At 43.6% G+C, this 57,671-nt stretch carries 48 protein-coding genes, 2 rRNA genes and 1 other RNA gene (1 of these 51 running past the window's edge); 26 read left to right on the top strand and 25 right to left on the bottom strand.

What is annotated here, in order from left to right; all coding sequences use genetic code 11:
- A protein-coding gene (locus tag BLT07_RS12280; protein WP_091869111.1) for a DUF4231 domain-containing protein crosses the window boundary here: on the bottom strand, window positions 1-177 show its 5' portion. Its footprint begins 288 nt before the window's first position; 177 of the gene's 465 nt are visible here — the first part of the coding sequence; it begins with the start codon at window positions 175-177; the stop codon falls past the left edge of the window.
- Between the two features lie 714 nt (window positions 178-891).
- On the opposite strand from BLT07_RS12280, the gene BLT07_RS12270 reads away from it, so the two are divergent.
- The 3 genes from BLT07_RS12270 (at window position 892) to BLT07_RS12260 (ending at window position 7,517) form a co-directional block, all read left to right on the top strand.
- Window positions 892-2,310, top strand: coding sequence for a toll/interleukin-1 receptor domain-containing protein (locus BLT07_RS12270; RefSeq protein ID WP_091869107.1), 1,419 nt, complete (start codon window positions 892-894; stop codon window positions 2,308-2,310).
- Window positions 2,311-2,363: 53 nt separating this feature from the next.
- Window positions 2,364-6,122, top strand: a complete 3,759-nt coding sequence (locus BLT07_RS12265) for a PKD domain-containing protein (protein WP_091869105.1) — start codon at window positions 2,364-2,366, stop codon at window positions 6,120-6,122.
- Window positions 6,123-6,488: 366 nt separating this feature from the next.
- Complete coding sequence (locus BLT07_RS12260) at window positions 6,489-7,517, top strand: endonuclease/exonuclease/phosphatase family protein (RefSeq protein WP_139205143.1); 1,029 nt, start codon at window positions 6,489-6,491, stop codon at window positions 7,515-7,517.
- Between the two features lie 3 nt (window positions 7,518-7,520).
- On the opposite strand, the gene BLT07_RS12255 is transcribed toward BLT07_RS12260, so the two are convergent.
- The 9 genes from BLT07_RS12255 to BLT07_RS12215 form a co-directional block, all read right to left on the bottom strand.
- On the bottom strand, window positions 7,521-7,832 hold the full coding sequence (locus tag BLT07_RS12255; protein WP_091869101.1) for a DUF6122 family protein: 312 nt from the start codon (window positions 7,830-7,832) through the stop codon (window positions 7,521-7,523).
- The gene (locus BLT07_RS12250) at window positions 7,825-8,457 is read right to left on the bottom strand and encodes a WbqC family protein (RefSeq protein WP_091869844.1); all 633 of its coding nucleotides are present in this window, start codon (window positions 8,455-8,457) and stop codon (window positions 7,825-7,827) included. The genes BLT07_RS12255 and BLT07_RS12250 overlap by 8 nt, the downstream gene beginning before the upstream one ends.
- A gap of 179 nt (window positions 8,458-8,636) precedes the next feature.
- Window positions 8,637-9,410, bottom strand: coding sequence for a sulfite exporter TauE/SafE family protein (locus BLT07_RS12245; RefSeq protein WP_091869099.1), 774 nt, complete (start codon window positions 9,408-9,410; stop codon window positions 8,637-8,639).
- A complete protein-coding gene (locus BLT07_RS12240; protein WP_091869097.1) occupies window positions 9,394-10,467 on the bottom strand; it encodes a HesA/MoeB/ThiF family protein in 1,074 nt (357 codons plus the stop codon). The genes BLT07_RS12245 and BLT07_RS12240 overlap by 17 nt, the downstream gene beginning before the upstream one ends.
- A 112-nt stretch (window positions 10,468-10,579) precedes the next feature.
- Window positions 10,580-11,176 carry a molybdenum cofactor guanylyltransferase gene (gene mobA, locus BLT07_RS12235; protein ID WP_091869095.1) on the bottom strand — a complete coding sequence of 199 codons (597 nt, stop codon included), beginning with the start codon at window positions 11,174-11,176 and terminating at the stop codon, window positions 10,580-10,582.
- Window positions 11,160-11,633, bottom strand: a complete 474-nt coding sequence (gene moaC / locus BLT07_RS12230) for a cyclic pyranopterin monophosphate synthase MoaC (RefSeq protein WP_091869093.1) — start codon at window positions 11,631-11,633, stop codon at window positions 11,160-11,162. The genes mobA and moaC overlap by 17 nt, the downstream gene beginning before the upstream one ends.
- 142 nt (window positions 11,634-11,775) lie before the next feature.
- The gene (gene moaA / locus BLT07_RS12225; RefSeq protein ID WP_091869092.1) at window positions 11,776-12,759 is read right to left on the bottom strand and encodes a GTP 3',8-cyclase MoaA; all 984 of its coding nucleotides are present in this window, start codon (window positions 12,757-12,759) and stop codon (window positions 11,776-11,778) included.
- Between the two features lie 197 nt (window positions 12,760-12,956).
- Window positions 12,957-13,379: a molybdenum cofactor biosynthesis protein MoaE gene (locus BLT07_RS12220; protein WP_091869090.1), complete on the bottom strand. Its 423-nt coding sequence runs from the start codon at window positions 13,377-13,379 to the stop codon at window positions 12,957-12,959.
- Entirely contained in the window at window positions 13,379-13,621 is a 243-nt protein-coding gene (locus tag BLT07_RS12215) for a MoaD/ThiS family protein (protein WP_091869088.1), read from the bottom strand. Before BLT07_RS12215 ends, BLT07_RS12220 begins: the two co-directional genes overlap by 1 nt.
- Before the next feature lie 228 nt (window positions 13,622-13,849).
- Between BLT07_RS12215 and BLT07_RS12210 the strand changes: the two genes are divergently transcribed.
- The 12 genes from BLT07_RS12210 to BLT07_RS12150 all read left to right on the top strand — a co-directional run bounded on the left by BLT07_RS12210 (window position 13,850) and on the right by BLT07_RS12150 (window position 30,657).
- The gene (locus tag BLT07_RS12210) at window positions 13,850-14,665 is read left to right on the top strand and encodes a TrmH family RNA methyltransferase (protein ID WP_091869086.1); all 816 of its coding nucleotides are present in this window, start codon (window positions 13,850-13,852) and stop codon (window positions 14,663-14,665) included.
- A gap of 280 nt (window positions 14,666-14,945) precedes the next feature.
- Entirely contained in the window at window positions 14,946-16,175 is a 1,230-nt protein-coding gene (locus BLT07_RS12200; protein WP_091869082.1) for a M48 family metallopeptidase, read from the top strand.
- 212 nt (window positions 16,176-16,387) lie between these two features.
- The gene (locus BLT07_RS12195) at window positions 16,388-18,592 is read left to right on the top strand and encodes a RelA/SpoT family protein (RefSeq protein ID WP_091869080.1); all 2,205 of its coding nucleotides are present in this window, start codon (window positions 16,388-16,390) and stop codon (window positions 18,590-18,592) included.
- Between the two features lie 40 nt (window positions 18,593-18,632).
- A complete protein-coding gene (locus BLT07_RS12190; RefSeq protein ID WP_217633319.1) occupies window positions 18,633-19,130 on the top strand; it encodes a Fur family transcriptional regulator in 498 nt (165 codons plus the stop codon).
- 13 nt (window positions 19,131-19,143) lie between these two features.
- A complete protein-coding gene (locus BLT07_RS12185) occupies window positions 19,144-20,415 on the top strand; it encodes an adenylosuccinate synthase (RefSeq protein ID WP_091869079.1) in 1,272 nt (423 codons plus the stop codon).
- A 107-nt stretch (window positions 20,416-20,522) separates the two neighbouring features.
- The gene (locus tag BLT07_RS12180; protein WP_394331315.1) at window positions 20,523-22,313 is read left to right on the top strand and encodes an OstA-like protein; all 1,791 of its coding nucleotides are present in this window, start codon (window positions 20,523-20,525) and stop codon (window positions 22,311-22,313) included.
- A 173-nt stretch (window positions 22,314-22,486) separates the two neighbouring features.
- Window positions 22,487-23,668, top strand: a complete 1,182-nt coding sequence (locus tag BLT07_RS12175; RefSeq protein ID WP_091869077.1) for an aspartate aminotransferase family protein — start codon at window positions 22,487-22,489, stop codon at window positions 23,666-23,668.
- A 132-nt stretch (window positions 23,669-23,800) separates the two neighbouring features.
- Entirely contained in the window at window positions 23,801-25,201 is a 1,401-nt protein-coding gene (locus tag BLT07_RS12170) for a tetratricopeptide repeat protein (RefSeq protein ID WP_091869075.1), read from the top strand.
- Between the two features lie 177 nt (window positions 25,202-25,378).
- Window positions 25,379-26,293 (top strand): polyprenyl-phosphate transporter, encoded by a 915-nt coding sequence (locus tag BLT07_RS12165; RefSeq protein ID WP_091869073.1) that lies wholly within the window; start codon window positions 25,379-25,381, stop codon window positions 26,291-26,293.
- Window positions 26,294-26,302: 9 nt separating this feature from the next.
- The gene (locus BLT07_RS12160) at window positions 26,303-27,334 is read left to right on the top strand and encodes a DUF368 domain-containing protein (RefSeq protein WP_091869072.1); all 1,032 of its coding nucleotides are present in this window, start codon (window positions 26,303-26,305) and stop codon (window positions 27,332-27,334) included.
- A gap of 61 nt (window positions 27,335-27,395) precedes the next feature.
- On the top strand, window positions 27,396-28,133 hold the full coding sequence (locus tag BLT07_RS12155) for a shikimate dehydrogenase family protein (protein ID WP_091869070.1): 738 nt from the start codon (window positions 27,396-27,398) through the stop codon (window positions 28,131-28,133).
- Window positions 28,134-28,329: 196 nt separating this feature from the next.
- Window positions 28,330-30,657 (top strand): DUF349 domain-containing protein, encoded by a 2,328-nt coding sequence (locus BLT07_RS12150; protein WP_091869068.1) that lies wholly within the window; start codon window positions 28,330-28,332, stop codon window positions 30,655-30,657.
- Here the strand turns inward: BLT07_RS12150 and BLT07_RS12145 are convergent.
- From BLT07_RS12145 to BLT07_RS12125, 5 genes are all read right to left on the bottom strand, one after another.
- The gene (locus tag BLT07_RS12145) at window positions 30,654-33,713 is read right to left on the bottom strand and encodes a PVC-type heme-binding CxxCH protein (protein ID WP_091869066.1); all 3,060 of its coding nucleotides are present in this window, start codon (window positions 33,711-33,713) and stop codon (window positions 30,654-30,656) included. The two genes, BLT07_RS12150 and BLT07_RS12145, sit on opposite strands and share 4 nt — an antisense overlap.
- Window positions 33,714-33,836: 123 nt before the next feature.
- Window positions 33,837-35,405 carry a ribonuclease Y gene (gene rny / locus BLT07_RS12140; protein ID WP_091869064.1) on the bottom strand — a complete coding sequence of 523 codons (1,569 nt, stop codon included), beginning with the start codon at window positions 35,403-35,405 and terminating at the stop codon, window positions 33,837-33,839.
- Between the two features lie 99 nt (window positions 35,406-35,504).
- A non-coding RNA gene (gene ssrS / locus BLT07_RS12135) (6S RNA) lies at window positions 35,505-35,614 on the bottom strand.
- A 71-nt stretch (window positions 35,615-35,685) separates the two neighbouring features.
- Entirely contained in the window at window positions 35,686-35,982 is a 297-nt protein-coding gene (locus BLT07_RS12130; RefSeq protein ID WP_091869062.1) for a cell division protein ZapA, read from the bottom strand.
- Window positions 35,983-36,007: 25 nt separating this feature from the next.
- Window positions 36,008-36,298, bottom strand: coding sequence for a hypothetical protein (locus tag BLT07_RS12125; RefSeq protein ID WP_091869061.1), 291 nt, complete (start codon window positions 36,296-36,298; stop codon window positions 36,008-36,010).
- Window positions 36,299-36,761: 463 nt separating this feature from the next.
- On the opposite strand from BLT07_RS12125, the gene BLT07_RS12120 reads away from it, so the two are divergent.
- Window positions 36,762-38,453, top strand: coding sequence for a M23 family metallopeptidase (locus BLT07_RS12120; RefSeq protein WP_091869059.1), 1,692 nt, complete (start codon window positions 36,762-36,764; stop codon window positions 38,451-38,453).
- Between the two features lie 20 nt (window positions 38,454-38,473).
- Window positions 38,474-39,136 (top strand): hypothetical protein, encoded by a 663-nt coding sequence (locus tag BLT07_RS12115; protein WP_091869057.1) that lies wholly within the window; start codon window positions 38,474-38,476, stop codon window positions 39,134-39,136.
- A 176-nt stretch (window positions 39,137-39,312) separates the two neighbouring features.
- Here the strand turns inward: BLT07_RS12115 and BLT07_RS12110 are convergent, their stop codons facing one another.
- Entirely contained in the window at window positions 39,313-40,461 is a 1,149-nt protein-coding gene (locus BLT07_RS12110) for a cysteine desulfurase family protein (protein WP_091869055.1), read from the bottom strand.
- A gap of 101 nt (window positions 40,462-40,562) precedes the next feature.
- Here BLT07_RS12110 and BLT07_RS12105 point away from each other — a divergent pair, with 101 nt between their 5' ends.
- Window positions 40,563-41,564: a hypothetical protein gene (locus tag BLT07_RS12105; RefSeq protein ID WP_091869053.1), complete on the top strand. Its 1,002-nt coding sequence runs from the start codon at window positions 40,563-40,565 to the stop codon at window positions 41,562-41,564.
- A gap of 144 nt (window positions 41,565-41,708) precedes the next feature.
- Here BLT07_RS12105 and BLT07_RS12100 read toward each other — a convergent pair whose 3' ends face one another.
- Window positions 41,709-42,257 carry a Smr/MutS family protein gene (locus BLT07_RS12100; protein WP_091869837.1) on the bottom strand — a complete coding sequence of 183 codons (549 nt, stop codon included), beginning with the start codon at window positions 42,255-42,257 and terminating at the stop codon, window positions 41,709-41,711.
- A gap of 63 nt (window positions 42,258-42,320) precedes the next feature.
- Between BLT07_RS12100 and BLT07_RS12095 the strand changes: the two genes are divergently transcribed.
- The 3 genes from BLT07_RS12095 to BLT07_RS12085 are packed head-to-tail and all read left to right on the top strand — an operon-like array spanning window position 42,321 to window position 43,297.
- Window positions 42,321-42,620 carry a DUF2752 domain-containing protein gene (locus BLT07_RS12095; RefSeq protein ID WP_091869052.1) on the top strand — a complete coding sequence of 100 codons (300 nt, stop codon included), beginning with the start codon at window positions 42,321-42,323 and terminating at the stop codon, window positions 42,618-42,620.
- 17 nt (window positions 42,621-42,637) lie between these two features.
- Window positions 42,638-42,964, top strand: a complete 327-nt coding sequence (locus tag BLT07_RS12090; protein ID WP_091869050.1) for a CCC motif membrane protein — start codon at window positions 42,638-42,640, stop codon at window positions 42,962-42,964.
- A gap of 12 nt (window positions 42,965-42,976) precedes the next feature.
- On the top strand, window positions 42,977-43,297 hold the full coding sequence (locus BLT07_RS12085; protein WP_091869048.1) for a CCC motif membrane protein: 321 nt from the start codon (window positions 42,977-42,979) through the stop codon (window positions 43,295-43,297).
- 81 nt (window positions 43,298-43,378) lie between these two features.
- Here the strand turns inward: BLT07_RS12085 and rocD are convergent, their stop codons facing one another.
- Window positions 43,379-44,659, bottom strand: coding sequence for an ornithine--oxo-acid transaminase (gene rocD / locus BLT07_RS12080; RefSeq protein WP_091869047.1), 1,281 nt, complete (start codon window positions 44,657-44,659; stop codon window positions 43,379-43,381).
- A 146-nt stretch (window positions 44,660-44,805) separates the two neighbouring features.
- Between rocD and rlmD the strand changes: the two genes are divergently transcribed.
- Genes rlmD through BLT07_RS12065 form a run of 3 tightly spaced genes read left to right on the top strand, consistent with a single transcriptional unit; the run spans window position 44,806 to window position 47,623 of the window.
- Window positions 44,806-46,215 (top strand): 23S rRNA (uracil(1939)-C(5))-methyltransferase RlmD, encoded by a 1,410-nt coding sequence (rlmD, locus tag BLT07_RS12075; protein ID WP_091869045.1) that lies wholly within the window; start codon window positions 44,806-44,808, stop codon window positions 46,213-46,215.
- A gap of 27 nt (window positions 46,216-46,242) precedes the next feature.
- Complete coding sequence (locus BLT07_RS12070; protein WP_091869043.1) at window positions 46,243-46,737, top strand: DUF6452 family protein; 495 nt, start codon at window positions 46,243-46,245, stop codon at window positions 46,735-46,737.
- Window positions 46,718-47,623 carry a DUF6048 family protein gene (locus BLT07_RS12065; protein WP_245726533.1) on the top strand — a complete coding sequence of 302 codons (906 nt, stop codon included), beginning with the start codon at window positions 46,718-46,720 and terminating at the stop codon, window positions 47,621-47,623. The genes BLT07_RS12070 and BLT07_RS12065 overlap by 20 nt, the downstream gene beginning before the upstream one ends.
- A 96-nt stretch (window positions 47,624-47,719) precedes the next feature.
- Here BLT07_RS12065 and BLT07_RS12060 read toward each other — a convergent pair whose 3' ends face one another.
- Window positions 47,720-48,877 (bottom strand): THUMP domain-containing class I SAM-dependent RNA methyltransferase, encoded by a 1,158-nt coding sequence (locus BLT07_RS12060; RefSeq protein WP_091869834.1) that lies wholly within the window; start codon window positions 48,875-48,877, stop codon window positions 47,720-47,722.
- Between the two features lie 267 nt (window positions 48,878-49,144).
- Between BLT07_RS12060 and BLT07_RS12055 the strand changes: the two genes are divergently transcribed.
- Window positions 49,145-49,816, top strand: coding sequence for a ZIP family metal transporter (locus BLT07_RS12055; RefSeq protein ID WP_091869042.1), 672 nt, complete (start codon window positions 49,145-49,147; stop codon window positions 49,814-49,816).
- A 64-nt stretch (window positions 49,817-49,880) separates the two neighbouring features.
- Here BLT07_RS12055 and BLT07_RS12050 read toward each other — a convergent pair whose 3' ends face one another.
- From BLT07_RS12050 to BLT07_RS12040, 3 genes are all read right to left on the bottom strand, one after another.
- On the bottom strand, window positions 49,881-51,260 hold the full coding sequence (locus tag BLT07_RS12050; RefSeq protein WP_091869040.1) for a putative oxidoreductase C-terminal domain-containing protein: 1,380 nt from the start codon (window positions 51,258-51,260) through the stop codon (window positions 49,881-49,883).
- A 91-nt stretch (window positions 51,261-51,351) separates the two neighbouring features.
- Complete coding sequence (locus BLT07_RS12045) at window positions 51,352-52,728, bottom strand: Gfo/Idh/MocA family protein (RefSeq protein WP_091869038.1); 1,377 nt, start codon at window positions 52,726-52,728, stop codon at window positions 51,352-51,354.
- A 106-nt stretch (window positions 52,729-52,834) separates the two neighbouring features.
- On the bottom strand, window positions 52,835-53,194 hold the full coding sequence (locus BLT07_RS12040) for a hypothetical protein (RefSeq protein WP_091869036.1): 360 nt from the start codon (window positions 53,192-53,194) through the stop codon (window positions 52,835-52,837).
- 278 nt (window positions 53,195-53,472) lie between these two features.
- Here BLT07_RS12040 and BLT07_RS12035 point away from each other — a divergent pair, with 278 nt between their 5' ends.
- A complete protein-coding gene (locus BLT07_RS12035; RefSeq protein ID WP_091869034.1) occupies window positions 53,473-54,396 on the top strand; it encodes a ThuA domain-containing protein in 924 nt (307 codons plus the stop codon).
- Between the two features lie 124 nt (window positions 54,397-54,520).
- Here the strand turns inward: BLT07_RS12035 and BLT07_RS12030 are convergent, their stop codons facing one another.
- From BLT07_RS12030 to BLT07_RS12020, 3 genes are all read right to left on the bottom strand, one after another.
- Window positions 54,521-56,752, bottom strand: coding sequence for a DUF7133 domain-containing protein (locus BLT07_RS12030; RefSeq protein WP_091869032.1), 2,232 nt, complete (start codon window positions 56,750-56,752; stop codon window positions 54,521-54,523).
- A gap of 497 nt (window positions 56,753-57,249) precedes the next feature.
- Window positions 57,250-57,359: ribosomal RNA gene (rrf, locus tag BLT07_RS12025) — 5S ribosomal RNA — on the bottom strand.
- Between the two features lie 221 nt (window positions 57,360-57,580).
- Window positions 57,581-57,671: ribosomal RNA gene (locus tag BLT07_RS12020) — 23S ribosomal RNA — on the bottom strand; the annotation flags it as partial.

Here is a 57,671-nt window from a genome sequence, read left to right as displayed (position 1 = left end):
GTATTTGGCCCAAACAAGTGTTTCCGCATCCAGTCCGGCAAAAAATGGAATCAATGCCGCAAAGACAATGATTAGGGCATTGGACCATAAGTAATATTTTTTGTTAATGCCACTTTTTTTACCGTACCAAGCAATTTGATCGTCCACCCTGTCCTTCATATATTCTTCCTCTGTCATTTCCTTAATTTTTATTTGGATTTATATTTCAGGGGGGGGGGGTAACGTTAAGTTTTCAAGATAGGTAGAATTCTTGAATTGCTGCGTCTGATGGGCCGAATTTTATAGGCATATTTTTAAATAAAGGAAATAGATTATATAGGGAAGAAAAGATCAATCCTATAGGATGGCATTCCAAAGCGACCAAAATCCAAAATCTGCCCACGTCCGTCCAAAAGCTGGCCCATGACAAGCCGCCACTTAAAAATTTTGGCATTTTACCCGTAAAATATAAATTAAATAGTAATTTAGGGCGAGAAGTTAGAACGATATATAGCTGAAAAAATGCTTGTCAGCTGATTCGCTCACTGTTTAGAATTCAACAATTTCCTTTTAGTAGACTCCCCCCGCTCACTTTAGGTCTTAATTTTGGTATTGCTATTTCTTATTGCAAGAAAAGCAAAAGATCAAGGAACCATACATACAAATTTGTAATTACGAACCTTATTGATCCCCGCGGAGGTTTGACTCGGGGCCGATATCATAAATGGTCTAAGAAAACGTATGGGTCAGTGCGATAATATTGCCTTAAGGAATTGGCAAAAGCCAGGAAACAACATGAAGCAGGTACGGTATTCGTAGCGCCCTTCTTATTGAGAAAATGCCGATGGACGACGTTAGCCTATGCCACAATTATAGGCCTTAATACCAATTCTTGAAATAGAATAAAATACCATGAAGGAAGAAGAACTCTTAAATCTTATCGATAAAATCAATACTGAAAAATGTATTGTGATTCTAGGACCTCATTTGGCTACTAAAGATGAGGGTAGCATACTTACGGAATTAAATACTAAACTTTCCGATGTCGATAAGGTGACGTACTACAAAGATGAAGATGTATTGGGAATTGCGGCCAAAACAAGGAACAACTTTCTTCAGCCCAAGATAAATGCCTTTTTTGACGAGTATCAACCGAATGAAGTGTACGAACTACTTTCCGAAATTCCATTTTCCTTAGTGATCAACACTGCCCCAGATAAATTCCTCTTAAAGGCTATGAAAGACAAAGGGATATCGCCAAGTTATTCTTACTACCACAAGGGTCTGCCGGTTGAAAATTACGAGCACAATTTTGAAAAAGCGGAGGAATCAGAAGATAGGATAACAACACATATCTATAATATTTTTGGGGATTACAACTTTCACGGGTCATTAGTTCTGACTTTTAAGGATATGTATGAATATCTCTACAGTATTATGCAAAAAGATAATCTTGATGTCGAATTGAGAACGAAAATACATGATGCCGAGACCGTACTGTTCTTTGGTTGTAGTTTTGACAGATGGTATTTTCAGCTTTTTTTTCAACTTTTTTTACAGATAATGGATTTTGATGATGATAGTGATATCTTAAATTCCAATAATCTTGATCCAAAAAAATTAAATACCAAAAATTTTATTATGAATGAGTTTAGTATGGATTTTTTTGAGGATGATGCCTCAAAGGCAATCAAGGTATTGAACGAAGCCGTCAAAAGTGGTAAAATCTCTTGGGAAAAAGAAGACGCCTTTGATGGGCCGCCCCCAAAAGTATTCATTTCCTACAAATGGGGGGGTGAGAGTGAAAAATTGGCCAATGAATTGAAAGATACCTTAACAGAGAAAAAAATAGTGGTAAAAATTGATAAGGAAGAATTACCGTATAAAGGAAACATTGAAGAATTCGAAAAGCATATCGGGCAGGCGGATGGTATTTTAGTGGTGGTTAGTCATGCCTATTTGGAATCAGAACACTGTATGTACGAGCTTTCAGAAATATTCAATAATGGAAATTTTGTTGAACGGATATTTCCCCTTATTCTAAGTGATGCAAAAACTTTCAAATCCACTGATTTAGGCATATATAAGGATTTTTGGAATGAGAAAATAAAAGACATCGGCAAAGAAATTGCTAAGGACCCTGGTAAAGCGGGAACATTTATGGATGATATTAATAAATACAACCAGATTCTGAAAGATTTTGATGACATCACGGGCGTGCTAAAAAAATCAAATTTAGGTGATGTAGATGAACACCGTAAAACTAAATTCGATGTAATAAGTAAGCAGATAATAAAGTCGCATAGAGCCCTCCTAAGAATGGCTGAATAGCGATAAATCAATACCAAATAACAAACTAGCACCAAACACCAAACCAGCACCAAATGCAAAACCGCTCAAGATATCCCGGTACACGCCCTTTTAGGGAAGAGGACAGGCACTTGTTTTTTGGGAGGGACCATGATAAGAAAAAACTCAGCGATCTTATTGACCTTGAAAATCTAGTAGTGTTATTCGGTAAATCTGGCTATGGCAAATCTTCACTTTTAAATGCCGGGGTCATCCCATACCTAAGACATAACAAACATCATTTCCCTATCAAAATTCGCTTTATGCCCCCAGATGTGGACTCAAATGGGGCAGTGGCGAAACCACTTGAAATACTCGAAAATCATTTAGTGACCCAAATCGGAATTATTAAAAAAGATTTGGAGCGGCAAAATGGAAAATCCTGCTTTTTAACTGAAAAAATGGATGTCCCGAACCAATTGCCTAATAATCTCACGGCGACATTATGGTATTATATTAAGTTTATTCAATTAACCCAAGAAATTACAGAGGCGACGACCTTGGTTTTCTACCAGTTCGAGGAGCTTTTCAGATATTATGACGATGCAGAGGTAGATCGGTTTGGTCTTACTATGGCTGCATTGCTCCACTCTAATCCGCCTGATGAATTGCTGGGGCTGATAAGTCAGAACCTAAATTCATTTACCGAGGGAGAATTAGATCAATTGTACGAACCCCTCAACCTAAAAGTGGTTTTCTCGGTGGCTAGTGACCACCTTAGTTTGCTCGATAAGCTAAAACGTTCTTTACCGCAAATTTTCAAGTATTCGTATGAGTTAAAAGCCCTAACCGAATTACAGGCTCAAAAAGCCCTAGAGGAACCGGCCAAGAAAGACGGTAAATTTTCTTCTCCTAAATTTACATACACCGATGAAGCCATTAAAGAAATCCTCAGTTATTTAAAAGGTAAAAATAAAGAGGGAATCGAATTGGAGAATGAAGACATTGAGACCTTTCAGCTGCAATTGATAGGACAACATGCCGAAGAAAACATAGTCTCCAAAAAAAGAAATACCGAGTCTAATGCGAAACTGAAGGCCAAATTAGGTAAACAAAATGTTACTCAATATGCCAGCAAATTTGAGTACACACTTAAAGACCTCGGTGACCCATCGAATATATTAAAGAAGTTTTACAAAAAAGTCATAGACAATCTTGACTTATTTAAAAGAAAAAAAGCCAAGAATTTAATAGAAAAAGGCCTTATTATAAAAGGGAATCGCGTAGCGCTGTCCGGATCTCAGATTAAACGGCGCTATAACGTATATGAAGATACGTTAGGGAAACTAGAAGATGAACATTTGCTGCGATCAGAGTTCAAACTTAAAGAGGGTGTAAGTACTCAAAGCTTTGAAATTAGCCATTTTAATCTGGTAAAACCCATTCAAGACTCGGTCGAAAGGCGTAAACGAAAAAGGTTGTGGATACTGATTTTCATATTACTTTTTCTATTACTTATCACAGGATTACTTGGTTTGTGGGCATTTTTTAGAACTCCCCCTAGTTCCAACAATGATAACGGTTTTGATAAACTACGAGAAAAAGAAAATGTTGTTGTTAAGGAAGAAGAGGTGTCCAATGGTTTGATTATCAATGCTATAGGCACTGCTACGGTTTTACCCACAAGAGGCCCTGCCCCATTGGACGTGGATTTTATCTTTACTCGGGTCGATACCATCGGTGACGTCCATATCCTATCTTATTATTGGGATTTTTATAATGATAGTACCACGATTTCTAATAATAAAAGTTCTGTTCGGCATACGTATAAAACACCCGGAAAGTATACTGCTCGTCTCATTGTTACAACCAATGATAGTGTGCATCGCATACGGACGGAAGAGGTTAAAATAAAAGTTGATAGTGCGATATCGCCAATAGTAAAAGTAACTATTTCTGCATCGCCAGATTCTGGTAAGGCTCCTTTAAAAGTTAATTTCAAGGGAAGCCTTTCTTCTCCAAATAGTGCTCTAGTAGCTAACAGATATCTCTGGGAATTTAATGATGGAGATACCTCAACTGTGAAAAATCCGGTTCATACTTTTAGGAATAAGGGCATCTATAATGTGAGACTTACACTCTGGGACACCAGGAGAGATGTGTATTCCGATAATTTAATTATTAAAGTTGGGAAAGACCCTCCCTCAGGGATCGCGCCTATTGCTAAAATCAAGGTCTTGGGAATTTTGGGTATTGACGAGACTACCTTTAAAGTGGATTTTGATGGAAGTGGTTCGACAGATGATGTTGCTATTGTAAAATATCTTTGGGAATTTAATGATGGTGGAACCTCACCAAATGTGTCTCCATTCCACACCTTTGAGCCCAACCGAGATTACGATGTACGCCTGAAGGTTTGGGATTCTGATAGCCTAACGGGCGAGGTTAATGAGATAGTGAAAATCCCAGATTTACGTCGGCCTAAAGTTGTAATTACGCCTTCTGACACTATAGGAATAGCCCCATTCAAAGTTGATTTTGTGGCAAGTAATACATTTACTGAATATATATGGAATTTCCCGGATAGCACTAGTTCAACCTTAGCCAATACAACGCATGTCTTTGACAGTATAGGAACCTATAACGTTCGCCTAACCGTTATAGATAGTAATGGACGGGAAGCCACCGCTATTACAACCGTTACTGTAGCCCCTCAGCCCGTAATTTCGGTCTCTGATACTCTAGGGAGAATCCCATTTAAAGTTGATTTTGAGGTAAGCAATGCGATTCGACAGTATAAATGGATTTTCCCAGATGGCACTAGTTCAGACTTAGCTAGGCCCACGCATATCTTTGACAGTGTAGGAATCCATGACGTTCTTTTAACCGCTAAGAATCTACAGGGGTTAACAGTTAGGGATACCGTTCAAATAAGGGTTCTCCCTGACAAATCGCCAATAGCTACTATTAAGACCAAAGTAATTTCGAATGATTCTATGCCTTTAACGGTTGAATTTGACGGAACGGGCTCAACCGATGATGGCACCATAGTCAGTTACGATTGGAATTTTGGGGATGGCCATGTTTCCAAGGGCCCTATCCTATCACACACTTTTGATGCGGAAGGCATTTATAATGTAAAACTCACGGTTAAGGATGACATCAAGCAGTCAGATGACACCCTAACATCAATCAAAGTCAATTCTCCTCCACAAGGGCTTCCATGTGGTGGTTCTATGACTTGGATGGAAAGATTCATCTGCACCCAGAACAATAAATTGCCTTTAAAAAGGAACGGCAAAGACGGGTGGAAAAATTGGCGAATTCCCCCGGATTCCTTAAACCTTGTGGGAATTCTTATTCCTGATTCCATAAATGCGTCCAAATCAATCAAAGATTTGCAAGTTGCGCTACTGTTCTTTTTCGCGAAAGAAGTGTTAAACCAGGAAAGAAAAGTGTATAAGTTTCAAATTTGGCTGAATGCCAACCAATCACATACCATGTTGCAAACCCAACGGTTCAATATAAATAATCGAATCAAACAAAGTGATGAGATAAGTCAAGCCCAAAGTGATGCCATAATTCAAGCAAAAATCGATTCGGTATTTGAGTATGCGAATACCGTTCAGAAATATATCGGCCCTGGTAATTTGATTACAAAATATAAGGAAAGTACTAAAAAAGTTTTAGCCCGATTATTTGAGCAAAAAACAATTAAAAAAGAAGGTGATATACTTAAGAATAAAAGAATCAGTACATTTTATACTTTATTTGATTTTGCAGATTTCGGTACTGCCCCACAGGAAGAAATTAAAACATTTTTGAAGGAACTGGAACCGGAGGAAGATAAATAATAAATTCTTTTTCATTCACTATATTGTGGGAACAATAATATCGAACGCATAGACAATGCTTTTGAGAAATTTCCAAAGGACCATATCAGGCTTTTCATTACCAAGGGTTTCCTATTTTTTAAAAAGCGAAGAAGTGTAGCCTGCCCTATAACGATTACATTCAAGGAAGTGATGCGTTCATGCAATTTTGCGCCCTTTGCGGGCGTTTTATGTGGATAGGGAGAAGAAAGAAAAATGGGAATCTACCTTTCAATTGAAGTAACAAGATTGTCGATGACCTAAAAAATTCGTAAGTTAGTGCCTAGAAAAAGTGATTTTGGATTAGAAGGCAGGCGGACTTCTAATTTTTTTTCTAAATCCAATTATGTGAAGGGACTATCCGTTTTCAATAAAATCGTCTATGCGCTCAACCTTATCTTTGTCTCCCTTCTACTAATCGCCTGTGCAGTACCTTATCTGTCCGTTGATTTTCTTCCCTTTTTATCCTTTTTAAGTTTGGCCGTACCCGTTTTGGTTGCTATCAATTTCCTCTTTTTTTTGTATTGGGCCTTCCAAGGAAAACGACAAATGCTTCCATCGCTTTTCGTACTGGTTTTCGGTTATTTCGTGCTAGGGACTTTCGTAAAGTTCAATTTCTCCAAACAGGAATTCCTAAAGGATGACCTGAAAATAATGAGTTACAACATACGTAGTTTTAATGAATTCGGATGGGCGGAACGTAAAGAAGTATTTAATGCCATCAGAGATCTGGTAGAAGAAGAACAGCCAGATATTGTCTGTTTTCAGGAAGTTAGTATTGGCATGAAAAAACAATTTTTAGATTATCCGTATCATTATTTGAAGAAAATACCAACGGGCGACAAGGTGCATTTGGGCATCTTTTCAAAATATCCGATCGTCAATGCCGAGACACTGACCTTTCCCAACAGTATCAACAACGGTTCGTACGCCGATATTGCCTATCAAGGGGATACAGTGCGACTTTACAACGTCCACATGCAATCGCTGGGTATAACGCCAGGAACTGGGGTACTACGCTCCCGCTCTTCTAAATTTCTATATCGAAAGGTCGTTAACGCCTTTAAGCGACAGGAACAACAGGCCGAAATGATGGCGCGACATCGGAAAGCAAGTCCTTATAAAACCCTGCTTTGCGGGGACTTTAACAACACCCAGTTTTCGAAAGAGTACCATTTACTCAAGGGGGATATGCAGGATAGCTTTATCGAAGCGGGGGTTGGATATGGCCGAACCTTCAATTTTTTAAAAATACCATTGCGAATCGATTTTATCATGGCAGATAGTTCGTTCGAGGTCAAAGCACATAAAAACTACAATTTCAAGTATTCCGATCACTATCCGGTAATGGCGTCATTTCGGTTGAAGAAGTGGTAAATCCTAAGGCATTAAAAAACAATCCATAACATCCGCAAAAATATGGATGAGCAGGGCTAGGCCCAAGATCCATGTTTTCTTAAAAAATAGAAATCCGAAGTACACCGCTATCGCGCAATAGCTGTGTAAAGGATGAAACCCAATACTACAGCGCTCAGGATCAAAAATGGGATCTGCCAAAAGATGGTCTACATCTATTAGGATTCCTGCCAATAAAATGAGAGTTACTTTTAATCGGCGCTGCTTAAAAAAGAATAATCCAATGGCGATAGGCACTACGAAATGGATGCCGTAATGGACAATAAACCTAAACATTCAGGAAGTTTGTATTTTGATTCCGTAAGTATGCCAACGCATTCGTACCTTCATTAAACAACAGATCTAAAATACTGGTGTTTTCTACAAAGCCGTGCCGATCCCCAAACACCTGTACGTATTTTTCCTGCCGTATCTCAAGCTTCCGTTTTGAACTTACTAAAAAACGGGAATTTTTCACATCGCTGGGTTCCGGTCGATATTCAATGGTTTTCTGTTTCGGCATATGGATTTGGAGGCAATCGCAGACCGACTGAATGGTCTTTAAGTTGAAATCCAATAGCTTTTCAAAGGTGTGCTCGTACAAAGGAGCAATATCATCTTCGTAGAATTCGAAAAAAGGCGAAGTTCTATAGGCCGTCTGTAATGTGCGCCAGTGTTGTCGCTGCCAAGGGTAAGAATTGTCCACCAAGACCTCCTTATATTTCTGCCGACCTTGCTCCCCTCCCACATGTTGAACGGGAATGCTGAGCATAAGGCGTCCAAGATCCGTACAGATATAACAACGGTTTCGATAGGTCTGTTTTTGGTAATTGTCCTCGACCTCCCATTGGATATCGTTTTGGGCGATGACCGCAAAAGTAGCGATGTTGGGGAAATAGGTAGGATGCAAAAGGGTTTTCAAGGGATCGATAGATTTGTCATTTACAGGACAAAGGTAATGATTTGAGAAATTCAACCTCCAAGCATAAAAGGTTTAAGGCGCCTCCCTTTCCGTCTTAACACAATACTTTGAACAAGGCCTTTCGCTAAGATAACACCTTGAATTTTAGGATTCAAGATGTAACCAGTGCACACGTTTTCTCAAATCATCGGTAAATATTTGACCAAGATGCGTATTCCTACAACAAAAACCAACAACGCGGTCACCCTTTTTATACCGTTCGGCGTCAAGCGCTTTAAACTTATGCGGATGCCTATCTGTCCACCGATTAGCACCGATGTCGCCAAGGCCAAGGTTTCCTTCCAAGGAAGTTGCAGCATATCGCCCTGAACCAAGCCGGCAATCCCGGATAGGGAATTTACCAAGATAAAAAAACTGGCTAAAGCGGCTATTTTGATGGACGTGTTCCATCGCAGATGATTGAGTATGGGAGCCAAAAAAATACCTCCGCCAATACCTACCAGACCTGAAAGAAGGCCGATGCTACCGCCCAAAACATAGCTTAGATATTTAGGATATTTTTTTATGTGTTCGGAAGTAGGTTTTTTGGAAAATGTCTGCCAAGCCAAGAATAATGACGAGGTAACCAAGGAGCATCCCAAAAGAATAAAGAAAATATGTTCTTCCAAACGAAAGGACGCACCGATAAACGCCAAGGGAATACTTGCTATGACAAAGGGAAAAAAATCCCGTATTTTGGCGTGTCCATTTTTAAAATAGAGATAGGTGCTACCAGAGACGACAATCAGATTACAGATCAAGGCAATGGAGCGGATTGCGAAAAATCCACCTAAAAACAAGGCCAACAAGGCCAAATAGCTCGATCCGCCACCGAAGCCTACGGAAGAGTATAAGGTCGCGACTACGAAGAAACCCAAACACAATAAAATCAGGCTTTCAATTGGTAACCCCATGTTTTTTTATCTGATTCATTCCGCCGGAAAGATTGATGAAATGGGCATCGGGACGCGCATTGGAAAGCCGCTCTATAGCTTTTTTACTGCGTATGCCCGATTGGCACACGACATATATAAATTCATCAAAGTTAATTTCGTTCTGCCGGATATCCAACTCGGGCAAGGGAATATTCTTTGCGATTTTCAGATGATTTCGGTCAAACTCCTTAGGCGTTCGGACATCGATAAGTTGCAACTTTTCGAATTCCGTTAGACCCAGAAACGCTTCGGCATCCACTATGTTAAAAACGGAGGCGCATTCAAAATCATAGCAAGGGCGTAGCCCATGGAGTTCTCGATTTTCGGGCCTTGCCGAAAAGCTTATTTTTTGAAAGGTGTTCGAAAGTCCGTCGAACAGTAGGAGTTTTCCGGATAGCACCTCCCCCACTCCTGTTAGTACCTTCACGGTTTCAAGAGCCTGAAAATTTCCAATGATACCTGGGAGTATCCCCAACACGCCATTTTCGTTACAATCGGGGACCTCATCGGATTTGGGCATGTTCGGAAAAAGACAACGGTAGGTAGGGCCGTCATTATGGTTAAACACACTTACTTGTCCTTCAAATCCGTGCAAGGCACCGTATACAAATGATTTTTTTAAGATGACACAGGCATCATTAATCAAATATCTGGTGGGGAAGTTATCTGAAGCATCAACAACTAGGTCATAATCAGCTATGATATTGAGGGCATTTTCTTGAGTCAAAAATGTCTCGTGAGCAATAATGACCGTTTCAGAATTTTGGTTCCTCAACTTTGTAATGGCAACCCCAACTTTGGATTGGCCTACTTCTGCTTCGGAATACAGCACCTGACGGTGAAGGTTGGATATAGAGATCACATCGTTATCTACAATTCCCAAAGTGCCGATGCCCATCGCGTTCAGGTACGTCAGTACGGGAACACCCAGGCCTCCGGCACCGACAACAAGCACTTTTGCCTGATGCAGTTTCTTTTGCGCGTCAATACCGAAACCGGCTAATATAGTCTGTCTATCGTAGCGTTCGAAGTTCATACTTAATTTTTTCCGCTACCATGAGTTTGTAACTGGTAATCACAATAGTAAACACTATTTGAGAAACTTTGGGCCCGCCAATGGCAGACTGGTGGTAGCGTCCATTTTATAATCATTCAATGGTTAATCTTACAATTGCCTCCTTATATTCTTCCTCCGAATTAGCGTTCAACAAGACGTTCGCCTTACTGGGAATGACCAATTTCGTTTCGTTATTGATCAAGAATTTACGGGGACAGGTTCCGTTTCCGCTTTCCAAATAGGTTTTGGAACTTTCAAACGCGTGGGGCTCCCAAATGGCGCAAAGAGGCTCGGGCAGCGGGTCTTCTTTTTGGGCAAAAGTAGTTGCCATCACATTCGGGTCGCGGGCCGCTATCAGTTCCTGCAATGATGCCAAATCGAGCAATGGCAGATCACAGGCCAGCACCAGCCAAGCTACCTCGGGAAATGTATTGTGAGCGGAAAGCATCCCGTTGTAAGGTCCCTTAAAGGTATTGTCATCTACGATAGACTGCATGTCTTCAGGAAAATCCGATTTTTGATCGGGACGAATGCTAACGAAAGTTTCCTCGCACACACGACTCAACAAATGGTATAGATATTCCCGTTGGGGCATACCGTGATAGGGAATCATGCCCTTATCCTTTCCCATGCGGCTGCTTTTTCCTCCGGCGAGCACCAAACCGTATATTTTAGGACCTATAATCATGCTTTCCTCCTGTTTTTTGTTCCAATTGTATATCCGTAATACTAATATCGTGGGACAGGGCCTTGCACATATCGTAAATGGTCAATGCACTTACCGAAACTCCCGTTAATGCTTCCATCTCCACCCCGGTTTTTTCGTCACATTTAACGGTACAACGGATTTCCAAAATATTTTTCTTCGGATGGATATCGATCTGCACTTTCGACAAATTGATCTGATGGCAAAGCGGAATCAGCTCCGAAGTTCTTTTAACCGCTTGAATACCCGCAATCACCGCTGTTTGGATAATACTCCCCTTTTTACCCAAAAAATCCTGCGCAGCCAAGGTTTCGAATACATCCGAGGGAAATACGACCCGACCGGACGCCACTGCCGTGCGGGCAGTAACCCTTTTATCGGAAACATCGACCATTGTGGCGTTACCGGAATCGTCTAAATGGGAAAGCTTTTTGTCCATTATCCGTTCAATCTCATTTACTTGTTCTCAACATCTTCGAAAGGCGAATTCTTCTTGGCGGGAGCAAGATGCTCGCGCCAACGACCTAAAGAATCTGCTTTAATAGCACCTTGTTTTCCGCATCTACTACTAAGGCACTTTTTCACCCCCCGATCGAGGTCATCGAATTGTCAAAAACCCCCTTATATTTTTCTTGAGCTTCAAAACCCGTTTTAGAGCGGCTTCCGATGGCCATTAAAATCTGTTCCTTTACTTTTTCCTCGGAATTTTCGCTCCGCAAGATATCCCGGATATTCATACTCGGCTTGGCATATAAGCAAGTGATGACATCACCGGTCGCAGAAATACGGAGTCGGTTACAGCTGCCACAAAAGGTCCGGCTGAACGAGGGGATTACCCCGAAACTCCCCTTAAAACCAGGAATCTTATAATTGATGGAGGTCGATGTTTTGGGGGATTCCAGCTTATAATATTCCGGATGGGCTTCCCCTATATATTCCAATATCCTTTTGTAATCCCATACAATACTATCAAAATTTTTGCTGCCCCCGTTAAAGGGCATCTCCTCCAAAAAACGCACGGAAACATCGTAGTGTTGCGTAAGTTCCAACATCGGTAAGATATCTTCGGTATTTTGGCCTTCAAGGGCAATAAAGTTGATGCGCACGTTGAAGCCCTCCGTTATCAAACGGATGATATTATTATGTACGGTGTCGTAGTGATCCCGACGGGTTATCTTCTCGAAAGTTTCCCGATTAATAGCGTCCATACTGACATTAATGTTCCGAATATTCAATTCTTTGAGTTCGTCGATATACTTTCCGATAGTCGTGGCATTGGTGGTAATCGATATATCTTTAAGTCCCTCCATTTTCGAAAGCCGGCGCATCAAGACCATAAGATCTTTGCGTACAAAGGGTTCCCCGCCCGTAATCCGGATTTTATCGATGCCCTGTGACACCAAAATCCCGCTCAAACGCGAAAGTTCGTCGATGGTGAAAAGCCGTTCGTTCTTGGCAAAATTTATCCCCTCGGCAGGCATACAGTAGTTGCACCGCAGATTGCAACGGTCCGTTACCGCCAAACGCAGGTAATCTATTTTTCTATTGTGATTGTCTACTAACATGATAAGTTCAATTTCAAGCGCAAGTTCAAATTCAAAAAGCTTGTGTGTTTATGGGGTTAGGCTATTTGCACGGTGCGCAATGTTCGGTGCGCGATGTGTGATACAGTTGAAACGTCCAACAATCCAATAAACATAAAAATTCTAATTCGAATCATCGGCAATCAAGATTAGTATTAATCTTCAACTTTTTCCCTCTTTCAAGGATGAGCCGAAACCCAAACGGATTTATTTTTAAAAATTTCCTTTTTCCAGATCGGCACGCGTTCTTTTAAGGTATCGATCAGATACCGGCAAGCTTTAAAGCAGGCATCGCGATGTGCAGATGAAGCGCCTACCACCACCACCGGTTCTTCGACATTCTTGGGTCCTACCGCATGGCGGATAACGACCTTGTTCAAGTTCCATTTTTCGATGGCCTCAAGTGCAATTTTGTTCATTTCCTTAAGTGCCATTACCTTGTAGGTCTCGAATTCCAACGAAAGGACTTCCTCATTATCCGTAAATTCACGAACTGCTCCGACGAAAACGCAAATACCGCCACTCTGGGGGTGCGAGAGTTCCGCGAATACCGCGGAAGTATCGATGACATCAAAAATTTCTATGCTTATATTCCCTTTCATCAGCCTCCGCTTACGGGTGGTATTAGAGCTATCTCGTCTCCTTCCTTCAATTGAACGGCATCATCGGCGTAAGCACTATTTACGGCGACCGCCAAAGAAGATAGTTTCCCGAATTCGGGAAAGCTTCTTTTTAATCGCTCCCTCAGTTCTGACACCGAACCGGGCGCCAGTTCATCCGCATTGAAACGAAAAGAGCTTTTGCCCACAATATCCTTTGCAATTCCAAATAACAATACCTCCATTCCAAATTAATTAAAAATACAAGTTACATAAATTAAAGCGATACGCCATCCGCAAAGCGCAAAACATTCTCCTTCAAAGTAGCACACACAGCGTTCGGTCCCTGCTATTTAAAGCCCTTTACGTTCTCCCCCAAGAGTGCCATGGCCATTAGGGATCGTTTCATACCGTTTCGGTTTTAGGATGTACCATTTTAGTCGGGATACTTCCCTTTTAGTTACTTTTGAGGCATGTACGAAAGTAAACAAATCAGCAGTCTGCAAAACCCTCTGATCAAAAAAATAGGGGTTTTACAGGATAAATCAAGGGAACGCAAGAAATCGGGACTGTTCGTTTTAGAGGGCTTGCGGGAACTGCAACTCGCCGTAAAAGGCAATTATACCTTGGATACCATTGTGTATCAAGGGGATTTAATTTCTAAGGATGTCCTTTTTGATAGCTTGGATGCCTCATTGCCCCGACCCAATATCATAGCTATATCCAAGGAGATATACGCCAAACTGGCCTACCGTAAAACCACGGAAGGCCTATTAGCAGTGGCGCATAGCAAACCACATGCCTTGAACGAACTCGTTCTGCCCTCTAAAAATCCATTGGTCCTGATTGCGGAAGCCCCTGAAAAGCCCGGAAACATAGGAGCCTTGCTACGTACCGCCGACGCCGCCGGTTTGGATGCGGTTATCATCGCCAACCCCAAGTCCGACTTGTACAACCCCAATATTATCAGATCAAGTGTGGGCTGTGTATTTACGAACAACATTGCGATTGGAAGCACCTCAGAAATCATATCCTATATAAAGGACAAAAATATTCACTGCTATTGTGCCGCTCTTACGGCCTCGAAGAACTATACCGAGGTCGATTTCACCACCCCTTCCGCTATCGTAGTAGGTACCGAAGCAACGGGACTCTCCCAAGAATGGCTAGCTACTTCCGAACAAAATATCATCATACCTATGATGGGTGAAATAGATTCGATGAACGTTTCGGTATCCGCGGCGATTCTTATCTTTGAGGCGAAGCGGCAACGGGGGTTCTCTTCGTAGGTAGTTGCTGTCCCGTTTGGCAGTAGTCACATTTATCAGTTATAAGAAATTCTGCGTAAGCAGAGAAAATGGAACCAACGACAGAAATCAAGGAATCGATAAATAAAAGTGGGCTGTGCTGGCTTGCGACCGTATCTATTGAAAACGTTGCGAATGTTTCACCAAAAGAAATTTTGAATCATTTCGGAACTGACAAAATAATTGTTGCCCTTATTGCTTAGCCCCAAACCGTTCTTTTTATAAACTCATCAACCAATAAACTATAAAACTTTTTAAAATCTTGAATAGTCTCTTTTACATCATCGTCACCATTCTAGCCGCCCAATTCATTCTCGAAACGGTCTTGGATTACCTCAACGCGCAACGTTACGGCGATCCGGTTCCGGACGAACTGAACACTATTTTTAATGCGGAGGAGTACAAAAAATCCCAGGCATACAAGAAGACCAATTATAGGTTCGGACTCCTGACCTCGACCTTTTCATTGCTTCTCACTTTGGGATTTTTGGTACTTGGAGGCTTTGAATGGGTAGACCAAATTGCGCGAAACATAACTGCCAACCCGATTCTTATTGCCTTACTGTTTTTTGGGATTATCATGATTGGAAGCGACATCGTGACCCTGCCTTTCTCTTATTACGCCACTTTCGTCATTGAGGAAAAATTCGGATTTAATAAAACCACGAAAGGCACCTTCTTTATGGACAAACTAAAAGGATGGGGGATGATGGCCCTAGTCGGCGGGGGATTATTAGCTTTGATCATCTGGTTTTTTGAGCGGGCCGGCAGCAACTTTTGGCTCTATGCTTGGGTGCTCGTTGCAGTCTTCACCTTATTTATGAACCTTTTTTATAGCAAGTTGATTGTTCCCCTGTTCAACAAACTTACCCCACTGGAAGCTGGCGGCCTTAAAACAAAAATCGAGAACTACGCCGAGAATGTGGGTTTTGAGCTCCAAAATATTTTTGTTATCGATGGATCGAAACGCTCCACCAAGGCCAATGCATATTTTTCTGGATTCGGTAAGGAGAAAAGGATAACTCTGTACGACACCCTTATCGACGATTTGGAAGAGGAGGAAATCGTAGCCGTGCTCGCCCATGAAGTCGGCCATTATAAAAGAAAACACATCGTTTTCAACCTTGCAGCCTCCATCCTATTAACGGGACTCACCCTTTTCCTTTTGTCCCTCTTTATAAATAATCCTGAGGTATCCCTTGCCATCGGTGTTTCGCAACCTAGTTTTCATGCCGCATTGATCGGCTTTGGTATTTTATACAGTCCCATTTCGGAGGTAACGGGACTCATCATGAACCACCTATCGCGAAAATTCGAGTACCAGGCCGATGATTATGCCAAGAACACCTATGCGGCATCCCCTTTAATTACCTCCTTAAAAAAACTTTCCAAAAATAGCCTCAGCAATCTTACCCCGCATCCCGCGTATGTGTTCATGCACTATTCGCATCCGCCGCTCATCGCTAGGATCAGGAATCTTAAGAGGCTATGATGCGTCGGTTTATAGCGCATTTCAACACAAAATTTCAAGGTTTGCTCGCCACTTCGTAGCTATTTCACCTACCTGCAGGCGAGGTGCGTATATTTTAATTTAACATTGAATTTGAACCGGCTACCCGTACGAATGAACCTTGAACCCGTCGGGCATACTTTTTGTTGTACATCAATTAAGATTGTGGTATTTTAGATTTAGAACTCCCGATAATGACACAGGCCGCATTAGAACTAGAAAACAAACAGATTGCCAAGCAATACAAAGAATTGCTTCGCATCAGTTATCAACATCTGTCCGATGAAGATAAAAAACTGATACGGGCCGCATTCGAGGTAGCTGTTGACGGTCATAAAAATCAACGCCGGAAATCGGGGGAGGCTTACGTATTCCATCCTATCGCCGTAGCCAAGATCGTGGCCTCCGAAATCGGTCTTGATGCTACTTCTATCGCCTCTGCCCTATTGCATGATGTGGTAGAGGATACGGAATACACCCTCGATGATATCGAGCGTATGTTCGGGGAGACCGTGGCGCGTATCGTAGACGGGCTCACAAAAATAGCCCATCTTAAAAAGGATATGAGCACCTCGCAGCAGGCCGAGAACTTTCGGAAAATGCTACTTACCTTGAACGACGACGTTCGCGTTATTATCATCAAAATTGCCGATAGGTACCACAATATGCTCACCATGGACGCCATGCCCGAGCACAAACAGGTACAAATGGCCTCTGAAACCTTATACATCTATGCGCCCCTAGCTCACCGAATCGGACTCTATAACATCAAGACCGAATTGGAAGACCTGAGCCTGAAATATACAGAACCTAGGGTATACCGGGACATCAAGGGTAAAATCGAGGATTCGAAGGAAGAGCAACAGGCGTATATCGACGCTTTTTCCGACACTATCGATAAATCATTGAAAGAGGAAGGCCTCAATTACATCATCAAGGGCAGGATGAAGTCGATTTTTTCCATCCGCAGGAAAATGAAGGCTCAAAACGTGGTCTTTAACGAAATCTACGACAAGTTCGCCATTCGTATAATTTACAAGTCCGACCGTCAGAACGAGAAGTTTTTGGCCTGGAAAATCTATTCTGTGGTAACCGATCATTTTACGCCGAACCCGGTGCGATTGCGCGACTGGATTTCTTCGCCCAAATCTACCGGGTATGAAGCTTTGCACATTACGGTCATGGGGCCAAAAGGCCGATGGGTAGAGGTGCAGATCCGCAGTGAACGTATGCATGAAATTGCCGAAAAAGGCTATGCGGCCCATTTTAAATACAAACACGGCCAACAAAAGGAAATGGGCATCGAGGTCTGGCTGAACCGCCTGCAAGAGGCCTTGGAAAATGCCAATACGAATGCAGTGGATTTCGTTGAAGAATTTAAACTGAACCTCTACTCCAAAGAAATTTTCGTATTCACTCCCCAAGGTGATTTAAAGTCCCTTCCCAAAGGGTCTACTCCATTGGATTTTGCCTATAACATACACACCGAGGTGGGCATGCACACTCGTGGGTCTAAAGTAAACGGCAAACTTGTACCGCTCAACACGACCCTGAACAGCGGTGATCAAGTCGAAATCATTACCTCAGAACAGGCAAAGCCCAACCAGAACTGGCTGGACTATGCCAACACGGCCAAGGCAAGGGCCAAGATAAAGTCCTCTTTGCGGGAAGAGAAAAAAGCGACTGCCGAAGAGGGCAAGGAAATCCTCCGAAGAAAATTGAAATCCCAAAAAGTCACCCTGAACGAAGATTCCGTCAACAAAATGGTAGTGTTCTTTAAGCTCAAGACCAGCCTAGACCTTTTCTATAGGGTCGGTAACGGATCTATCGACAATCAGATGCTCAAAGATTTTGCATCATCGTACAACAATGCTTTCATCAGCTTTTTTAAGAATAAGATACGACGTACCCCGGCCCCTCAAGATATTGATAGGGACGAGATTACCTCGAAGTACGATATGCTCGTTTTTGGACAGGAGGAAGAAAAACTGGACTACAAACTTTCTCAGTGTTGCAACCCTATTCCCGGAGATCCCGTATTCGGATTCGTCAGTGTCAACGATGGTATAAAGGTGCATAAAAAAAACTGCCCCAATGCGATACAATTGCAGTCGAACTATGCATATCGTATCATCAGTGCCAAATGGATAGATTCGACCCAGCAGGAATTTCAATCGGAAATACAGCTTACGGGCATCGACAACCTAGGCCTAATCAACGACATTACCCAAATCATCTCCGACGAGATGCACGTAAACATGCGAAACCTTAATTTCAGTACCGATGGGGGCACGTTTACCGGTAATATTACCGTCGTTGTAAAAAATAATGGTATCCTGAAAAAGGTGATTTCCAATCTAAAGAAAATACATGGAATCGATAAGGTTATCAGAGTTTGAAAAAGAACAGTACCTTTGTTGACAGAGAAGGAACCTTGTTATGGTAGCGAACAAAAATCAGGAAATTGTAAAGAACGTTTTCACCACCTTTTTAGAGGAAAACGGACATCGAAAGACACCCGAGCGATATGCAATTCTCCAAGAAATCTACAATAGTGAAGAGCATTTCGATATTGAATCGCTGTATATCGGCATGAAAAACAAAAACTACAGGGTCAGCAGGGCTACCCTGTACAATACCATAGAACTTTTGTTGGATTGTAAATTGGTACGCAAGCACCAGTTCGGCAAAAATCAGGCGCAGTACGAGAAGTCGTATTTCGACCGCCAACACGATCATGTTATTTTGACCGATACGGGCGAGGTAGTTGAATTTTGTGACCCGCGCATCCAATCCATCAAAAAGACGATTGAAGAGGTTTTCGATATCAAGATCAATACACATTCCCTTTATTTCTACGGAACCCGAAATACCCCCGACCATGAACATGGTGAACCCGCTACAATAGAAAAAAAGAAAGAAAACACAAACAGCTAACCCAATTTCACCAATGGCAGTAGATTTATTGTTAGGCCTCCAGTGGGGCGACGAAGGAAAAGGAAAAATCGTCGACGTACTGACTACAAACTATGATATTATCGCCCGTTTTCAGGGCGGTCCGAATGCAGGGCATACGCTGGAATTCGATGGTATCAAGCACGTATTGCATACCATACCCTCCGGCATCTTCCACAAAAATGCGATGAATATCGTTGGTAACGGGGTCGTCATCGATCCGGTGATTTTTAAGAAGGAACTCGATGCGCTTAAAAAATTCGACCTTGATGTAAAATCGAAACTGCTCATATCCCGAAAGGCCCACCTCATATTACCGACACACCGACTTTTGGACGCCGCCTCGGAAACCGCCAAAGGGAAGGCAAAAATCGGCTCTACTTTAAAAGGAATAGGTCCGACCTATATGGATAAAACCGGTCGTAACGGCATGCGGATCGGCGATTTGGAGCTAGACGACTGGAAAGAAAAATACCGTGCGCTCGCCAACAAGCACGAGGCCATGATCGGTTTTTACAATGTTGATATACAATACAATCTTGCCGAACTTGAAACGGATTTTTTCAAATCAATTGAAACCTTAAGGGATTTGACCTTTATCGATAGCGAGGAATATCTGTACCAAGCCCAAAAGAAAGGTAAAAAAATCTTGGCCGAGGGTGCACAAGGGTCCTTATTGGATATTGATTTTGGCACGTATCCATTTGTGACATCAAGCAACACCACCGCTGCCGGTGCCTGCACGGGCCTAGGTGTAGCCCCAAACCAAATTGGAGCTGTCAAGGGTATTTTTAAGGCCTATACGACCCGTGTTGGAAGTGGCCCGTTCCCCACCGAACTTTTTGATCAAGATGGGGAGACCATGGGCCGGGTAGGCAATGAATTCGGTGCCACTACAGGTCGCCCCAGAAGATGCGGGTGGTTAGATTTGATTGCCCTAAAATATGCCGTACAGATCAATGGCGTAACCGAGCTGATGATGATGAAAGCCGATGTTCTAAGCGGATTCAAAAAGATCAAAGTCTGCACCGCTTATAACTATAAAGGCGATAAGATTACGCACCTGCCCTACAACATCGAGCCCGAAAACCTGACTCCCATTTATACGGAAATGAAAGGATGGCAAAAAGACCTTACCCAAATGACGAAGGCCGAACAGCTGCCCGACACCTTGAATGCCTATATCGACTTTCTGGAAAAGGAACTTGAAACACCCATTAAAATCGTATCTGTTGGGCCGGACCGTACGCAAACGATACATCGTTGATATCATTTTTGTTGGATACTATTAATTGGTTACATCCTCCTAATTCTATCCCAATCGATTGTTACCTCCCCTAAAAAAATCCTATTTTTGGGAAAAATTCAGAGGAGTTGCAGCACGCGAAGTACATCTTATTCTTTCTTTTTGCCACGGCCATCTGTTATACACAGGATAAGGCCGCTGTAGAAAAGGACACCACGCCCACGAAACCGATCAACATTGTACATGGCGCCAACTTCACCAAGGACGAGGCAAAATTTCCGGGGGCATCGATTTTTAGTAAAGACGATCGGCAGGTTCAGTTCGAACACGAGGGAGCGAATCTGTGGTGCGATGTTGCCATCTATTATCAAAAGGAAAAGCGGATTAGGGCACTGGGCAACGTACGTATGAAACAGGGCGATTCCGTTGAATTGACCAGTGGCAAAATCAACTACGACGGGAATATCAAACTAGCCAAGGCTTTTGAAACTGTGGTTCTAAATAGTAACAAAACCACCCTGCGAACCGATACGCTTTATTTTGATCGAGAAAAACAAGAATCCTACTACAATGATTCGGGTACCATTATCGATTCTGCAAACACACTGACCAGTAGGATCGGGCGCTATTTCATGGAGCTAAAAAAGCTACAGTTCTTGGATAGTGTCCACATAGACAACCCCGATTACATGGTCGATTCCAAGCGATTGGATTATTACGAGACCTCGAAGAACGCCTACATGTACGGACCCTCCACGATTACCGGCGACACCTATAAATTTTATTTCGAACGCGGTTTTTACGATACAAAGATCGAAAGCGGCTACGGCATTAAAAATACCCGTATCGATTACAATAATCGTATCATAGAGGGCGATAGTGTTTATTTTGATAATGCTACCGAATTTGCATCGGCGACGAACAATATTACGGTTACCGATACGGTAAACAAGGGGTTAATACGCGCCCATTACGCCGAGGTCTTCAAGGCCAAGGATTCGGTGTTCGCTACGAAAAGAGCCGTTTCTATCAGTTTAGTCGAACAGGATTCACTCTACATGCATGGCGATACCCTAATGATAACAGGCAAGCCAGAAAACCGGATTTTACGGGCTTTCCGAAATGCCAAATTCTATAAGACCGACCTCAGCGGAAAATGTGATTCCATTCATACCCAAGAAAAAACGGGCCTCACCCAATTGATCAAAAACCCTGTAATTTGGAACAGTGAAAACCAGATGACGGGGGATAGTATCCACCTGTTGTCCAACAAAAAAACCGAAAAACTGGATTCTCTTAAAGTTCTTCAAAACGCCTTTATCATCTCCTTGGACAGTATCAGCATGACAGGCTACAATCAAGCCAAGGGAATTAACTTATATGGGAAATTCGTTGATAACGAATTAAAAATAATTGATCTCGTTCAAAATACGGAGGTTATTTACTACATGTACAACGATGACGACGAATTGCTCGGCATCAATAAAACGACCTGCAGTAAAATTAGTATTACCATGGCGAACAACGACGTGGAAGACCTAACCTTCTTCACCAATCCCGAAGGGGATATTTTTCCCGAAAAAGAACTTCCACCGGCAAGTCGACTGTTAAAAGGGTTTATATGGCGTGGCGACGAACGCATTTTGACCAAAGACGACATATTCGATGACGACGATAATAATCTTGTGCTTCCGGTAATCCGTGGTATCGATAACCCTATTGATATGGATGCGGAGGATAAGGAGCGGGATACGAATGCGGGAGATCCCATAAACAAAATACCTATTCTGAAATTGACACCGAAGAGTGAAAATTCAAAATCACCTTCCCGGCAGGAAGATGAAAAACTCCTCAATCCTAAACCAAAACCGGGAGAACGGCCTAAGTTGAAGAAGTTGACCAACAGTTCGAGCGAATAGCAAAAAGAACGTCCAAACGCTGAATGACCTGCAGGCGTGAGCGAGCCAATAGTAATCCTTGCAGGTCGGAATCCGGAAGTTTAAACATTCCGACCTGCTTATAAAGAGCCCTGTCTGCGAAGAGCAATATCTTGCAGGTCGGAGACGCAACTTGCAAACCTTAACCAGTCTTCATGAAAAACGACTTCCTAAAATATCAGGCACAAACTACACCAAATCCACTGGCTCTCGAAATATCGCATGCCAAAGGCAGTTACATCTACGATACCGAAGGTAATGCCCATCTCGATTTTGTGGCAGGAGTTTCCGCTTGTGGCTTGGGCCATTGTCATCCGAGAGTAGTACAAGCTGTACAGGAGCAGGCGGCGGCCTATATGCACGTGATGGTCTATGGAGAATATATGCAAAAACCAGCGGTGGACTATACGAAGTTACTAGCCTCCCTTCTACCCGATGGCTTGGAAACCACTTATTTAGTCAACTCCGGCACAGAGGCCATCGAAGGGGCAATCAAGCTGGCCAGACGGGTCACCGGTAGAAGCCCGCTGATTTCAGCCCGACATGCTTATCATGGCAATACCATGGGCAGTTTGAGCCTTATGGGCTTCGAGGAACGAAAAGCGGCATTTCGGCCTTTGATTCCCGATGTTTCCTTTATCCGCTTTAATTCCGAAGGAGACCTTAAAAATATCACGGAAAAAACCGCCGCCGTTGTTTTGGAGACCATTCAAGGCGGTGCGGGCTTTATCGTACCCCAAAACGATTATCTTAAAAAAGTCCGACAACGTTGCAACGAGACCGGAGCGGTGTTAATCTTGGATGAAATTCAGCCCGGATTCGGCAGAACGGGCAAACTCTTCGCCTTTGAACATTATGGATGTACGCCCGATATTCTGGTAATGGGCAAGGGCATGGCCTCGGGATTACCTGTCGGAGGCTTTACAGCTTCCCGAGAAATGATGGCCAGCTTACAAGATAGTCCCAAATTAGGTCATATCACTACTTTCGGAGGTAATCCGGTGATCGCAGCGGCCTGTCTGGCTACTCTTAGAGAAATCACGGAAACGGGACTCATGGCACAAACGCTCGAAAAAGAAATAATATTTCGGAAATTATTGAAGCATTCGTTGATCAAAGAAATCCGGGGAAAGGGTCTCATGTTGGCCTTAATTTTGGAAAATTCCGATATAGCTAATCATTTGGTGCTTACGTGTGCAAAAAAAGGGCTTATACTTTTCTGGCTTTTGTTCGAACCGAAAGCGGTGCGAATATCGCCCCCGTTGACCATATCCATTGACGAAATACACAAAGGCTGCGACATCATTCTTGCAGTTTTAACGCAGTACGAACAATAACCTGTTAATTAATTTGTTAATAATATAGCTCGTTACGGGAAAAAAGAAAGTCCCAAAGGGCTACTTTTAAATCCATAGTAAAAATTCGTCCTACATTTTTCCGATGGGCGATTCCGTAACCAAAACCATTCTATGGCGCTAGAATCCAACGAAAAGTCCAACCAACCCATCAACAAGTTTGAATCGATGCTCAAGACCGACGACGTCTATTTCTTCGACGCAGAGGATTTTGAGGATATCATTCACCACTATCTCAACAACGGGAAGATAGCCTTGGCCAAAAAGGCTATCAAAATCGGTCTACAGCAGCATCCCGCCTCGATTGAACTGAAATTGCTTGAGGTAGAGGTGCTCGTATTCGAGAACCATCTCGATCTCGCGGAAAATTATTTGGATGCACTTCAGGTGCTGGACAGCACCAATGAAGAGATTTTCATCCAAAGGGCCAATATCTATTCCAAAAAGGACAATCACGAAGCCGCCGTGGTGCTTTTGAACAAAGCATTAGCCCTATCCGAAAATAGTTTCGATATCCATTCCCTTTTAGGAATGGAGTATCTTTTTATGGACGATTTTAAGCTCGCGAAGGAAAGTTTTATGCGCTGCGTCTCTTTCGATGAGCAAGATTATTCGTCGCTCTACAACGTGATTTATTGCTTTGAGTTTTTAGAGGAGTACGATGGTGCCATACACTACCTGAATGATTATTTAGATAGAAACCCCTATTGCGAGGTAGCCTGGCACCAATTGGGAAAACAGTATTTCACAAAGAAAATGTATTCCGAGGCCTTGACGGCTTATGATTTTGCCATTATTTCGGACGACACCTTTATCGGAGCCTATTTCGAAAAGGGAAAAGTTTTAGAAAAAATGGGGAAATACAAAGACGCCATCGAAAATTATGAGACGACCATTCAGATGGAAGATCCCACCTCGCATGCCTATCTGCGAATAGGCAAATGTCATGAGAAGCTCGACAATGACGAAATGGCCAAGTATTATTACTATCACACCGTACATGAAGACCCGTTACTGGACAAGGGCTGGCTCGCCATAACCGATTTTTATTATAGAAGAAAAAACCATCAAAAGGCCCTGTATTACATCAACAAGGCCTTGAACATCGACGGGGAGAATTCGCATTATTGGAAAAAATGTGCCCAGATCAACACTGCTTTGGGCAAATTCGATCAGGCGGATTTCGCTTATAAGCAATCCGTAGAGCTTGGCAACTACGAACTTCGTACTTGGCTAGGCTGGGCAGATGTCGCCCTTCGCAACCAAGATATACCCGGTGCCATACATATATTATCGCAAGGATTGGAATTTTATCCCGAAAGTGCCGAAATCAAATTCAAAACAGCGGGTTTCCAGCTTGAAATAAATGACCTCATCAATGCCCGGATCAGCCTTATCGATGCCCTAAAGCTTGATTTTGCGAAACTTCAACTCTTTTCCGATCAATTTCCCCAATACGCCGATACCGATTGGGTAAAGAATATCGTTTCAAAAGTGGTCCGTAGGTCACGTTAATGGGCGATCAACCCCGTAATTCGCCTTTTAAAAATTCTCGGTTCAGCCCAGTCTACGATCGGTTTAAAGTTTCAAGGCCAAAAAATTCTTGCAACCTACCGTATACCCAACTACAAACCCTTTCCTCTTATTTGTCCAATTTAAAATCCTATTTTTGTTGCCTTTGAAAAAATTTTCATGGAAAACAGAAACTTGTTACAATACGCCTTTGTCACACTAAAAGGAATGGCCATGGGCGCGGCCGATGTCGTGCCCGGCGTATCGGGCGGTACCATTGCCTTTATCTCCGGTATTTACGAAGAATTGATTACCTCGATAAACAATGTAAACCTATCCCTTTTTAAAACTTGGAAAAAAAACGGATTCAAGGCAGCTTGGACGCAGTTGAACGGTAATTTTTTACTGGCTCTTTTTTTAGGAATTTTTATCAGTCTATTCTCCTTGGCCACCTTGGTTAGCTGGCTACTTGAAAATGAGCCCATTCTGTTATGGTCCTTCTTTTTCGGACTGGTAGTGGCAAGCGTTTTTTTTGTAGGCAAGGAAATCGAAAATTGGACTATAGTAACTAGTATTGCGCTGCTTATCGGTGCCGCGATAGCCTATTATATTACTACACTGCCGCCATCCGGAAACAGTGAAAGCCTGCCTTATCTATTTCTATCGGGCGCCTTGGCGGTTTGTGCCATGATTCTTCCCGGAATTTCCGGAGCGTTTATCTTGGTACTTTTAGGGTCTTACAAAACCATTCTCGATGCGGTCCACGAACGGAACATCACCCTAATTGCCGTTGTGGGGGCGGGAGCCATTTTCGGACTCCTCAGTTTTGCCAAGTTACTCAAGTGGATGTTCAACAATCATAAAGATATCACCTTGGCCGTACTCACCGGTTTTATTTTGGGTTCTCTCAATAAAATATGGCCGTGGAAAAGAATATTAGAGACCAGAACAATCGGTGAAAAAGAGATAATCATTGATGAAAATGTATCGCCTTTTGCCTTCGAGGGCGACAACCAACTTATCTACGCCCTAATAGTCGCTATCATCGGTTTTTCGCTTATTTTTATCCTCGAGCGTACCGCCTCCAAAAAATAGGCTTTTTTCATGTACAACCCGAGAACGTTTACCGACAAATTCTTTTTGGTCATCAAGGGCCTCTGCATGGGCGCGGCCAACAAAGTGCCGGGTGTATCGGGCGGTATCGTGGCCTTTGTTGGCGGATTTTATGAAGAGTTTATCTACTCCCTACAGAAAATCAATGCCAAAGCCTTCAAACTGCTCCTAAACGGAAGGTTCAAAAGTTTTTATCGCTATACCAACGGCACCTTCCTAACGCTTTTGATTTTTGGCATGTTGGTCAGCTATTTTAGCATATCGCAGCTGCTGGATTATTTTTTGGTCAAGAAAGAACTGTTCGTGTGGTCTTCTTTTTTTGGGATGATTCTGGGATCGATTTACTACATAGGCAAAGATTTCGAACATTGGAACCAAAAGACCGTGATTGCAGGTATTATTGGCCTTATCGTAGGTATTTCCATCAGTTTTTTGAATCCTGCAAAAGAAAACGACAACCTCATTTTTATCTTTATATGCGGCATCATCAGCGTTTCGGGAATGACACTTCCGGGACTTTCGGGTTCCTTTATCCTTATCTTATTGGGTAACTATGTACTGCTATTGGTCGATTCGGTGAATGCACTCTATGAAACTTTTGGTGAAATGTTACGGGGAGATTTCAGTTTTATCCAAGATCAGGCACGATTGCATATCCTGAAAATCCTAGCTATTTTCACGTTGGGATCCGCCACGGGACTTGTAAGCCTATCCCATTTGTTAAGCTATGTACTGAAACATTATAAACACATTACCACAGCGGTTATCATCGGTTTTATCACGGGATCGCTAGGCGTGGTCTGGCCTTGGAAAAAAACCCTCTATAAATTGGACGGATCCGGCACGCCGCTTATCGATTCCAATGGCAAGGCAGTTATTGCGAACTACGAACGCTATTTTCCCGATTTCACCAACAGCGAAAATTGGTGGGCACTTTTCTTTGTGGCTGTCGGTATCGTAGTTTTATTGGGATTGGATTGGTATGGGAAACGGAGGAAGGAGTCAGTAGTCAGTAGTCAGTAGTCAGTAGTCAGTCGAACTTATTTTTTTCTAACCTAATATACTCGTAAACTTTTTTTTACCGATGAAAAAATACAGATTCGGATTGGTGGGAAAAAACATTTCCTATTCATTCTCCAAAGGATATTTTACCGATAAATTCTCGAATTTGGGATTAGAAGGATATTCCTACGAAAATTTTGATCTGCAGCATATTGATGAATTGCCCGAACTCCTTACATCCAATCCGGAGGTAATGGGATTGAACGTTACCATTCCCTTCAAACAGGAAGTGATAGCCTATCTGGATGAATTGGATACCCAAGCCGAGGAAATCGGTGCGGTCAACACTATAAAATTCGATGGAAAACGCCTTATAGGTTATAATACGGATGCTTACGGTTTTCAAAAATCCATTGAACCTTTTTTGAAATCACGTCATACCAAAGCACTCATTTTGGGAACGGGCGGTGCGTCGAAGGCTATTGCATTTGTGCTTGGCCAACTCGGAATCGGTGTTACCTATGTGTCCAGAAATCCCGATGCGACTCAAATCGGATATGACGATCTCACTCGATCGGTGTTAGAAAACCATCTCGTTCTAGTCAACTGTACCCCTTTGGGTACATACCCGAACCTTGACCAAAAACCGGATATTCCCTATACCCACATTACGAAACAACACCTGCTTTTTGATTTGATATACAATCCCGAGAAAACAGCATTTCTGCAAGAAGGGAAACAGCGGGGTGCCGATATCGTTAATGGACTTGGCATGCTGCAGCTTCAGGCAGATAGGGCTTGGGAGATATGGCGACAATAGCATTTGGCCTGCCCGTCATGCAGACGGTGCGGTTTTTAGATATTGGACGTAGGGACGGTCTGATCGGATGAATTGTTTTTAGGTTTGAGTTTGAGTTTTAAGGTGATAGCCAAAGAAGTCCAATATAACCTTTGCCATTAACGCCGTTGTTAGTATCTTGAACGATTAACCGTTTGTTCAACCAATTATAGTCACCATGGGGGAAGATAAAGAGAAGGAACTACAAAAAGAACCTTCCACATTCGAGGATAAAACTGAAACTCGACAAGAGACCGACCCAGAATCGGCCAGCAGTCCCGTGCATGAAAAGAATTCCACTAGTATTGACGAGACATCCATATCCGAGGAGAAAAAACAACTTCTAGAGGATTCCGGTTCAAAAAAAGATCATCAGCCAAAACAAGAAGAGCCTTTGAAAACTTCGGAGGAATCCGTAAGCTCCAAAGAAAAAACCGAGAATGCCAACGCGGATGAAACCGAAGCCGTCACCAAAAAAACTTCCGGAAACGAAACATCTGAAAAAAAGAGCGAAAAGCCTAAAGGGAAGGAAACCGACTCCGATCTGAAAAAAACATCCCAAACCCAAACATCCGAAGAGAAAAATGAGATTTTAAACGACGAAAACACGCACTCCGATCTGCAAAAAACATCCCAAACCAAAACATCCGAAGAAGAAGACGAGGTTTTGGACGACGAGAACGCTGAAGATGCAGAAGATGCCGATAACGAGCGCCGGCATGCCATTCCGCTATTGGATTATGAAGCGATGTCGATGGAAGATTTGGTAGGGGAACTGCAAAAGTTGGTCCGAAATGAAAAGGTACAATCCATCAAAAAGCATGTCGATGGCATCAAATACGAATTCGATCAGAAATTCGATGATTTTTTGGAAGGCAAAAAAGAAAAGTTCATCGAAAGCGGCGGCAATGAAATCGACTTCAGGTACAACTCGACAACCAAAACGCAATTCAACGACGTTTATAGAGAGTATCGTGAACAAAGGAACCAGTATTATAAACGCCTAGAAAAAAATCTAAAGGAAAACCTATCGCAGCGGCTGGCAATCATAGTGGAATTAAAGGGGCTGACAAGCGTCGAGGAAGACATGGGATCGACCTACAAAGCTTTTAAAGACCTGCAGGAAAAGTGGCGCAATGCGGGACCGATTGCGCGTGACAGTTACAATAATGTGTGGCGCACATATCGCCACCATACCGAAATATTTTATGATTTTCTACACCTGAACCGAGAGATGCGCGATCTCGATTTTAAGCGCAATCTGGAGGAAAAAGAAAAACTGGTGCAACGCGCCGAAGCTTTGGCGCAGGAACCCGACCTCAACCGTGTTTTCCGCGAACTGCAAGCCTTGCATAAAATCTGGAAGGAAGATATCGGTCCCGTTCGTCAAGCTAACCGTGAAGAAATTTGGGAACGTTTTAGCAATGCTACCAAAGTACTGCACCAAAGACGACAGGATTATTATAAGGAGCTTGAAGCGACCTACGAGAAAAATTTGGAAAACAAAATCGAAATTATAGCGGCGATTTCGGCTTTGGGCGAAAATGTATCCAACAACCATCGAGAACTGCAAAAGCAAATAAAGCAGTTGGAAGTCCACCGAAAGGCTTTCTTCGAAGCGGGAAAAGTGCCCCGCAACAAAAACCAAAAGACCTGGGCCGCATTTAAAGATGCCGTACGCCGCTTTAATCGGACTAAAAACGCCTATTATAAAAACCTAAAACAGGAAGAACAAACCAATCTCGACAAAAAAAGAAAACTAGTGGACTTGGCCTTAACGTTAAAAGATAGTGAGGACTTTGATACCGTTACCCCGAAAATGAAACGCATACAGGCGGACTGGAAAAAAATCGGCCATGTACCCCGAAAGTATTCCGACAAAATATGGAAGGAATTCAAAAATGCCTGTAACCATTATTTTGATAGACTGAATGCCCTTAAAAATAAAGGACGCGAAGAAGAGGAAGCAAATTTTGAAAAGAAAACGGCCAGCTTGAAGGAATTAACGGCTTTTGCACCGTCGGGTGAACGCGATGTGGATCTTAAAACCGTAAAAACCTTCGTCGAAACTTGGAAAACCTTGGGTAGGGTCCCGTTCAAGAAAAAGAATATCGACACAAAGTTCAATGAGGCGTTAGACGACCTTTTCAAAAAAATGGGGCTTGCTCCCCAAGAAGCCGAACTCCTTAAATATGGCAACAAAATACAACAATTGGCCGACGGTGACAACGAACGGGCTATTCAGGAGGAGCGTAGTTTTATACGTAAAAATATAGAGGAGACCAAGGGCGAAATACGTCAATTGGAGACCAACCTTCAATTCTTTTCCAATGCCTCGGATGACAATCCCCTGCTACAGGATGTTGTTAAAAGAGTGGATGCTCACAAAGCAGCATTGGATACCTGGAAGGCCAAACTGAAAAAGCTCAATATCATGAAAAACAGAATCCAGAGGGCATCGGAAGAATCAGAAGACCCTCAAGAATCAGAAGAATCGGAAACCTAATTCAAGGCCAGAATTTCCTCATCTACCTTCAAGGTACCCAAATATTCGACCAGGTCGACCAAATCATCTTCAGACATCACGTTGGCCAAACCTTCGGTCATAAGCGATTTATCCATAGCTGCCAGATTTTCAATATCGGCCAATGGAATCTCCTTTTGTGTACCGCCCATCATTTTTAGCGTAACAGCGTCTTCGGTACGGCTTAAGATATAGCCGGTCGCCGAACTACCATCGTTCATTTTAACATTATAACCTTCATACCCAAAATTGATTCCAGCACTCGGATATATGATACTGGAATACAAAAATTGTTTGGAGAGCTTGTTACCGATATCGGATAAAGCGGGACCGAACTCCACGCCTTCCTTGCCTGATACATGGCATGCAACGCAGTATGTGGAATAGATTTTCTTTCCATGGGCGGCATCGCCATTGCGTTCTACCAAAGCATCAATATCCAATTCCTGATCCGAATCACCATTTAAATATTTGGTGGCATTTGCACTGATCTCTTGGTCCCAACTATTCATGAGTTTCAAAACGGCGGTGGTTTTATGTTCCTGAGGTAATTTCCCTTCCTCCAACAAGGCATATAATGCTTGCTGCCCCTCACCGGTATTGCCCAAGGCCTCTACGGCTCTTTGGGTCAAGGGAAGACTCAAAGATTTAGAAAGTATATTTTCGGATAGCAAAGCGATAGCTTCGGGATTCCTTACACTGTTCATCATTCCTAAAACTTCCATCTTCCCGGCATCCGGCGCATCCGATTTTAAATAGGAATCGACCAGTTTGCCGCCACCAAAATCGAACAATACCGTAGCCGTTTCCTTCCGCAAAGTCTCATCTTTGCCATTTACGACCACATCGAACAAAGCTTCGTTCTGATCTTTGAAATTTAATTTTTTAATCGCCATTAACCATTCCGGCGTTCCCTTGATGTTAGGCAGCACCGTTTTGACGGAACGAATGTTCTGTCGTGATTCTTTGAGGAAATCGGCATCAAGTTGGCCCACGGCATACCTCTTGATTTCTTGGCTTAACGGATGATTTAGCTTTAAAAAGGCGAGTAAGATTTCATTTTTTTCCGGATTCTCTTTAAAATTAAAAGCACGAAAATAGGAAGGCAGCTCTTTGTCGGACACCTCGTCGTTTCTTATCATTTCGGCCAACATCGGCACGGATTCGGAGGCACGGGTACGCCACACGATATCTTTTCCACTTTCATTCATCCAATCGGTCCCGACCTTATTTTTCCAGGCCTTAAAATAGAGATTTGGATAATTGTCGGAACCTATTCCCAAAGCCTCGAGATACCAACGATCTCCTACTTCGTATGCTTGGGCAAGCGTCGCCCATAGTTCCGCCGCTTTGGGCGTACCTAAATGGGCGAGGGCAATGGCGGCTTCTCTGCGGACTTGAGGGGAATTATCTTTGGCGACATTTTCCAAGTACCCTTCAAGAGTACCTTTTGCCAGATACCGGGCCATCCGAACACCTTGCGCTCGATACTTTTCATCCGTGTCCGAAAGGGCCGACTGGATATAGTCATTTGTTTTTGAGGGTATTTTGGCTCCCAACCATAAGGCACGGGCCTTCGCAGTACCGCCTTTCGCAATGAGATCCGTAAGAAAAGGTTCGGCTTTTTCGCCTAAAGCGTGCAGGGTATGCCACGATTGATAGAATACATCCATATTATCGGATAGCAATCCTTTGGCAGCGCCCTCGCCAGTCGTCAGGTTAAGTTTAGTGGGCTTGTAATTTTCTTCCGGTGCCAAACGATAGATACGACCTCTTTCAATGTCCTCCGCTTTATGGCCGCCTACCCCGCCGTCGTACCAATCTGAAATAAAGAGGGAGCCATCGGGAGCGACCGTCACATCGTCGGGCCGAAACCAATCATCCTTACTTTTTACCAAATTTTGGATTTTAGCGCCATAGCCGGCACCTTCCTTATCCAAAATATAACTACGAACCACATTATGTCCCGGTTCGGCATGGATCAATTGGTTATGATATTTTTGGGGCAGTAGATTATCCTCGTAGATCAAAATGCCACAGGGCGATCCAGAACCGGTCTGTAAAAGATTCGGTACCGTTCCGGGATCGTTTAGATGCCAATGGCGTTTGGGTATTTCGTCGTTCCAACCCGTTCGGCGTTCTCGCCAGCTCTGGCGCGTCAATAGATCTTTATAACCGTAGTTGCCGTATTCCATAACGAAATTTATACGTGTACCCCGGTTGCCATCGTCGTCGTTGTCCGATTGCCAAAGACCCCCATAAGAGTCGACCGCCAGTTCATAGGGATTCCTAAAATTATCGCCCAGGACCTCAACGTCCGACCCGTCTTCTTCCATCCGAAAGGCCATCCCCTCTTGGTATTCGGGACCTTCGGCGTCTATTTTGTTGCCGTAGATGTCAACGACCGTATTTCCGTCTTTGTCCAACAACCGCTCCCCCATATTGCCTTGGTTAAAATAAAGCCGGCCATCGGGACCGAATACAAAAGCGTGTACGCCATGGTCGTGGTCCACTCCTTTAATTCCCGAAAATAGCACGTCTTTGGAATCGGGAACGTCATCCCCGTCCTCATCCGTAAACACAAGCACATTGGGACTATCGGAAACGATGATCTTATTCCCCAAAACCACAATGCCCAAAGCGGCATTGATATCTTGGCCCTGATAGAACACTTTTTGCGTATCGGCCTTACCATCGCCATCGGTATCTTCAAGAATAAGAATACGGTCGCCCTTATTGTCATACGATATATCGGGATTGGCAAATGATCGGTAATTCGTGCCTTCACAGATCCATATCCTTCCCTTGGCATCGATGGCCATGTTCGTTGGATTGGCCAGCATCGGTTCGGAGGCAAAAAGACTTAACTGCAGTCCGTCGGCCACTTCCATAGAAGCCAAGGCATTATCAGGATTTCGCTTTTCAGCCTCGGAAAGAGAGGCGTAATCGACGGCAGGAGGCGTTATTTCATTACAGGAATTAAAAAGGATTGCAGGAAGCAAAAGTGCCAAAAAGGAGTACTTATGGATTTTATACATCGTAAGATTGGATTCAGGTTTATAACATGTACGTGAAATTACTAAAAATCTTGACGGTACCAGCTGCAAAAACCGCCGGATATGCGTAAGATTCTTCCCTGAAACCAAAATATTTATGCTTTCTTATTTCGCAACGTTCACCGCCCGCGTTTCCCGGATAACGGTAATCTTCACTTGTCCGGGATAGGTCATATCTGTCTGGATTTTTTGCGAGATTTCGAAGGATAACGCTGCCGCTTTTTCGTCGCTTACCTTTTCACTCTCAACGATAACCCGAAGTTCCCTACCGGCCTGAATGGCGTACGCCTTTTGCACTCCCCCAAAACCAAAGGCAATATCTTCCAGATCTTTTAAACGCTGAATGTAGGAATCAAGCACCTGTCTACGTGCTCCGGGTCTTGCACCGCTAATAGCATCGCAGACCTGAACGATCGGTGATATCAAGGTTTTCATTTCTATTTCGTCGTGGTGGGCGCCAATGGCGTTGCAGACGTCAGGTTTTTCCCCGTATTTTTCGGCCCACTGCATCCCCAAGATGGCGTGTGGCGTTTCAACCTCGGCCTCGGTGTTCGGCACTTTTCCAATATCGTGCAAGAGTCCTGCCCGTTTTGCCAATTTGGGATTGAGTCCCAGTTCAGCCGCCATAACGGCACAAAGTTTGGCGACTTCCCGGGAATGCTGCAGTAAATTTTGTCCGTATGAAGATCTATATTTCATACGCCCTACCGCCCGCACTAGTTCGGGATGCAACCCGTGAATACCTAAATCGATAACGGTGCGCTTGCCGACCTCGACGATTTCCTGTTCGATCTGTTTTTCCGTCTTTTTCACGATTTCCTCGATACGGGCCGGGTGTATTCGACCGTCGGTGACCAGCTTATGCAGAGACAGGCGGGCAATTTCCCTACGAACGGAATCAAAACAGGAAAGAATAATGGCATCCGGGGTATCGTCGACAATGATTTCGACACCGGTAGCGGATTCCAAAGCCCTGATATTTCTTCCTTCCCTACCGATAATCCGTCCTTTTACATCGTCGGATTCCAAGTTGAAGACAGAGACACAGTTCTCTACAGCCTCTTCGGTACCGATACGCTGAATGGTATTGATTACGATTTTTTTGGCCTCCTGCTGCGCGGTCATTTTAGCATCTTCGACCGCACTCTGTATGTAGGCCATGGCATCGCTCTTTGCCGTTTCCTTGAGCGATTCCATCAATTGCCCTTTGGCATCGTCGGCGGAAAGGCCGGAAATCACCTCTAATTGCTGAACTTGGTTCGAATGCAATTTATCGAGTTCCGACTGCTTTTTTTCCAGGATTTCCTCCTTATGGGCTACCTCTTGGATCTTAGCATCCAACTGCTGATTGAGTTTATTGCTTTTGGCGAGTTCGCTACTTACTTGTGATTCCTTGTCGCGAGTGCGTTTCAGGGCATCGTTAATTTTTTTATCCTTGCTAAGGATTACCTTTTCATGTTCCGCTTTCAGTTCCAAAAATTTTTCCTTGGCCTGAAAGATTTTATCCTTTTTGATACCCTCCCCTTCGGTTTGGGCATTTTTCAGAATACTTTCGGCTTCCTTTTTAGCGTTTGCCGTGGTTTTGGTAGCCTTGCCCTTCTCCATAAATTTTGCGATTGCGAATCCGATCGCCAGAGCTATGATACCTACTATTATTAGTGTTGCACTATCCATATATTGTTTCGAATTAAGAAAATATTATCCTACGTAAGAAACGTAGGCCCTTACGCTACGGCAGGGTAAAAAAAAGCCCACATTGGAGAAGTTTTGAACGAACTCCAGTAAACAGGTTTAGGGCTAACAGACTGATCAAGGATCCCTATACAAGTAGGGCCTGCTTTTACAGCCTAAACTCACCCTTTTCAAAAATATAAGTGTTGAGCTCGTCAAAAGGTAATACCAATGTGGGCAGTAACTAATGCTATTTTAAAGAACGTATCATCCCAAAAGGGACTTATTTATTACCAAGCTTCTCCGTGACCAACTGATCTAAAGCCTGCAAACGTTGCATAGCCTCTTGTGATCCTTCGGATTGATCGATGCCGCGCTGTTCTATCTTAGAGGCAAACTGCAGGGCACACATGGCCAATACGTCTTGCTTGTCCCTAACGGCATAGCTCTGTTCGAACTTTTTTGCCAACTGCTCGATATTCTTGGCCGCTTTCCGCAACCCTTCCTCTTGGGCGGGGTCTATGGTCAGGGGGTAAACCCTATCGGCGATCGAAAGCTTGATCTTGAGCTTTTCCGACATCTTTATTCTAATTCTAATACCATAATCATTCGGCGAGTTGGGCGATACAATGGTCCAATTCCCTGATCAATGTATTAATTTTAAGCTTAGCTTCTGTTTTATCTGTAGTACTGCCAAGCATCGTGTTTGCCAATTTTAATGAATTATACCGTTCTTCCCATACCGAGACGGAGTTCGAAACTTCGACCTTATCCTGTTTAAGATGGTCCAACTCACTCACCAATTTGATATTGGACTGCTGCAAAAGTTCCAGCTTATGCAGCAACTTGCTGATTTTGTTCTCTAAGGAATCAACTACTTTGACCAATTCACCCATAAATCAAACGCAATGCATTTTACACAAAGTTAACACACCTGCGTCTACCTGACAATACTTTTTTCAATTATTCCTGAACGAATTGGTTATAGTTCATTTTTAGGATGAATATATTAGGTTTAAAAAACTGAATATCAAAATGTAATGTTATTTATAGGAACCATTTATGAAACTGGATTCAAAGCGAAATCGACAAACAAAATCCTTAAAAGGTTTTTCAAAATTTTCTGGGATCTGTTCGTTTACCCGATACTTTATTGACTTACCAACCGTTGTTAAAAAGAGAATGCTGACACATTTTGCCACTTGCCTTTGTAGGAATTCAAACGGTTTAGCTAATTTCGCACTTCCCTTTGAGCCATACCGTGCAACCCTGAAGATAAGAAATACACTGAAATCGCATACAAAACCACCGAATCTTGCCGTTCGCTACCAGTTTTATAATGAAGGAAACAAATCAACTATGAAGAAAGCGTTTTCCGTGCTATTGTTATGTGTTACTATGCCTATTTTCGGACAGGTCGATTATCCCAAAGACGCTTTTCGTTCCCCTCTGGATATTCCCCTTGTCTTAGCCGGCACCTTCGGCGAGCTGCGCTCGAACCACTTCCATTCCGGCATGGACATCAAAACGCAACAACGCGAGGGACTTCCGGTTTACGCCATTGCCGACGGTAGCGTTACCCGCATCAAGGTTTCACTCTGGGGCTATGGCAAGGTACTTTATGTGGCGCATCCGAACGGGTATACCTCGGTCTACGGACACCTTCAAAAATTCGCGCCTGAAATCGAAGCCTATATTAAAAAGGTACAGTACCAGAAAAAATCCTACGAGGTAGAAGTGTTTCCCGATTACGGAGAGGTAAAGTTGGAAAAGGGGAAGGTTATCGCTTATACTGGCAATACCGGCGGATCAGCGGGGCCACACCTGCATTTCGAGATACGTAGCAGCATTTCCGAAAAACCGACCAATCCGCTGCTTTACGGTTTTGATGTTCGGGACGCCACCAATCCCATACTGAACAATCTTTATGCGTATCCCTTGTCCCAAGACGCCGAAATCAATGAAAGCCAAAATAAGGTGGAACTTAACTTCAAAAGACAGGAAGATGGCACTTTTTTGGCCGAGAAAGCCTATGCTACTGGAACGATTGGCCTAGGTTTTATCGGATACGATAGGCTGGACCTTGCCGCCAACAGAAATGGGGTCTACTCGGTACAGCAGTCCGTAAACGGGAAAGTGTTTAGTGAATACGATTTTGAGACCTTTTCGTTCGGGGAATCCCGATACATCAATACCCTAATCGATTACGACCACTATGGCCGTTACTACCAGAAAATACAGAAGCTATTTAAAGGGCCGGGCAATCGTTTGAGCATTTACAAGACGTTATTTAACGATGGCAAAATCGAGATAACGGAAGGCTTAACCTACAACGTGGAACTTCTTATCAAGGATATTAAAGGTAACGAAGTCAAGGCCCTAATACCTATCGAGGGCAAAAAAGAACCCGTTAAGATTGAAAGGGAAGACGAAAAAACCGATAACTATTTGATTACTAAAAAGCCAAACAATTATGACCTAGGGGCGGCCAAAGTTTATTTTCCGGCTAATACCTTCTATGATAATTTTTACATCGACCTAGAAAAAGGCGAGGATACGGTTAAGATACACAACAACCACGTAGCCGCCCATCGAAGCTTCACCATTACTTTCGACGTAGCCAAGTATTCCGAGGAGGAAAAAAAACAATTGTTCATCGCCCGTCTGGATAACCGATTACGGCCCCAATACGTTTCTACCTATAAAAGGGGAACCACCTTTACGGCAAGAACCAGAAATTTGGGCACCTATACGTTGGCCAAGGATACCGTTGCCCCTAAAATATCGCCACGCAATTTCAAGGAAAAGCAATGGCTTAATGACTACCAATACCTTAGCTTACGCATAAGTGACGACCTTAGCGGAATTGATACCTACTCCGCTACCATTAACGGGGAATGGATTTTAATGGAATACGAACCCAAGACCAATACGCTCACCTATAACTTCGACGATATCATCTTAGATAAAAGGGAATGCAATTTAGAGCTGACTGTTACCGACAATGTAGGGAATTCAACTACCTTTACGAGTACGTTTTTTAGAAAATGATCATTTAGTGCCCATTACCCATGAAACATATTTTTTTCACGCTGTGTTTGTTAACTGCAGTTCATGCGACTTCACAAAAGAACATTTACGAAAGCCAGAAGTTTGATGACCTGACCGAAGAGCACGATGTATTGGCCATCATACCTTTTCTTACCCATCTTGACCTTGAGAACGAAATATCGAAGGAACAGCTCAAAGCCCGGGAAGAAAAAGAAGGCTATGCCGTTCAGAATGCATTGGAAACTTACTTTTCCCAACGGAAAAAAAAGAAGAAATTTTCGGTGGATTTTCAAAATATCAAAAACACGAATGCCCTGTTGGTCCAGAACAACATCAATTACGAAAACATCGATGTACACACTATTAAGGAACTGAGCGAGATTTTGGGTGTAGATGGCATCATTAGCGGCAATCTTGACCTCAACGTACTGCTCTCGAATGGTGTCGAAACGAAATTCAATTTCTTGGATTATTTTTTAGGGGAAGCCGATTACGGGCGGATAGGTGTAAAAATAAGTGACGGTAAAACGGGAAAGCTCCTCTGGAAATACGAAAAGGAAATCAATAAGAAATCCGGAAAGAACACCGATGACCTCATCGATCGGATGATGAAACTCGCCGCACGAAAGTTTCCTTATGATCGGGAGAAGCGAAGGGATCGGAAGCGGGATGCTACAGATTAAAAGTCATGTGATTGGTGTTTTGTGGCCGATGCCCGATGCCCGATGCCCGATGCCCGATGCCCGATGCCCGATGCTAAAAGGAATCACTTCCCCCCTTCTTAAACTCCAAAAATCAAATACACTTTTGCCTCCCGTTAAACCCGCCGTCGGATGAGCGCGGGTCTATAATCCCACTTCTATTCTTGAACAAATTCTTTCAGAACCTCAACCACATAATCCAGCTCCTTTTTTGTATTGTATTTCGAAAATGAAAATCGCAGCGAAGGTTTTTTCAGGTCCGCTTCGGATAAAATTTCGTTGAGCACATGGGATCCCGCATCGCTTCCGGATTGGCAGGCGCTACCTTTTGAACACGCAATGCCTTTGATATCCAAATGAAAAAGAAGCATCAGGGCTTTCTGGGGGTCGATAGGCAAGCAGAGGTTGACCAAGGTATAGGTGCTTTTATCCATATCACCGGAATGGCCATTAAAGGTGGCGGTAGGGATTTCTTTTTGAATGCTATCGAGAAAGTACTTTTTTAATCCTGAGACATAGGCCATTTCTTCTTCGAGGTTATCATAGGCGGCGATAAATGCGGCTTCCAACCCCACTATGTTATGAAAGGATTCCGTACCGGCACGGAATCCGCGTTCCTGTGAACCCCCCATTATCAATGGTTTTAATCGCGAATTCTTGCGGATATAGGCAAATCCGATACCTTTTGGACCGTGGAACTTATGCGCTGCCGCGGTCATGAAATTCACAGGAGTCTCCTGTACATTCCACGGGTAATGCCCGATGGACTGCACGGTATCCGAATGAAAAAGAGCTTGGTGCTCTTGACAGAGCTGACAGACCTCGTCGATATCGAGGGTATTGCCAATTTCATTGTTGACATGCATGAGGCTGACCAATTTCTTGGACCCATCCTGTTTTAGCAATGCTTCTAAATGCGAAAGTTTTGCATTTCCGAAGTCGTCCAAAGCAACGAACTCCACCTTGATTCCAAATTCCTTTTGCAGGTCCTCGACGGTATGCAAAACGGCATGGTGCTCGATTTTGGTAGTGATGATGGTCTCAACCCCGAGATCGCGAACAGCGGAGCGCAATATCATGTTATCGGCTTCGGTGCCCCCGGAAGTAAAGATAATCTCCGATGCCTGCGCGTTTAAATATTTGGCAATCGTTTTGCGGGCACTTTCAATTGCGGTCCTTGCCGACCGTCCAAAACTATGGGTTGAAGACGGATTGCCGTAAAAATTCGACAAGGCATCCTGCATTTTGGCGATGACATTTTCTCGGACCTGGGTCGTGGCGGCGTTGTCTAAATATATTTTTTCCATGCGAACTGCTTTCTCCGTACTCCTGCAAAATTACCGGAATTAACTCTATTTTATCCCCCGATCCCCATAAACTTATCCTTTATTTCCTTTATTTTTGGAGCATGAGAAAAATCCTTTTTTTAGTCTTCTTGATCGGATTATCATCCTGTGATGACGGGGACCTGCAAATTGAGCAAGTCGATTTTGACGCCTCCAAAATAGAATCCTGTCCCGGACTTGCGGACCCGACGCAAACCACTTTTTTCTTTAAGATCGATCAAGATGAGGCCCTACTACTGAATTTGGCAGGAGGCCTTATCAATAACGCGACCTCCGAACCTGGAACGCTAGCGAGCACCATACCTGAGCCCTCAAACCTGATTTATCGATTTTTTTCGGGCAATGTCACCTCCGCGTATTTTTGTGATGCCATTCCGCCTTTAGAACCCAGCGTGGTAAAGGAAAATTTAGCGACGGCGGGAAACATTAGTATCGACACCAAAGTGGATACGCTAACCGCCGAAACCAAAGATTACAGACACACGATTTCAATTACAGACCTTTCCTTGAAAAATGACAAAGGTGAACAGCTTACAGACCTATCCACTTTGGTTTACGGCGATTTAATCACCAAACCAAAAAACAGCGCTAAACTGGAAGTCCCATTTTCCAACTATTCCGACATTCTGCCGACAGCGTGTTCAATAGCCCCTGTAGACGGTACAATTCGCCTTTTTAAAGTAATTAATGATGAGTTTATCGCCCTGAACGTCGCGACTACAGATAATATGTTCCTCAATGAAGCGACCGATTCCATACCTCGAAATTTGGATTTAATGGATAAAGAAGTCTTTACCTATACGGTCTTTGATTCGCTGGCCAACAATGATCTGGCCTGCGCAGCTACTTACGGGGATGACCTAAAAAGTTGGCGCTTCGTATCCACGGCAGGAAACCTAAAAGTAGAGACCGTTGCAAGCGCACCGGATGCCAATGGCAGCATAACCTATACCCATACCATTACGCTAGAAAATATGGTATTGACCTCAAAAGCCGGCGGGGCGAATATCAACCTCGCGGCAATCCCTAGTGTAGGGTTTGGTACGTATGTGACGATTCAATAGTAATCAAGCTCAGGTTCAAATCAGGCAAACGATACGACCAATTCTTCAGTATGCTTACGCCAGAGGCTTTTCGCTTTTCGCACTGATAAACGGTTAAAGTGTCAACCCAATGGGAGCTTAAAAACGTAATGCACTGTTCCGTAGTCAGGTATTCTGAAAGATGTAAACTTCGGTTGCCCCGAGACCATATTTCTGATATTCCGCATCATAATATTTTACATTTTCATAGCGTCGGAACAGATAGTTCAACTCTTCCTTAAGTACCCCCTCCCCTACGCCGTGAATGAAGACCACTTTTTGAATACGCTTTTTAATAGCAAACTCCAACTGGCGTTGGGCGGTCTCTAGCTGTAGGTTCAGCATTTCGTAATTGGACATGCCCTTTGTGGAATTCGTCAATTGCTGGATGTGTAGGTCCACTTCCATTTTCGGCGCGTTGCGTTCTTTGGGTTTTATGGTTTGCTGTTTTCGTTTTTTGGGCGCTTCCTTTTCGGCCTTTACTTGGGCTACCTCATGATTACTGACCTGGATTCTATCGGTCTTAGCCATCTTGATCAATTCATCAGATTGAAAATCGAGCAAAAAACCATCGTCGGTTTCGATGGTAATATCATCCCCTAAAATTCCTGTAACGATCCCACCAATTACATCATCAAGCGTCTCTACTTTATCCCCGATTCGAAAAACAACCATAAATTTATTTTGTATCCCCAAAAATAATGGTAATTTTCGTGAAAGAATTCTTAACGCGTTAAAATGCAATGGTTCACCTTTTTAATACAAGTGAAAGACTACATGCTGCCCTGCCTGACCAAGCAATTTTTGGGCTTTGATTGTCCCGGTTGCGGTTTGCAGCGATCCGTGTTGTTTTTGTTGCAGGGGGATTTTGTAGCGGCCTTTCAGATGTATCCGGCTATTTACCCAATGGTACTTTTGTTTTCCTTTATCGGATTAAAACACATTGTAAGCATTAGATTTGAAAATAAAATTACATTTGGTTTGTTGCTTGTCACATTCCTCGCCATTTTCACCAACTTTATTTTAAAATTTATCTAACCCGCTATATTAGAATTATGGAACAACAAAAACTACCTAACGAAACTGCTGTAATTGTCTTGTCAATTTTTGGGATTGTTTGCTGTTGGTGCTTTGGTCTTGGACTTATTCCTTCGGTAATAGCCTTGGTACTTGCCCTAAAGGCCCAAAAACTAGATCGTGAGAATCCAGGAATGTACGTCAATTCCAGTACGATAAAGACGGGAAAGATTTTAGCCATTATCGGTATTGTTCTCGGGCTCTATTCCATTGGAAGCCTAATCTATCAAATCAGCTCCGTGGGCTGGGATGCGATGATGGAACAAAGCAGGGAAATGATGGAGCAATATGGTATTGAAGAATAGAATTGGGATTAAATGAATCAGCAACCCCAACCCCTTCCAGGCGCGAGCAACGCAATGACCTTCGGTATTCTATCGATAGTATTGACCCTTACCTGTTGTGGCCCCTTCGGTGCCATTTTCAGCGTTCTCGGATTGTCGAACGCGAAAACGGCGCAGAAAATTTTTATGCAGAGTGGCGGGGAATATACGGGCATAGAAAATGCCAAGACCGGTAAGATTCTTTCCTATATCGGACTGGCATTGGCGGGTATTTATTTGCTGTTAGCAATCATCTATTTTGGTGTCATTGCCGCTATTATTTTCGCCGCCATTTCTGATGCAGGTATGAACTAAGAGACAGGTATGAACTAAGAGATAAGGATAGCAGCCTGAAGAAATCCCCTGAAAACCAATTCAGGGGATTTTTTCTGCCTTCTATTTCTCAAACTGCCTCAAGGTATCGGTAATAATCCTTATACAATCCAACAACTGCCCTCTGGTCATCACTAAGGGTGGCGCAAAGCGGATGATATTTCCGTGGGTGGGTTTGGCCAGCAAACCGTTTTCCTTCAAGGCCATACAGATATCCCAAGCGGTAGAACTGTCTTCGGTGTCGTTAATTAGAATAGCGTTCAACAGGCCTTTTCCCCTTACTTTCGTGACGAGGTTACAGGTGGATATAAAGTGGTTCATTTCCTGTCGAAAAAGTTCCCCGAGTTCAAAGGCATTTTGGGCGAGTTTTTCATCCTTTACAACAGCTAAAGCCGCCATACCGACCGCGGCGGCAATGGGATTACCGCCGAAAGTACTGCCATGGTTTCCGGGGCGGATGACGCCCATAATGGGGTCGTTCGCCAATACGGCGGATACGGGATAGGCGCCTCCTGACAGGGCTTTCCCCAAGATCAAGATGTCAGGTTTCACCTCAGGTGTTCCGCTACAGTGTTTATCGGGACACGAACAGTTTCCGCAAGTGGCCAACAAGCGGCCGGTTCTTGCAATGCCTGTTTGCACTTCATCGGCAATAAATAAGACGTTATGCTTTTCACAAAGGTCTTTGGCGGATTTCAGGTAACCCTCCGAAGGGACAAAAACACCCGCCTCGCCCTGAATGGGTTCCACTAAAAATCCGGCTACGTTTTTATTGTTTTCCAAAGCCTCTTCCAAGGCGTTCAGGTTGTCATATTCAATCTTAAGAAAACCTTCCGTATAGGGACCAAAATTTTTACGGGCAATGGGGTCGTTCGAAAAGGATATAATGGTGGTAGTGCGGCCATGAAAATTGTTCGTACAGACTACGATCTGCGCTTGATTTTCGGGAATTCCCTTTTTCTCATAGGCCCATTTCCGACAAATCTTTAGCGCGGTCTCCACGGCTTCCGCACCCGTATTCATGGGAAGCAACTTGTCAAAATGGAAGGTTTCTGTCGCGTATTTTTCGAATTGGCCGAGCCTATCGTTATAAAAAGCCCTTGAGGTCAAGGTCAGTGTCCGTGCCTGCTCCGTCATCGCACCTACAATCTTCGGATGGCAATGGCCTTGGTTCACTGCGGAATAAGCGGATAGAAAGTCATAGTATTTTTTGCCTTCCACATCCCAAACATAAACGCCCTCTCCACGGTTCAATACGACGGGCAACGGATGATAATTGTGCGCCCCGTGTGTATCTTCCAATGCGATGGCATCTTCAGAATTAATCTGTTCTAAAACTGACATGATAAAATTACTTTAATGTAAAACTCCAGAAATTCCTTCTATACCTTTATCCTTTCGAAGCTTCGAAAATTCAGCGTAGGAGAGAAATCATCCTTGTAGAATCGTAAAATTACGGAAAAACGAAAGAAACATCCTATTTTTGCCCCATGCGAAAAAAACAGCGACGACAGGTATTTGAAAATGTAGTGGTAATCGATGCGGGGGCGAAAGGAAAAACCATCGGAAAAGCTCCGGATGGCCGGGTCATTTTCTTGACCAATACCGTGCCGGGCGATGTGGTGGATGTAATGACGACCAAAAAAAGAAAGGCTTATTTCGAAGGGGTCGCGACGCATTTCCATTCCCTTTCCGACAAACGTGTGGAGCCCGAATGCCAGCATTTCGGGGTATGTGGTGGCTGTAAGTGGCAAGATATGGGCTATGAGCATCAGTTGTTCTACAAACAAAAGGAAGTGGAAAACAACTTAAGGCGCATCGGACATTTGGAGCTTCCCAAAGTTTCGCCCATCATCGGTTCCAAAAAACAGTATTTCTACCGGAACAAGATGGAATTTTCCTTTTCGGATAGCCGTTGGTTGACGTTGGGTGAGATACAATCGGACAAAGAAATTACGGATAAAAATGCCCTTGGTTTTCATATTCCCGGGATGTGGGATAAAATTCTGGACATCAAAAAATGTCATCTTCAACAGGACCCATCGAACGCTATTCGCTTAGAAACCAGAAATTTCGCCATTGAAAACAATTTATCCTTTTTCAATCCAAGACATCAACACGGTTTGCTGCGCACCCTGATGATCCGTACCACATCTACCGGGGAAATTATGGTCATGGTCCAGTTTTTCGAGGATGATACTCCCAAGCGGGACATCCTCTTGCATCATCTCCAAAAAAAATTCCCTGAAATCACATCCTTGGTTTATGTCATCAACCAAAAGGCCAATGACACCATTTATGACCAAGAAATCATTTGTCATGCCGGCCGTGACCATATTTTTGAAGAAATGGAGGGACTCCGGTTTAAAATTAATGCCAAGTCGTTTTATCAGACCAATTCCGAACAGGCCTATGAACTTTATAAGGTAACACGTGATTTCGCAGGGCTAAATGGTGATGAACTCGTCTACGATCTATATACTGGTACGGGAACAATAGCCCAGTTCATCGCCAAAAACACCAAAAAAGTAGTAGGCATCGAATCGGTTCCCGAAGCGATAGCCGACGCCAAAGCGAACGCCGAGAACAATGGGATAACCAACGCTGAATTTTTCGTAGGGGATATGAAGAACATATTCAATGCGGACTTCATCCAAGTCAATGGAACTCCCGATGTGCTGATTACCGATCCGCCAAGAGACGGCATGCACAAGAACGTAGTGCAGCAGATTCTGGACATATCCCCGAAAAAAGTGGTCTACGTAAGTTGTAATAGCGCTACCCAAGCCCGCGATCTCGCAATGATGGCCGCTTTTTATACGGTGACCAAGGTACAGCCCGTAGATATGTTTCCCCAGACCCATCATGTCGAAAATGTTGTACTTTTGGAACGTAAGTAAGTCAAAACGCGATAACGTATCCCATTAATGAGCAAATTTAAATTCCCCCTTGTCATTCTGCTTGGTATCCTCGCTTTTTCAGCCTGCGAAAAAGATGATATCTGTATCGATGCAGATACACCGCGGTTGATTATCCGATTTGTCGATGCGTTGGACACCACAATATCCAAAGACGTGCAGAACCTGGTGGTTATAGGTCTTGATGAGATGGGAGTTCGGGATACCATTCCCAATGTCGCATTAGATTCCATTATTCTTTCGCTGCGACCTAACGCTACCAGCACAAGTTTTACCCTAAAACGTGCGCTTAGTATCACTGATAAGAACACCGACACCATCACTTTTAACTACGAGGCAAAGGAAGTGTTCAAATCGAGAGCCTGTGGCTATACCGTAAATTACGAGAACCTTCAGGCGGCACTTACCATCAAAAATCCAGATTCCATTTGGATCAAAGGTATTATCATAGACACCGCCCTTATTGAAAACTCAGCAGCTACCCATGTTAAGATACTTCATTAGTCTATTTTTTATTTTAGGGGGCGCATCCGGGTATGCACAAGACCGGCCAATCGACCTCAATCGACAGGATACCGTGGAATACAAGCAACCCTATGGAATCCGCGCCGGTATCGATATGAGCCGCATTCTCGTATCATTTTTAGAGGATAGGTATACCGGTCTTGAAATCGTAGGTGATTACCGACTGACGCAAAAACTCTATATTGCCGCGGAGCTAGGTAACGAAAAAAAGACGATAGGTGTTGATTTGGGCAATAAAGTGAATACTACTGAAGGTGAACTCTACGATTTTACGGCTTCGGGCAGCTACATAAAGGCGGGCATCGATTATAATACGTATGGGAATTGGTACGGCGAGCAGAACATGATCTATATCGGCGGTCGCTACGCTTTTAGTAGCTTTAGCCAAACGGTCAACGACTATAAAATATTCGATACTTCCCGGTATTGGAATCCCGATGATTTTCCCATCGGTACTTCACCGAACAAGGAATTTACAGGACTTACCGCTTCTTGGCTCGAGTTTGTGGTGGGAATTAAGGCGGAGATGATCAAAAACCTTTATTTTGGTGCGAGTGTGCGACTGGCCTTTTTGGTTAGTAACAAGGATCCCGATAATTTTCAAAATCAGTTCATCCCGGGTTTTAATAAAGTTACCGAGGGTAGTAAATTTGGTGTTGGCTATAATTATTCCATTACCTATCTCATTCCCTTGTACAAAAAAGCGAATGTTCCTAGAGAAAAAAAGAAAAAAGAAGTTGACGCTCCGGTAGAAGGTATTCCTAGCGACGATGTCCCTATTGATGAAACACCTGAAAATCAAATCCCTAGTGATGAAAACCCTGGCGAAGATGTTGGAGTGCCCCAGATTGACAATGGCATTTAGGAGCATTCAAGGTATAATTGGTCAAAAATCATAAGTTCTATTTATCCTATCGTCTGCAAGCTGTCCGGAAATATCTTACACGCTTTTTTTGGACTGCTAATCCTGGTGCTTGGCTTTCCTGCTGCCCTCGTACATCACGTACTTTACCAAGCGGGATTCCAAATGACTATTGAACACTTTTATTTTTTTGGAGGTACGCAGTCCCACATATTTTAAGGCTTCGAGATTCGAAGTGATAAACCAGGCCTCTGTTCCCGGATAATTTTGTTTTAGGGTGTCACCTATAGACGCGTAAAACTCTTCCATATCAAGGCTGAGCCTTTCCCCGTATGGCGGGTTGAAGACCATATGCAGTTTATTTTCGGTAAATTTTTCAGTCTTGAAAAAGTTCTTGCGTTCTATGCTGATATACTCCGATAGATTCGCATTCTCGATATTATCCTGCGCCTTGCGTACCGCGGAAGGTGCCTTGTCGTATCCAACTATTTTATGATGGAATTCCCGAGCTTTGTTCAGGCTGACCTCCACCATCTTATGATAAAGCTCTTGATCGAAATCGTGCCACTTTTCAAAGGCGAATCCCTTGCGGTTGATATTCGCGGGAATGTTACAGGCAATCATTGCCGCCTCGGTCAAAAGGGTACCGCTACCGCACATGGGATCCAAAAAGTCGCATTGGCCGTCCCATCCACTGAGCAAGAGCAATCCCGCTGCCAGCACTTCGTTTATCGGGGCAATATTGGTGGCCGTTCGGTAGCCCCTGTGATGTAAAGACCTACCGGAGCTATCTAAGGAAACCGTACAAAAATCGGTGTTGATATGGATGTTTATCCGCACGTCGGGCGTCTTCACGTCAACATCGGGGCGACTACCGTCCATATCCCTGAACTTATCGACGATGGCATCCTTTACTTTTTGGGAAACGTACAGCGAATGGGTGAAATTTTCGGAATTGACAGTAGTATCTATGGCAAAAGTGGTGTCGACGGATAAATATTCCGACCACTCCATCGCATATATTTTTTTATAGAGTTCATCCTCGTTGCGTACCGAAAAAGTATGGATGGGCTTAATAATCTTGATCGCGGTACGAAGACAGAGGTTGGCCTTGTACATAAACCCCGTATCGCCCTCGAATGTGACGCTACGAATGCCCTCGGTCACGTTCGCACAGCCCAGATTTCGGATTTCCTTGGCCAAGATTTCCTCAAAACCGAACATGGTCTTGGCGACCATCTTAAAATTATTATTCATAAGCCATTTTAGTATTTCGTCAAAAATAAGGTAATTTAGCCCCATTAAGGAAAATTCCAAGTGCAGAGGCATTATTAAGGGTACAAATCGTTTAGTTGGTCAGGTCAGAGCAGTCGAGATCTAACAGGCCGCCAAAAACTTTAAGTTCTCGACCTTAGAGTAACTTGAGCGTAGCCGAAAGGCTTGAACGGATGGAAGCTCACTTTTTCAGCCCCAACTTTACGAAGTCAGTGCGTGGTATTCATCCATTTATCCGAACTCAATCAAATGAATTATCTTCTATTAATAGTTGCCGTTCTTCTAAGTTTTGCCTTTGTGTTTATCACCAAACCGAAGAACAAAAACCATTTCAAACTTCTTTTAGCTTTTAGCGGTGCTTTTTTGCTGGCCCTAACTGTTTTCGAGCTCTTACCAGAAGTCTATGAAAAGGAAGATGCCAAAACCGTCGGGGTTTTTGTGATGTTGGGAATCTTGCTTCAGATTTTTTTGGAATTTTTTTCCAAAGGTGCCGAACACGGCCATGTACATTTAGATGAGGGAAAGACCGAGCTTCCCCTAGTCTTGTTCGTCAGTTTATGCGTGCACTCCCTTTTAGAAGGCTTTCCCATAGAAAGGCATACTAGCATTCTTTATGGCGTACTGATCCACAAAATACCCATTGCGCTTATTTTAAGTATTTTTTTGTTGAACTCAAAAATCAAATTCGTAAAAGCCTTACTTTTTATCATCGCCTTCTCCTTAATGACACCCATTGGAGGTTATATCGCCGCACATTCGACGTTTGCCGAGACCTACTATGTGCCTATAACGGCCTTGGTCATTGGCGTTTTTCTACATATTTCAACAGTTATTCTATTTGAAAGCTCGGAAGGCCATCAATTCAATCTACGGAAAATGGTAGTGATTATTTTGGGGATAGGGATGGCGTATTTATTGTAAGGCGAAACCTACCGAAGTTTGAAAATTTCCCTTTTATAACCTCACCAACGCATAAACTAGTACATTACTTTTCTTTCGCCATCTTAAAGGCTTCAATGGTCGTATAATACTTGGCAATCATATTCGGCACCTCCCATTCGGGAAGTTTTCCATCCTCTAAATAGTTCAGAAAGTTCTCCGTTACCTGTCCGAAGTGGGCCTCGTGGCCTACTTTAAATGCTTCAGGAATATTGATTTTAAATTGGGTGTCGGATACTTTTTCCATTGTTGTTCCTGGAAATTTTTGGGCGACTGCATTTTTTAGGGCGTCTTGTAATGCTGGCTCCAAACTTTTATTTCCATTGGACTCGATGTATAACACCGGCTTATAGTTTTCTTCCGCCCCCTGTTTGATGATCAGGTTGCTCTTGGTACCCCGCATAATACTGTAATGTGTATCGGCCGTGCCTTCTGGAGCCTGATAGTTCCATATCACGGAAACCTTGGCGTATTTGTCCTTGATTTTGTAGATTATTTCGCCATTGGAATACACATTTAATTGATCATTCTTGATATCTTTTTGCAGATATTCGGGATAGGAGTCCAGTCCCGTCACTTTCTGGAATTCTTCTTTGGTCAAAATGGTAGGCCAGCGTTCGGCCTTGATCATCTGGATATCCGTGGAATCGATAATCTGTTCCGGAAAAGCTTCCCATTGTATCAAATCGACCAAATGGGTCGTGACATCTACAATACCCTCGCCCTCTTCGTTGACATCAAAAAACCAAGGTGGACGCACCAGCGGATTCCCCGATACATATTTAAAAAAATGATGCACGCTCTCTTTGACAATGGCGGGCTCATTTGCACTGCCTTCGACCAATTCCCCAAAAACATCGGGCAAGGTCGACAACAACTTTTGCAAGGCGGTGGTAGATTCAAAACGTTCGGTCATAATGTCGTAGATCACGACCCCATTTTCTTCGGCAACGCGAAAGGCTTCCTTCAATTTTTCAAAACCCTTAGGATTGATTACCAAAGGTTTATCGGCATATACGTTTAGACCTGCTTTAACGGCTTCTAATATGTAGTCGATTTTCTTGGAATTCTTTCCCGCTACGACCATCACCGTACCGGGTTTTTCAGCTATCATTTTCTCGGCAAAATCGGTACCAAAATAGGATTCGATATTCCAGGCGGTCGGAGAATCAGGCCGTATATTGTATTGCTCGATCTTATTTAAAAAATCGGTCACTTCGGGACCTTCAGGCGCAAAAACGTAGATGGTGGAGTCGACCTGCGGATACATCGTTTTATGCACCAAAGCGGCATGGAAATGACCGGGATCCAAGGTCATCAACTTGACTTTCGGGGTAGCTGTTTCATGGGTCATTGTTTCATTCTTCTTTTGTTCCCCACAGGATAGACAGAGAAAAATAAGTAAAAAAGGAATAGCATTTTTCATTTGAATTGGATGCTTAAGTTTGGTCCCTCGACTGCGTTCGGGATGAGATCTTGGGAATGTAGTACAAAGGCTTCGGTAAGATATCTCCACATTAAACCTTCACAAAGTCGGTTCCATAGGGTTTGCGTTGTTCACGGTGCAACAGGGCGTTGGCCTCGTCATCGTTAATAAACATTTCCTTCTCGGGATCCCAATCTAATTTACGGGGAAACTGCATAGCTATATCGCTGATCAAGCAGATCACACAGGCTTTATGTCCCTTTTCAATAGGCGATATCGGCGCTTTTCGAGTCTTGATACACTCCAGCCAGTTGCCATGTTGGTCATCGATGGTATACAGGTGTGTCTCATTTTCACCGATGACGGATTCCAAAATTTTGGGGTCGGAAGCGTTCAAGGCATTGCTACTTTTTTCTTTGTCCACCGGATCGGTAGCGGAGGCCTGATAATCGCCGCGGGATACAAAAATCCAGCCATCATCGCCAATATATTGTATTCCGTTGGGATAACCACCGCTTGTGTAGACGGTTGTTCCGTTGCCATACTGGTGCTTTACAAAGAAGTCGCCGTGTACGTTCCAAAGTCCCGATTTTGGGAACTCTGCCAAGGCCTCAACGGAAATCGGTCCTGTCAGTTCCGTATCCAAGCCCCAGGCAGCGGAATCGTAGTGGTGCTGGCCCCATCCTGTGATCATTCCTGCACCATAGTTGCGTATGCGAAGCCAGCCCGGTCTGCTGTAATCGTTCTGTGGATGCACCCCAATTTCTGTATAAGGCACTTCGGGCGTTGAACCCAACCACATATCAAAATTCAGATTGGAAGGCACGGGCATCACCGGTGCTTCGGGACCTGCCGGATCGCCCGGAAGGCCTACTTTCACCGTATGGACCTTACCGATCCGGCCGTTGCGAACCAGTTCGGCCGCTCGGCGAAACTGGGGCATGGCCCTTTGTTGGGTTCCGACTTGTAAAATTACCCCGGTATCCTGAACTGTTTTACGAAGTTGCTGGCCTTCCCTTACGGTCAACGATGTCGGTTTTTGCAAGTAAATATCTTTCCCGGCCAAGGCGGCTTCCATAGCAGGCTGAGAGTGCCAGTGATCGGGTGTACTGACGATGACCGCATCTATGTCATTGTTTGCGAGCAATTCTTTATAATCATCATAGATTTTGGTATCCATATACTTTTCCTTCCCCGTCTTCTTTTTATAAAAATCATCTACCAAGACCTTTGCGTCCGCAGCCCTTTTGGAATCCAGATCACAAACGGCGACATAACGTGCCTCGTCAAAACGGATGGTGTCATGCATATCATGGCTTTGCGCGATACGACCGCAACCGATCTGGCCGATATTGATTTTATTGCTGGGCGCGTCCTTGCCCAACACATGAGCGGGTACAATACTGGGGAAACCTACCATTGCAGCTGTGCCCAAGGTAGTTCTGTTTATAAATTTTCTTCGTTGCATATCTTTGGTTTAGATTTTTAATTTTGGATAATATGAATTTCTAGAGGATGTGCAAATGACTGCCAATAGGCCTCGGCTTCATCCGCACTTAGATCACCGTCGAAAACTACCATTCGAAGACATGGACACCCAATTTTCTAGGTTTCGTCAGATTTTCGATGCGATACCATGTATCGCCTTCTGTATTTCCCTCGTAAGTCGGAACGAACGAAAAAGTGCCGTTGACCGAATCTATCTGATAGTCGAGCCGCGCTTCGTTCCCATCGATTTCTTGATTGAGCTGTAGAGGGCTTTTAAGATTAATGCCCGCATCCTTAAGCTGTTTTAAATCGATGGATATGGGTTGGCCGACTAGGGTGGTAACATCGTTGTTTACTTGAAAATAGTACGCTTCATTTTCTTCCGAACAGGAAACGGATAACATCAAAAAACCTGTCAAAATCAGAAAAATGAATCTTATTGCCATACTATTGTTGTTTATTCGATAAATTTAACGAAAATTTTAGCGAACCCTCTTTCTAAATTGTTCTTTATCAAGAATTGAACTCATTTAAAGGTATTGAAGGCATTTACACTTTTTGTTTGGAATCGAGATTGGGGCTTTTTAGATTAGATCAAGTCATTTTTTAACAGTATAGCAGGGCTACGGTTTTCAAAAATGAGAAAATAGGACCCCTAAATGTGATATTCGGAGGTAAAAGTATAAATGAGTTCATTATCTAAAAAACGCTATAAACAACCATCATGTCAAAAAAAAACAGTAGCATTTTCCTTCTTCTATTTTGCATAACGGTCACCGCCCAACAACTGGAACCCATTGAGATTACCGAAGAATGGCTGGCCAAAATTGAAAAACTTGCACCTGCCGAACCGACGGTCAAAAACATGGAAAAGAAAAAAGTCCTCGTTTTCTCAAAAGCAACAGGATTTTATCACTGGACGATTCCCCATAACATCGAAATGTTGAAGATTTTGTCCAAAAAAAGTGATGCTTTTGAAATCCGAAATGGCTACGACATCGCGAATTTTGAAATAGAAAACCTTAAAAAATACGATGCGGTCATTCTCAATAATTCAAACCCCAGTGGTCCTGACCGCGACCTTTTTGCAGATCTTTTACGGCAAAACACGACTTTGCCGGATAACGAAATTGCCGAAAAAGCATCTGAATATCAGCAAAATTTAATGGAATATGTTGCGGAGGGCGGGGGACTAATGATCATGCACGGTGCGATTACGGTACAAAACAATTCCGAAGCATTTAGCAAACTCACGGGGGGCAGCTTTGATTATCATCCGAAACAACAAAAAATACATGTCATGGAAGTAGATTCAAAGCATCCTTTGGTACAGGCCTTTAAAGGGGATGGTTTTACCCATATCGATGAACCCTACTTTTTCAAGAACGCCTATACCGATTTAAACTTTAGGCCTTTGCTCTACATTAAGGTAGACCAACTGGAAGGATTAAAAAATCCTGTAAACGAAAAGGTAAATTATGTTGCCTGGATTAAGAAATACGGGAAAGGAAGGGTTTTCTATAGCTCTCCGTCCCACAACGCCCAGAGCATGGACAACCCCGAACTGTTACAATTCTTTTTGGACGGGATGCAGTATGTTGTCGGTGATCTGAAATGTGATGATAGCCCTATGGAAGTCGAGAAGTAAAGAATGAAAGTGGGCAGGGTTACGTGGTCAGCAGTTGTACAATAGAAAATGAATTTCAAGTTCTTTGCATAGGTTGCGGTTAAATAAGTTTTCAAAGTTACACCCCCTCTTTCCAAATATTCTTTCATCTCGAATACGCTTGCAGTTCCGGTTCGGAATATTCCCCACCATTTTCTGATTTTTTATCGCGGAGCTTTTTTATTTTTTCAGGTTTAATCCAATGAGGTGTTCTGGAAAACGCATTGGTCACGTAGGTGATAACGTCAGAAATATCTTTGTCAGATAGGTTCGGGTTACCATTAAGGCCGGGCATCGCCTGATTGAACTCGTATCGCTTGCCGTTCACATGAACCGGACCCGACAGGCCATGCAGGATAATCAATCCCAATCTTTCGGGAGAGTTTGCCACATATTCCGAGTCCATCAATGGCGGGGCTACGCCGTCGGTACCTTCACCGTTTATACCATGGCAGGCAGCGCAGATCTGACGGAATAATTGGGCACCCTTGGTACGGGTATCCATAGCTACCGCTGCCTTGGTGAAAATCCGGTTGGGTCTGTCCTGCATTTGGCGTTCCACGCTTTGTAGCATTCGAGTTTGCAGGTCACTGTCCTTAAAACCAGAATTCTTTTGCAGATCGGTCAACAGGCTTTCGGCCGTGTCGCCCATCCCACTCAAAAGGGCTTCCGTTACTATTTGATTGTTTTTATAGGTATCAAAGAGGCTATCGATTATAGGCAAAAAATCCTCCTTAGCAACTTTTGCCCAGGTTCCGACCGTGGTTGCCAAATACAAATCGATGGATCTGTCGTTCTTGGCCAGTATCTCCTGAAAAAGTTTTTGGGCCTCTTTGGCATTTTCTGTGGATACAAAATCCTCTAGCAAAACAATGGCATGAGAAATAACATCAGGATTGCTTTTTTGTGCTACTGACTTCAAGAAATCGAAGGACAGGGCATCCAATCCTTGTAATGCATAGAGCCCATGAATTTGTGAAAACGGGTTATTGGTTTCCATCGCCAATTTTTGAAGTTCGGGTATCGCTTCCCTTTTATTCTTAAAAATCAGATAATGTTGCGCAAGGTCGCGGACCCATCCGTTTTTATCTTGGAGCAACTTGACCAATTCCGTTCCGGACAAATTTTCAAAATCGAGCATTTTCACGGGTTCCGTATCCTTGTTCTTTATTCTAAGAATTCGTCCATATCCCTTTAAGGTATCCAATTGCTTCTTTTGTGCCTCCTTTTTTAAATAGGGACTTAAAAATGCATAATGTTGAATCACCCCAATGTGCATGTCAACCACGTAAAGGGCCCCATCAGGACCATTGTATAAACTTACCGGCCGAAAACCCTCATCGGTAGAGGCCAAGAATTCCTTTTCTTGCCAGGCCTGTTTGGCACTAATGCTGTCTCCGTGAAAGGTAAGGATGTTGCGTTTGATCAAATTGCCCTCGGGCGCACAGACGAATACGTTCTGTTCATAGCCTTCGGGAAATGTCCCGCCACGATATACCACAGGTCCGCAGGCCGCACTTACCTCTTTCAAAAGACTGTCTTTGTCCAGTACACCAGGCGCATAGCCCCGGTTAACGCTGGCGGCGTGCAACGGATATACCCGTTGGTCATCGGTCAGAAGTTGGTTAACCCCCTTATTGGGTTCTAAAAACTTGTTTCGTACCAATCGATTGGGCAAGACGTAATCTCCCAGAAGTTGTCGTGCATTGTCATTATAGTACAATCTCCCAAAGTCATCGTGTGTTATGCCCCACTGACCGCGAACGCTGGTAGGCTCTTTAAGCCATTTACCATTTTTGAACTGGTATCGGTAGGGCAGTTTTGCGTTGTAGATCCAATTATCGATATTGAGTACCAGTCCGTTGGGTTGGTATTCAGGATTGCCTTCGGGGGCATATAATGAATCTACCAAGGTACGTTGTCCCGGTCTGTCATTTTCAATATCGACGAACCACAGGTTGGGAGGTTCGGCGTAGAGTAAACCTCCATAGGCCAAGGCCAAGGCCCTGGGCATTACTAGACTGTCTAAAAACACTTTGGAATGATCCATGACACCATCTCCATCCAAATCTTCTAAAATACGTATAGCACCTGTGGGTTTGTCTTCTCCCCTGTCTTCAATGTCATTAAACGCGGGCATTTCGGCCACCCAAATACGACCTTTGTCATCAAAATCCATTGCCACTGGAGCGCTCAAAAGCGGCTCGGCGGCGATTACCTGGAGTTCGAAACCATCTTCAATTTTATAAGATTCCAAGGAAACTTTCGGTTCTTTGAAGGATGGGGTACAGCCTATCAGCACTGCGCATAGCAATGCTGTGAAAACTAGCGTTTTCATATAAATCGTTGGTATTTTCAAAAGCAATTTTTTAATGGGAACAGTACAAACTTAACGATTACCAATCAGACTACATCGAAATAAACAAAGAACTAGTGGCGTTCCGCACCGATTAAGGATTTCCCGTCAGAACTCATAAATAAAGAACCAGTGGCGTTCCGCAGGATAAGATCATAAGCTGTCAAACTACTATAGTTGATAAGAACAGCACGAGAGTTGATAAGAACAGCACGAGCGAGACGCTCGCGCTAGCAGATAATTCGGTGTTCGTGTTGGAACAAGCAAAATCATAGACGGGTTGGCGCCAGCCTGCCCGTCCGGCGATGCAGGCGTCTTGCTAGTGTTTACAGTAAGATCGGTCTACCCCTGTAATCCAGTTAAAATTAACGCACCCGGTTTGGTGGGGGCTTCCAAGAGGGCGGCCCGTTTCTTGCGTTCCGGATCCCGTTTCCGGGCACAAAAAAAGGTCCCGATCGTGAACGATCGGGACCTTCGAGGTAAGGCGGCATCCTACTCTCCCACCTTGCGGCAGTACCATCGGCGCTGGCGGGCTTAACTTCCCTGTTCGGAATGGAAAGGGGTGGGCCCCGCCGCCATGGCCACCTGGGTCTTCGGTCCGGGGCCTGCGCCCGGGGACCGCCGTACACATATGGTACGGCAATGCTTTAAATGTCCGGCCGCACTGTGGCGCCGGGCATGTATGACATAAAAAAAATTGGGACAGGTTGGTGAAACGAACTACACTTTTTCAGGTAAAGGGCACTTTTGCGTCTACGGCAATAAAAAAGGACTTGTTGCGCCCCCCCTCCCCGAAGGTTGGGGGAGCGTATGCGCAAGCCTTACGGGCAATTAGTACCGCTCGGCTACGGACATTGCTGCCCTTCCACCTGCGGCCTATCGACCCCATCGTCTATGGGGG

Origin of the sequence: Pricia antarctica (assembly GCF_900101815.1) — a bacterium.
Lineage (GTDB): Bacteria > Bacteroidota > Bacteroidia > Flavobacteriales > Flavobacteriaceae > Pricia > Pricia antarctica.
The sequence above is the reverse complement of the archived record's forward strand: the minus strand, read 5'-3'. Positions and strand labels throughout refer to the sequence as shown.

What these genes read in the sequence shown, in the direction of transcription:
- BLT07_RS12050 (WP_091869040.1), bottom strand. Translation starts at nt 51,260, where the DNA reads ATGAAAAATGCTATTCCTTTTTTACTTATTTTTCTCTGTCTATCCTGT.
- BLT07_RS12105 (WP_091869053.1), top strand. Translation starts at nt 40,563, where the DNA reads ATGAGAAAAATCCTTTTTTTAGTCTTCTTGATCGGATTATCATCCTGT.
- BLT07_RS12255 (WP_091869101.1), bottom strand. Translation starts at nt 7,832, where the DNA reads ATGTTTAGGTTTATTGTCCATTACGGCATCCATTTCGTAGTGCCTATC.
- rlmD (WP_091869045.1), top strand. Translation starts at nt 44,806, where the DNA reads ATGCGAAAAAAACAGCGACGACAGGTATTTGAAAATGTAGTGGTAATC.
- BLT07_RS12120 (WP_091869059.1), top strand. Translation starts at nt 36,762, where the DNA reads ATGAAGAAAGCGTTTTCCGTGCTATTGTTATGTGTTACTATGCCTATT.
- rny (WP_091869064.1), bottom strand. Translation starts at nt 35,405, where the DNA reads ATGGATAGTGCAACACTAATAATAGTAGGTATCATAGCTCTGGCGATC.
- BLT07_RS12270 (WP_091869107.1), top strand. Translation starts at nt 892, where the DNA reads ATGAAGGAAGAAGAACTCTTAAATCTTATCGATAAAATCAATACTGAA.
- BLT07_RS12170 (WP_091869075.1), top strand. Translation starts at nt 23,801, where the DNA reads ATGGCGCTAGAATCCAACGAAAAGTCCAACCAACCCATCAACAAGTTT.
- moaA (WP_091869092.1), bottom strand. Translation starts at nt 12,759, where the DNA reads ATGTTAGTAGACAATCACAATAGAAAAATAGATTACCTGCGTTTGGCG.
- BLT07_RS12145 (WP_091869066.1), bottom strand. Translation starts at nt 33,713, where the DNA reads ATGTATAAAATCCATAAGTACTCCTTTTTGGCACTTTTGCTTCCTGCA.
- BLT07_RS12245 (WP_091869099.1), bottom strand. Translation starts at nt 9,410, where the DNA reads ATGGGGTTACCAATTGAAAGCCTGATTTTATTGTGTTTGGGTTTCTTC.
- BLT07_RS12090 (WP_091869050.1), top strand. Translation starts at nt 42,638, where the DNA reads ATGGAACAACAAAAACTACCTAACGAAACTGCTGTAATTGTCTTGTCA.
- BLT07_RS12065 (WP_245726533.1), top strand. Translation starts at nt 46,718, where the DNA reads ATGTTAAGATACTTCATTAGTCTATTTTTTATTTTAGGGGGCGCATCC.
- rocD (WP_091869047.1), bottom strand. Translation starts at nt 44,659, where the DNA reads ATGTCAGTTTTAGAACAGATTAATTCTGAAGATGCCATCGCATTGGAA.
- BLT07_RS12215 (WP_091869088.1), bottom strand. Translation starts at nt 13,621, where the DNA reads ATGGAGGTATTGTTATTTGGAATTGCAAAGGATATTGTGGGCAAAAGC.
- mobA (WP_091869095.1), bottom strand. Translation starts at nt 11,176, where the DNA reads ATGATTATAGGTCCTAAAATATACGGTTTGGTGCTCGCCGGAGGAAAA.
- BLT07_RS12150 (WP_091869068.1), top strand. Translation starts at nt 28,330, where the DNA reads ATGGGGGAAGATAAAGAGAAGGAACTACAAAAAGAACCTTCCACATTC.
- BLT07_RS12045 (WP_091869038.1), bottom strand. Translation starts at nt 52,728, where the DNA reads ATGCAACGAAGAAAATTTATAAACAGAACTACCTTGGGCACAGCTGCA.
- BLT07_RS12210 (WP_091869086.1), top strand. Translation starts at nt 13,850, where the DNA reads ATGTACGAAAGTAAACAAATCAGCAGTCTGCAAAACCCTCTGATCAAA.
- BLT07_RS12160 (WP_091869072.1), top strand. Translation starts at nt 26,303, where the DNA reads ATGTACAACCCGAGAACGTTTACCGACAAATTCTTTTTGGTCATCAAG.
- BLT07_RS12060 (WP_091869834.1), bottom strand. Translation starts at nt 48,877, where the DNA reads ATGAATAATAATTTTAAGATGGTCGCCAAGACCATGTTCGGTTTTGAG.
- BLT07_RS12155 (WP_091869070.1), top strand. Translation starts at nt 27,396, where the DNA reads ATGAAAAAATACAGATTCGGATTGGTGGGAAAAAACATTTCCTATTCA.
- BLT07_RS12115 (WP_091869057.1), top strand. Translation starts at nt 38,474, where the DNA reads ATGAAACATATTTTTTTCACGCTGTGTTTGTTAACTGCAGTTCATGCG.
- BLT07_RS12220 (WP_091869090.1), bottom strand. Translation starts at nt 13,379, where the DNA reads ATGAAAGGGAATATAAGCATAGAAATTTTTGATGTCATCGATACTTCC.
- BLT07_RS12085 (WP_091869048.1), top strand. Translation starts at nt 42,977, where the DNA reads ATGAATCAGCAACCCCAACCCCTTCCAGGCGCGAGCAACGCAATGACC.
- BLT07_RS12110 (WP_091869055.1), bottom strand. Translation starts at nt 40,461, where the DNA reads ATGGAAAAAATATATTTAGACAACGCCGCCACGACCCAGGTCCGAGAA.
- BLT07_RS12240 (WP_091869097.1), bottom strand. Translation starts at nt 10,467, where the DNA reads ATGAACTTCGAACGCTACGATAGACAGACTATATTAGCCGGTTTCGGT.
- BLT07_RS12100 (WP_091869837.1), bottom strand. Translation starts at nt 42,257, where the DNA reads ATGGTTGTTTTTCGAATCGGGGATAAAGTAGAGACGCTTGATGATGTA.
- BLT07_RS12195 (WP_091869080.1), top strand. Translation starts at nt 16,388, where the DNA reads ATGACACAGGCCGCATTAGAACTAGAAAACAAACAGATTGCCAAGCAA.
- BLT07_RS12070 (WP_091869043.1), top strand. Translation starts at nt 46,243, where the DNA reads ATGAGCAAATTTAAATTCCCCCTTGTCATTCTGCTTGGTATCCTCGCT.
- BLT07_RS12190 (WP_217633319.1), top strand. Translation starts at nt 18,633, where the DNA reads ATGGTAGCGAACAAAAATCAGGAAATTGTAAAGAACGTTTTCACCACC.
- BLT07_RS12265 (WP_091869105.1), top strand. Translation starts at nt 2,364, where the DNA reads ATGCAAAACCGCTCAAGATATCCCGGTACACGCCCTTTTAGGGAAGAG.
- BLT07_RS12185 (WP_091869079.1), top strand. Translation starts at nt 19,144, where the DNA reads ATGGCAGTAGATTTATTGTTAGGCCTCCAGTGGGGCGACGAAGGAAAA.
- BLT07_RS12095 (WP_091869052.1), top strand. Translation starts at nt 42,321, where the DNA reads ATGCAATGGTTCACCTTTTTAATACAAGTGAAAGACTACATGCTGCCC.
- BLT07_RS12125 (WP_091869061.1), bottom strand. Translation starts at nt 36,298, where the DNA reads ATGGGTGAATTGGTCAAAGTAGTTGATTCCTTAGAGAACAAAATCAGC.
- BLT07_RS12055 (WP_091869042.1), top strand. Translation starts at nt 49,145, where the DNA reads ATGAATTATCTTCTATTAATAGTTGCCGTTCTTCTAAGTTTTGCCTTT.
- BLT07_RS12040 (WP_091869036.1), bottom strand. Translation starts at nt 53,194, where the DNA reads ATGGCAATAAGATTCATTTTTCTGATTTTGACAGGTTTTTTGATGTTA.
- BLT07_RS12035 (WP_091869034.1), top strand. Translation starts at nt 53,473, where the DNA reads ATGTCAAAAAAAAACAGTAGCATTTTCCTTCTTCTATTTTGCATAACG.
- BLT07_RS12030 (WP_091869032.1), bottom strand. Translation starts at nt 56,752, where the DNA reads ATGAAAACGCTAGTTTTCACAGCATTGCTATGCGCAGTGCTGATAGGC.
- moaC (WP_091869093.1), bottom strand. Translation starts at nt 11,633, where the DNA reads ATGGACAAAAAGCTTTCCCATTTAGACGATTCCGGTAACGCCACAATG.
- BLT07_RS12175 (WP_091869077.1), top strand. Translation starts at nt 22,487, where the DNA reads ATGAAAAACGACTTCCTAAAATATCAGGCACAAACTACACCAAATCCA.
- BLT07_RS12130 (WP_091869062.1), bottom strand. Translation starts at nt 35,982, where the DNA reads ATGTCGGAAAAGCTCAAGATCAAGCTTTCGATCGCCGATAGGGTTTAC.
- BLT07_RS12165 (WP_091869073.1), top strand. Translation starts at nt 25,379, where the DNA reads ATGGAAAACAGAAACTTGTTACAATACGCCTTTGTCACACTAAAAGGA.